A 54,191-nucleotide genomic window follows, 5' to 3' on the forward strand; every position below is an offset into this window, starting at 1 on the left:
TCGTGGTGTCCCGAACGGAGGCCTCGTCCGCCTCCCACATCCCCGTCCCCGAGGAACACCGCCATGTTCACCAGCCGACGCCCGGCAACGACACCAGCAGCCAGCCCTCCCGGCAAGGTCAGGAGAACCCTGCGCGTCGTTGTCGCTGTGCTCGCCTCCGCCGTCGCCTTCCTGACCGCCGCGATCATGCTGGGTGCCTACGCTCCGGCAATCCCCAAAGCCGGTGTGATCGGTCCGGTTCTCGGTGGCCAGTACCCCTTCCACATAGCCATACTCGCTCTGACCGGTGCCCTCTTGGGAGTCGCGGCCTGGCGCAGCGGGTCGGTGCGTGGGGGCCGTGTGCTCACCGCGGTCACCACGCTGTCCATGGTGGCCGCGTTGGCGATCGGCGGCATCCAGTTCCGTGCCGCGCAGCAGGCGGGCACGGAGGTGTCCGCCGGTGAGGTCTTCAGCCAGATCGCCTACCCCGATGCCACCCCTGATACGACTCAGGTGTACGCCACCCGCAACGGCCAGGCACTCAAAGCGGACCTGTACCTTCCCAAGCACAGGAACAGCAACGTGCCGGCCATCGTCCTCGCCCATGCCGGAGGCTTCCACACCTTCGACAAGAGCGACCTGCGCGGTACCGGACGCTGGCTGGCGGAACACGGTGTGGCCGCCATCGCTGTCGACTACAGCCTGGCCGCCCCCGGTCGGCCCACCTGGAACACCGCCCCGCAGGACCTGCTGTCCGCCCTGCGCTGGGTGCAGGACCACGCCGACGAGTACGGAATCGATACCTCCCGCATCTCCATGGGCGGCATGTCGGCCGGCGGCACCCTCGCCATGAACACCGCCTATCGTCTCCAGAACGGCACGATCCGCGCCGCTGAAGGTTCCACCCCCGCACCCCCGGCCTCCGTCGTCGGCTTCTATCCCGGCACAGATGTCAGTCAGATGTGGAAAGACGACGTTTCCGGCTCCCGCGAAGCCGCAGAACTCTTCACCGGCGGCACCCCCGCGCAATACCCCCAGCGCTACCGCGAGGTCTCACCGACCACCGAAATCCGAAAGGGACTGCAACGCACGCTGCTCGTCGTCGGCGACCGCGACCGCAGCGCCCGTCCCGAAACAATCAAGAGCTTCGCCGCATCCCTCCAGGCCGACGGGGTAGACACCACGTTCAAGGAACTGCCCTTCGCCGAGCATGCCTTCGACGACGCTTACGGCAGCCTCACCTCACAGACCAGCCGCCAAATCCTCCTCGGCTTCCTCACCAAGGGCACCTGACACGGCACCCCTTCAGGTCGGATGGGGTGCTCTCGTCGGTGGCCGGCCCGGCCACGACAGGCCGTACCGGGCTGCTGACTCGTAGGCTCGGACCAGTCCGTGGACGAGGGCTGCCAGGACGACCGTGTCCCCGTCTGCGTTGCTGTCGGCGACGCGGATCTCCAGCGTGGGCACGTGCTCGCTGGGGCGGCGTACCAGTACGACATCCGGTCGTCGAGGAGCGCCCGCGCCGGACGAGCCGGAGACGGTGTACTCGTAGCCGGGGACCGGTGCCGGGCCGGTCGGGGACCGCGTCACGGTGCAGCAGACCCAAGTCCTCGGGCAGGTACCAGACGTACGCCTGACCGGTGCACGGCACGGGGACATCGCTGCCCTGGCGTCCAGCGGCTGCTCAGCCGAATCGGTGCAGTTCATGGAAGAAGTCGTCGATGACGCGCAGTTGCCCGGTGCGGGTGACCTCGTCGTAGACGTGCTTGCCGATGGCGAGGTCGAGCACACCCAGGCCGAAGGGCGAGAACACCACCGGCCGGTCGTCTGCCAATGCCGCACGGCCGGCTGTGACGTCGTGCAGCGTGCCGGTCAGGAAGTCGCGGTGCCCGGTGAGCTGTTCGGCCAGGTGAGGTGAGGTGTCGGCTTTGAGGCAGTGCTCGATGTCGTCCACGATGTTGAACGAGGCGAGGAGGATCTCGGGTGCCAGGTCGCGCAGAGACACGTGCAGGACCAGGGGATTGTGGCCGAACCATGCCGGTTCGGTGATGTGCGGCCGGCTGGCGACGGTGGCGAAGACGACCAGGTCGCTCGAGCGGATCAGCTCCTCGGGGTTGTCGCGGACGGTGATTCGGGTGCTGGTGTGCGTGGCGCGCAGGTAGTGGTGAAAGCCGGCTGCGCTGTCGGCGCTGGTGTCGTGCACGCCGACCTCGTCGAAGGACCAGCCGGTCGCGGTGAGGAAGGTGTGGATGTAGCGCGCGATCAGGCCGGTTCCGAAGAATCCGATGCGGGTCGGGCGTGTCCCGCGGGCCCGGCTGAGGGTGTCGGCCGCCGATGTGGCCATCGCGGCCGTCCGCGTGGCGCTGATGATGGAGCTTTCCAGGCAGGCGAACGGGTAACCGGTGTCGTGGTCGTTGAGGATCAGCACCGCCGAGGCCCTGGGAATGCCGGCCCGCACGTTGTCGGGGAAGCTGGAGATCCACTTCAGGCCGTCCACCCGCGCCTGACCGCCGATCGATGCGGGCAACGCGATGATGCGGGCGGTCGGGCGGTCGGGGAAGCGCAGGAAGTACGACGGCGGGTTCACCGACTCTCCTGCGGCGTGAAGGCGGTAGGTCGCCTCGATGAGCTCCACGGTCTCGCGTTCCCTGCCGTGGAGGGTGCCCTGGACCTGGGCTCCGCCGATCACGGCGAACGGGGGCACGGTGGTCGGGCGTACGGCGGCCGGGGGCACGGTGGTCGGATCGGACATGGCGGACTCCGGGGCAGTGGATCGGGACGTGGTCACGGGGTGCTCCCTTCGGGGGCCGCGGCCGGCGGACAGGAGGTGCCGGGCTCCGGTCCGGCCATGGCGACGAGGACCTCGCGCGGCGGCTCGAACGGCTCTCTGCTGTGGGCGGTGCGGATGTTGTCGATGAGCATCAGGTCGCCGGATTGCCATGGCTCGCGGACGGTGTGCTCTGCGTACACGGCGTTGATCAGCTCGACGATGTCCTCGCCGATCGGGTCGCCATTGCCGAAGCGCGTGTTGAAGGGCAGGCCTTCGGGGCCGTACACGTCGATGAGGTATTCCCGTACCTCGGGTGCCAGGGTCCATTCGTTGAGGAACGCGATCTGGTTGAACCAGCAGCGCCGGCCGGTGGACGGATGGCGTACGACGGCGGGGCGGAGCTGGCGGGTGCGCAGGCCGCCGTCGTTCTGCCAGGCGTACTCGATGGCGTTGGCGCGGCAGTACTCCTCGACGACCGCAGGGTCGTCGGTGCCGAACGACTCGGCCCAGGTGGCGCCGATGTCATCGCCGTAGGTGCGGGTGAGCAGCCAGCCCTCCTGTTCGAAGCGTTCCACGAGTTCCGGTGGCAGCGCGTCGAGGACGGTGGCGGAGTCGGCGAGGGCGGTGGCACCGCCCGTGGCGGGCGCTGTCAGACAGGCCAGCAGCAGCAGGGCCGGAGGGTTGTGGGCGTAGCTGAGCTCGTGGTGCATGCACATGGGCTGGTTGGCCGGCCACGCCGCGGAGGAGTACACGCCGGGGGTGTAGGACCGGCGTGGAGCGAAGGCTTCCTTGTCGGTCATGAGGGTGGGGGCCAGCCGGCGGAAAACGGCGCCGGCCTGCCCGGTGTCGCCCAGGCCGAGCCCGCGGACGAGCAGTGCTCCGTGTTCGGTGACGAGCGCCCTCAAGGTACGGCTCTGTTCGGCCGCCCAAGCCGGCACGTCGGCCGGCTCGGGATCGGGGACGTGCAGTATCGGGGGTGTGCCGGGGTGGAACTCCACCTGGGGCACGGGCACGGGCACGGGCACGGGCACGGGCACGGGCGCGGAAGCGGGCGCGAGGCCGGGGCTGCTCGGGGCGGGGGTGGTGAACGACATGGTCTTCGTCCTTTCGGTGAGGGGAGGAGAAAGAGGCTGGCCGGTCATCGAAGGGAGGCCGGCCGTGAGGTGGGGAATCACGGGGACGGGTCGTCCAGGAGTCGGGCCAGATCGTGGAGAACGGGGTGGCGGGTGACGTCTGCCGGGGACACGGTGCGGTCCAGGGCGATGGCGAGTCTCACGGCCGACAGGGAGGTGCCGCCCAGGTCGAAGAAGTTGTCGCGCCGGTCGATCCCGTCCTGCGGAATGCTGAGCACGCTGGTCCACGCGGCCGCCAGCCGTCGTTCGGCGGGCGTACTGGGCGCCTGGATCTCGTCCTCGGCTGCGTGGAGCTGCGCGGCCAGGGCGGTCAGGGCTTTTCGGTCGATCTTGCTGTTGGGGGTCAGCGGGAGACCCTCCCGCCAGTGGACCGCCGAGGGGATCATGTAGCCGGGCAGTGACGCGCCCAGCCGGTCCAGCAGGATGCCGGCTTCGAGGGGGTGCGGGGCGGTGTAGAAGGCCACCAGGTGGGTGCTGTGGTCGGGCCGTTCGGCGACCACCACGGCGCTGTCGCGGACCCCGGGCACACGGAGCAGGGTGTTCTCGATCTCGCCGGTCTCGATACGGAACCCGCGGATCTTGACCTGGTTGTCGCGGCGGCCGAGGAATTCCAGTTTGCCGTCGGGCCGCCAGCGGCCGATGTCGGCGCTGCGGTACAGGCGCATGCCCTCACGGTGTGGATCGGCAAGGTAGGTCGGCCGGGTGCGCCCGGGGTCGTTGACGTAGCCGCGGCCGACGCACACGCCGGAGAAGGCGATCACTCCGGGTGCGCCGAGCGGCACCGGGTTGAGGTGCTCGTCGACGACATAGAGGTGGACGTTGTTCACGGGTCGGCCGAGTGGGACCCGGTCGGCTTCCGGTGCGCGGGCCATGACCTCGTGGTTGGTGTCGTCGCTGGTCTCGGTCAGCCCGTAGGCGTTGACGAGCTTGATGCGGGGCTGGACGGCGAACCAGCGCTGGGCGAGTTCCTTCTTCAGAGGCTCACCCGTGACCGACACGTAGCGCAGGTCCGGCAGCGTCCGGGGGTGCTGCTCGAGATGCGACACGACGACATCCAGGTAGGAGGGGACGACCTGCAGCACGCTGACCCGGCCGTGGGCAACGGTGTCGACGAACCGTGGGGCGTCGAGGATCGCTTCCTGCTCGATCAGCAGGGTCCGTCCGCCGACCAGCAGCGCGGCGAGCAGTTGCCACAGCGAGATGTCGAAGCACTGGGGCGCGGTCTGGGCGACCACCTGGCCTGCACCGATCCCGAGATCGTCGATCTTGGCGTAGAGGTGGTTGAGCATGCCTTCGTGTTCACACATGGCCCCCTTGGGCTCGCCCGTCGAGCCGGAGGTGAAGTAGATGTAGGCCAGCTGGTCGGGTGCGACGTCGATCCCGAGATCGGTCGCACAGAGCTCTTGGTCGTAGGCGGTGTCGACGAACAGCTTCTGGACTGCGGGCTGGGCGGCGAGGGCCGGCCCGAGGGCGGTGGCAGCGGTTGGCTGTGTCACCACGAGCCTGCATCCGGCACGGGCCAACATGGCCTTGATGCGTTCGGCGGGCAGGTACGGCTCGACGGGCAGGTAGGTGCCGCCGGCTTTGAACACGGCCAGGACCGCGGCCAGCCAATCCAGGTTCCTCTCCATTGCCACCGCCACGACCCCTTCACGCTGCAGTCCTCGGGCCCGCAGGGCGCGGGCCAGGCGGTTGGAGCGGGCGTTGAGCTCCTGGTAGGTCCACTTCCGGTTGCCGAGCTGGGCGGCGACGGCGTCCGGGTGCTGCCGTACGCGCTGCTCGAACAGCTCGTGCACCCGGTGCTCGGGCAGGGCTCGGCCCGGCCCGGCGAGCCCGTGAAGCTGGAACCGGAGCTCCTCGGCCGACAACAGGCTCTGACCTGTGTGATCGGCATCGGGGTCGGCAGCGATCAGGGCGAGTGCAGTGAGGTGGTACCCGGCGATCCGGGCGGCGCAGTCCGCGTCAAGGACGTCGGTGCGGTAGCGCAGCCGCAGTATCAGCCGGTCGTCGCCGTGGGATGCGAAGCCCACCCACAGGACCGGCTCCGCGGCCGGCTCGTCGTGGGCTGCGGGGAGGTCGGCGCTGATGCCGTGGGGATCGAGCACCGTCTCGAAGGGTGTTCCGGTCAGGCCGAGTTCACGCCGGAGACGGTCGAGGGGAAAGTCCCGGTGCGCCTGCAGGTGCGCGAGGGTGTCGCGGGTGCGGTAGAGCAGGCTCTTCCATGAGCCAGGACCGGCCGTCAGTCGGCAGGGGAGTGGCCGGCCGCCGACGGCGGCAGCGTAACCGGTGGTGACCTCTTGTTCGTCGCTCAGCGCAGCCAGCACCTTCGCGTGCGCGGCCAGCAGCACACAGTTCAGCGGTACCGCCAGGTCGTCTGCCAGTCGGCGCACTGCTGCGACCCGGCCGGATGGGACCGGCGCCTCGTACTCGGCCATGCCCGCGACCGGTACCCGCGTCCATCGGGGGAGGAGCGTGGCGCCGCCGCCGGCGGTCAGGACGCCGTGCCAGAACTCTCTGCCGGTGGTTGCCTTGAGTGACATGGGGGTCTCTCCTTTGCTGGTGCTGGTGCTGGTGCTGGTGCTGGTGCTGGTGCTGGTGCTGGTGCTGGTGCGGACGGGCGTCAGGCTTCGCCGAGCAGGCCAGGGTGGGTGGGCGCGGTGCCAGCCAGGTGTGCCGGCGGCGTCGCGGGCAGCGGGGTGCCGACGGGCATCTGCCGGGCCGGGTTTCCTCCCCATTGGGCCCTTCGCGGGACCTGCTCGCCCTTCATCAGGAAGGAATCGCAGGCGAGGCCGACACCGTCCTCCAGCACCACGCCGTAGTGGACGAACGCGCCCACTCCGAGGGTGCAGCCGTCACCGATCGTGGTGCGGTCGGACTTGAAGGCGCCGTCCTCCTGCGAGTGGCACTGGACCACTGTGCCTGCGTTCAGCGTGCAGTCGTCCCCGATGGTGACGAGGGTGCGCTCCGGGCAGAAGCAGCCGTCGTCGAACACCCGCTTGCCGATGCGCGCGCCCAGCAAGCGCCAGACGACGTTCTTGAACGGGGTTCCGTCAAACACCTGCACGTAGTCGAACGACGCCAGTTTCCAGAAGCGCTCGTGCCGCCAGAACGACGGCTCGTAGATCGAGCAGTACAGCGGTACCTGGGGCTTGAATCCCGTGGCTGCCCGTTCGATCAGCGCGAAGAAGGCAACACTGAACAGGAGTGCCAGCACACCGGCCAGAGTGATCGCCGCAGCGCCCAGCGCAGGGAAGAGGGATTTGGCGCCCAGGACGACGAGGGTCACGGCGAAGACGTGGATCCATCGCGCCATCAGGTACAGCCCCGCTGTGGCAGCGTTGTGCCGGTTCTTGGCGGCCAGGCGGCGGCGCAGCTCGCTGCCGCTCTCCAGGTCCCGGAACCGGGTGTCGCGCATCACCGTGCGCGGGATGGCGAACGGGGGCGAGCCCAGCAGACCCGTGTTCTCCCGGACTTCTCCGTCGACCGGGACCATCACCTTAGTCGCCAGCAGACAGTTGTCACCGGTCCTGGCCTGCGAGGGATAAGCGATGCGGTTGCCGAGGAAACTGTGGGCCCCGATCGCAACGCGGGACAGCCTGAAGGACGTGTTGGAGAATTCGGCATTGATGAGTGACAGGCCGTCAGCGACCATCGTCCCGCTGCCCACAGAGTTCAGGAACGGGCTGTCGTGCTTCACTTCGGTGCCGAAGTTCGAACCGGTCTGGGTGGCGCGGGACAAGTCGTAGCCGAGATGGCGCAGGTAGTGGACGATCGCGGAGCTGTCCCCGAACAGTGTCGTGAAGAACTTCCTGTTGGTCAGGAGTGCAATGGCCCTCTGCAGGCCGTAGTGGAGGCCGTAGAGCGGATAGACCGTGCCCGGCTTGAGCGCCAGATGGAGCAGGCGCGGAACCACGCCCTGGATGATCAGTCCGGCGAGAGCGGCGCCGAAGAACAGCACGAAGGACACGGCCAGGGCCTTCAGGTAGAACGTCTGGCTGGTGAACTCCGGTGCCCCGGACCCGGGCAGTGTGCTCAGCTGCGGCAGCTCGTTCAGCAGTACGGCGACACCGCCGGTGACCAGCGGCATGTGCACCAGCAGCAGGGCGAGCAGCTGACCGATGGTGTAGCGGACCTTCCTGGCCGTGGAGCATTCGACGGCCCCGACCGTACGGAAGTCCGTGCCGGTGGGTTCGGCCGGCGACCCGTGCCGGCGCTCACCCGCGGGGACGGACTGGCCGGCATGCAGGCTGGATGCGTGCCCGAGCTGGGACCGGTCGCCCATCGAGGTGTTGATGTCGAGGACGGTCTGTTCGCCGACTACCACGTCCTTGCCGAGGGTGACCGAGCCGGTCTGGAGCAGACCCGCGTGAGCCCGGTAGCAGGAGAAGTACACATCCTTGCGGATCACCGTACCGTCACCGACCGTGAGTAGATCGGCACAGGCGGGGACATGCGTGGAGAAGATCGCAACGTTGCGGCCGATACGTGCGCCCAGCGCCCTGAGGTACACCACGTACAGCGGCGACCCGGTGAACAGACGGGCAGGACTCATGCGGATCAGGGTCTTGACCAGCCACCAGCGCACGTAGCCCAGGCTCCAGACGGGGAACTCCCGGGGCGTGAAACGACCGATGAGGATCCACTTCGCCGCGATCGGCGCCAGGCACAGGCCGACGAGCATCATGCCGCCCGCCAGCACCGACCGCAGGTACACGTCGAGGACACCGGTGCCGGCGCCGACCCACTCGTAGCATCGGACCGTGGCCAGGGCGGCGACGTAGGAATAACCGAGGAACGCCAGGAACTGCAGCATGCCGCACAGCAGGTGCTGCCCTGCGCCCGCCCGCGCCGCCCTCCTGCCCTCCGGCGCGGACGCGGGCGTGCGCACGGGTGCCGACGCCGGGACGGCCGAACCGTCGGATGGCCGGACTGACTGCTGGCCGGACGGTTGGACGGGCATGGGCGCAGCCGCGGGCGCGGCGGCGGTGAGCGCGGAGACGAGGCCGTGGACCGTGGGGTACCGGTAGACATCCTTCATCGATACGGGCGGCAGGTCCGCCCGCTTCCTGATCCGGGCACAGAATCGCGCCATCACCATCGAATCAGCGCCCAGATCATCGAAGAAGTCACTGTCGCCCGACACATGCTCCACGCCCACGACACCGGCCAGAACCTCTGTCAGGAGCCGTGCGGTCTCGGCCTCAGTGCCGCGAGTTCTCATCGGGTCACCGGTCGACAAAAACATGTGTCATCCACCTCCAAATACGCGCATTCCGCTGTCCGGGATATCTTTCGGAATCGATTGTTGTGCGGGCATGCGGTTTCCGCCTCGAAATGCCTCAGACATTCAGGACGGATTCGTGATGCAGCCCCACCAGTAGATGCCGCCTGCGCATGCCCGTCACGACACTGAATTTCGTGGCTTGACGCTGCGCACCCGGAGCAGTAATGAGCGAAAGTTCCGGTCGTCGTCCAGCTGCCAGGAGGGCATCGTTCCCGCTCCGGCAGACGATTCGCGCACTTATCCGTGATCGTGGCCGACGTCAAGCCCCGACATCGAGTGGCATGACAGAGCCGCGTTCAGCCCGCGTACTGGAGGGACTGCAAGGACGTCACGCGAGGCGACGTCCTGTCCGAGTCGCTGTCGCACGGGAGACGACAGCAGACGCCTTGAGCACATACGAGGAGGTGGCCATGACGGTCATATCCACCCCCCAGGAGTTCAATCAGGACGACCTCTACGTCGACCTCAAGGAGATCACCGGGTGCCGGCTGTTCCTCAAATGCGAGGGATTCAATTTCGCCGGGTCCGTCAAACTCAAAGCCGCGAGTGCCATGGTCGAGGCTGCCGAACGTGACGGCCTGCTCAGCCCCGATTCCATCCTGGTCGAGTCCTCGTCCGGCAACCTCGGAGTGGCCCTGAGCGTGATCGCCGCCAGCAAGGGCTACCGGTTCGTGTGCGTGACCGACTCCCGCTGCAACCTGTCGACCCGGCTGCTCATGGAATCCCTCGGCGCCCAGATCCTTGTCGTCACCGAGCCCTCCTCCACCGGCGGTCTGCTCGGCGCCCGCATCGACCGCGTCCGGGAGCTGTGCGCCTCGGACAGCAGGTACATATGGCTCAACCAGTACACCAACCCCCACAACCCCCTCGCCCACTACCGCACCACCGCACCGGCCATCGCCCTCGCCTTTCCCGACCTCGATGTCCTCTTCGTCGGGGCGGGCACCACCGGGACCCTCATGGGGTGCGCCCGGTACTTCCGCACGTGGCACCGCCCGGTCCGCATCGTCGCGGTCGATGCCGACGGCTCCGCCACCTTCGGACACACCCCCGGGCGCCGTATGATCCCGGGCCTCGGCAGCGGAGTCCGTCCCCCGCTCCTCGACGCCTCGTACGTGGACGAGGTGGTACACGTCAGCGAAGCCGAGACCATTCGCACGTGCCACCGGATGGCCCGGCACGGTTTCGTCTTCGGCGGGTCCACCGGCACGGTCGTCAGCGGCGCCGCCCGATGGCTGGACCGGCAGGAACAGCAGGTGACCGCGGTCGCCATCGCCCCAGACCTTGGCGAGCGCTACCTCGAAACCGTCTACCAGACCAACTGGGTGCAGGACCTCTACGGCGAGGAGGCACTCGAACCCCAGACGGTCACCGCCACCAGCCCGCCCGTCTGATCCACGGGGCCCGGACCATCCCTCCGGCGACCGTCTCCTGCGGATGAAGAGCCCCTCCGACGTCCTCCGCCACCTCAAGAGCCGGCACCACCTCGATGTCCACGCCCACCGGTGCCGGCGCGAAAACGAGCAGGCACAGGCCGCCGCTGTGGGACAGCGAGAAGTGCACCGGGTTGTCGCGCACCACAGGACGCCCGTGCGGCTGCCCGCACAACGGACACGGCAGCCGCCTGAGCGGCACGTCCACCGGCGGAACACCCAGGTACGCGCTCAGCAGCAGGCGCAGCCCGACATGCCCGGCCAGATACGTGTCCCTGTCCCCGGCCACCCGGAAGGCCGCCGCACGCTCCTTCTCCGCCCCGTCCAGCACGCTGGTTCCCCCACCGTCCCAGGCAGCTGTTCCTACCTCCGTCTGTCAGCTCAACCGGCCCCCGCACTACATCTGCCGTCAGCCACAAAACATAGGAAAACGGCATAAGAGGATAAACGGGTATCACAGATGGAAAGGACTCTCACAGGATGACGTAGCCCAGGCGGCCGTCCTTGTTGGGGTAGCCCTCGCAGTTGGGGTTGGTGGTGTCGAGGTGGTGGCCGTTGCCCGGGTTGTAGCAGCGGTACAAGGGGACGGAGCCGCCGACCTGGGTGGTGTAGATGAAGCCGAGGCGGCCGTCCTTGTTGGGGTAGCCCTCGCAGTTGGGGTTGGTGGTGGTGAGGTGGTCGCCGTTGCCCGGGTTGTAGCAGCGGTAGAGAGCAACGGTGCCGGGGGCTTGTGGGGCGGGAATGTGCCCGAGGCGGCCGTCCTTGTTGGGGTAGCCCTCGCAGTTGGGGTTGGTGGTGGTGAGGTGGTCGCCGTTGCCCGGGTTGTAGCAGCGGTGGAGGGCGACGTGCGCTGTCGCGGTCCCGGTGACTGTGGCGGGGGCGGACAGGGCGCTGGTGTTCCTGCTGCCGTCGGTTGCAGTAATCCTGTAGGTGTAGGTGGATCCGGGTCTGACGTCGGTGTCGGTGAAGGTCAGCTGGGGGCGCTTCCAGTACATGGAGGAGCCGGTGACAGTGTGGATGGGAGTGCTGGAGCCGTTGCGGTAGACGCGATAGGTCAGCTTGCTGTCGTCGTGGTCGAAGCTGGACGTCCAGCGGACATCGACCTCACCCGGCCTGGTACTGGAGGCGCTGACCTCCTGCGGCACCGCCGGCGCGCCGGTGTCCGGGCCGCTGGCGAAACGGGTCAGGCCCTGCTGCGGCTGATCGGCGTAGGTGCTGGTCGAGGTGCCGGTCACCTTGGTGAACTCGCCGCCCACCCACATGTAGTCCGTGCCGTCCTTGGAGACGGTGGTCATGACGCGTGGTCCGACTCCCTTGCCGATACCGTTGTTGGTATCGGGGGTCCAGCCCAGCAGCGCCGGGGCGTTGACCGACTGGGCGAGTAGATGCTGGCGCGCCCCATTGGCCTGCTCGGGAAACCCGTCAATGCCGCTGCAGTCGTGTGCGTGCGATGCGGAGTAGACCACACCCTTGTAGACCTCGACCGCCTGGGTCGCACCCTTGCAGGGGTCCCGCCAGCGCTGACGGAAGTCGGAGAGGTTGATCGCGCTCCGGCCTTCGTCCTGGCTTCCGACGGCCTCGCTGGCGGTATAGAAACTGGTGGCGTCGGTGGTGATGTCCTTCACCACTGTGGAGGCGGCGAAGAAGCCCAGGGGATAGTTGTGGGTCAGGGTTCCGTTGTTGCTGTTGACGACGGCGAGGGCGTGGGAGTCGGCGCCGTTGAGTTTGAAGAAGTCGCCGCCGAGGAGGACGTTGTTTCCGTCCGGGGTCACCTCGACCGCCCTGCCTGTCGCGTCGGCGTTGGCCGTCCAGGGGTGCAGCGCGCCCGAGGTGGTGACGGAGGCGAAGTAGCGGCGGGCCTGGCCGGCGACGGAGGTGAAGTCGCCGCCGAGGTAGACCCTGTCGTTGGTGACGGCCAGCGCCCGTACAGTGGCGTTCACCTCAGGCCTGAAGCTGGACTTCGGACTGCAGGTGGCGATGTCGATGGCGGCCACATTGCTCATCTTGACGCCGTTGACTGCGCCGAAGTAGCCACCGGCGTACAGGGTTTTCTTGTCTTTCGAGACGGCCAGGGCGCGCACGGTGGCGGTACCCGCCCGGATCGTGAAGGAGAGGTTGCATGAAGTGGGATTACCCGTGGCGGCATCGAGCGCGATGAAGTTCACTGCCTCTCGCTCCGAGCCGGGAGTCCCGGCCGGTGGGCGGACCACCGAGAAGGTGCCGCCGGCGAAGACGACGCCGTTCGCCTGGGCCATGGCCCACACGATGCCGTTCGTCTGCCAGGTGGGCAGGCTGTCGGCAGTGAACCCCACAGGCGGTGTTACAGCGGATGCCTTCGGCATCCCTCCCACCCCTACTCCGATGCCGGCGCCGACGAGTGAAAATACGAGGGCTACGGTTAGTCCTTTGGATCTACGCATTAATCCTCCGGGAAAATTCGCCTGGTTGAGTGATTTTGAGTCTTTGGGGTGACCGGATGCACGCGCGCCGTGCAGACGCGTGAGGGGCTGGCTGGCTCGGCCCCGGGCTGCCAGCGCAGAGCCTTGATGGGGTCGACGGGGCACTGCGGTGGTTCGTGCCCAGTGCATGAGGCTGTGGCCTGGGGTGTCTGCTGGCCAGGAAGGGCTGCCACGAAGGCAGTGTGCGGGAGCCGGGCTGGTCGACGTCAGGGACGCAGGCGGCTCGTGCCTCCTGACAGCCAACCCCCATGCCGACGGCACGCTCCCGGCGACGGAGCAGACGAGAACCCTTCACGGGATCGCGTAGCCGAGCAGGGACTCCCTGGTGTAGGGGCCCTCGCAGTCGGCTCGAGCGGATACAAAGTGGTCGCCGCTGGTGGGAATGTAGCAGCGGTAGAGAGGGATTGACCCCGGTACCTGGCTCGTGTGGATGTGGCCGACGGGCCCCAGGGGGAACTGGCCCTCGCATCCGGGGTCCCGGGTCAGCATCGAGTGCTCGCCCACCTTGCATTCGTAGAGCATGACCGTACCGGGCTGCTCGTTGCGGAACAGATGCCAGTTCGCCTCGGTGGTGAACCCGGGCGGCAGCGCCCGGGACGAGGCGGCATGGCCCCGGTTGGGGTTGGAGCCCCGGCGCAGCACGGTGTACGGCAGGTGCTCGAACCCGCAGGAGAGCCGGGCCGGGGAGAGGTCGTTGCGGTTCGCCAGCGCCCAGGTCGCCCACGCGGGCTTGGCCGAGCCGTCCGCCCTGCGAAGACCGAGCTGGAGGCCGCCCTCATGCGGATTGTCCTGCATCCGGTGGTAGATGTAGCTTTCGATGCCCGGCGTGCCGAGCACGTTGTGGAGGCTCCAGCACACCATGCTCGCCTGATCCGCCTCATTGGACCGCTGACCGGAATTGATCCCGCTCTCGGTGAGCTGGACCGTCCAGGCATGGGGCCGGTCCGGGAACCGTTGCCGCAGCCAGCCCAGCAGGATGCCGAGGTTGCCGTAGGTGACCTTGGGGTAGTCGTCGGCGGAGAAGGCAGAGCCGGAGAGGTTGGGCGGGTAGGGGTGATAGGCGACCTGCCACCGGCGCGACCCCACCCGGGCGTTCAGCCCTTCGAGCACCGTCATGCCGGACAGCATCGCGTTGCGGTCGGCCGGGCGGTCGAACTCCCGGCCGAAGTGGTGGTCCAGCGAGGTCAGCACCTTGGCGGTCGGCTGCTCGACGGCGATGCGGTCGTAGGCGGCGTTGTAGTTGGCCGCGATCTGGTCGAGCCATGCGCTGGCGTCACACGGCACCCCTTGGCCGCAGCCGATGTCGAACCAGTCGTTGGTGTTGACCTCGTTGTTGACCACGAAGTCGGCGATCCGGCCGCGACCATGCTGCCCGTCGTAACGCTGGGCCAGCATGCCGGCGAAACGCCCGAAGTCGGCAGGATCGTTGGGGACGCAGAAGATCTCGAACCCCGGCGAGGCGGGTGAGCAGGGGCGCCCTTGGCGTGCCCATGCAGGGGTGCCGTAGACGATGGCGGTGACCACCAGCCCGCGATCGCTCCACTCCTTGACGGCCGAGTCCACCTCGGCCGGGACGGTGAAGCAGTGGCCGTCGTACTCCTGCTCGCTCGCGGCGCACGGAGCAGCCTTGACGCCCGGCTCCCACTGCGCCCAGAGCAGGTTCATCGACACACCACCGGCGTTGTTGCCGGAGATCTCGTCCTTGTTCGGCCAGAAGTCAGGCTGAATGCCCTTGATCCGGTAGTCGGAACGCGTCGGATAGGGCAGCGGCCCGGCAGCTGTGGTGACCGCCTCCTTCGAAGCAGAGCCGGTTGATTCCGCGACGGTCCCCTTTGCAACCGAACTGATCCCGGCGAAAGCAAGTGCCATGCAGCACAACGCCGCGAGCCCGGGCAGCAGGCGCCGCCGCTCGATCCCTCGGTGTCTCATCAGGTCCTTTCGTAACTCAACGGGTCCCGGGTGCAGTCCGGCCGTACAGCCGGGCCTTCTTCCCGCGCCCATGCGCATCCGACGGGGGAAGCCGTCAGGCTGCGCACGGGAGAGGCCCGACCTTGTGCGAGGGGCAGGTCAGCGGACGCCGGCAGCCCTCGACGGCGCGCGTACGCCACCGCACCGCCTGGCCACTGCCAGGGCCGCGGCCCGGTGACGGCTACCGGCTGCCAGGACGACTCGGCCGCCGGTCCCCGTCTCGGATGCCGGCCAACTGCCAGCCCTCGGCGCGGACGTTCTGCCCGGACGCTTCCCGTCGAGGCCGGGTTGCCCTGAGGCGCGAGCAGTTCGGCGGCCTGGCAGCCGTCGGAGACCATGCCTCGCGCCGTGTGGTCGGCGGGCTCGTCCACGATGGGCTCGGGTTCCGCATCGCGGGCTGGTGCGGCGGCCGACGTCAGCACCTCGGCGGCTCCGCCCCGTGCGGTCGTCCCCGCCTGGGCGTCGGCGCCGAGGCCGGAGTAGGCGAGACCCCCGATATCACGGCCTCCGATGCCCTGGCCGCTGTGAAGCGTATCAACCAGCGTGGCGTGCACCGGTGTTCATTTCCCCTCCGGCGGCAATCCGTCATGCGCACCTCAAATCCTTGGTCAGAGGAGTAGGTGCACGGAAGCCTGCCAGACAGGCCAGGTGGAGAATTCGGACAAACGGGAATGGGTCTCGATATGCCAGAGCGTTACCTTGACCGCCGATCTGATGACAGATCAACTTCCTTCATAGGATGCGCAGTTGGACACGCCGCAGGCAAAGGTCCAGGCCTTCCAGGTGGCGGCGTTATGGAATCGAAATAATCAACCAGGGATTGTTGACTGAAATTCAGTCGAGGATTCACTTAAATGCTACAGGTCGAATTCGTGCCGCTACGAACGGTCAGGATTCCTCCGCTCCGGCTGAGGATTACGTCTGGCCGGCCCGGTCATCGAGCCGTTGCTGCCGGAGCCGGCGGCGAAGCAGGTGGAGGGCCGCCCGCGGGTGCCAGACCGGCAGGCGTTGTGCGGGTTCCTGTTCGTTCTACACACCGGCATCCAGTGGGAGTGCCTGCCCCAGGAGCTGGGCTTCGGCTCCGGCATGACCTGCTGGCGTCGTCTGGCCGCCTGGAACGAGGCGGGCGTCCGGGACCAGCCGCACCTGGTGCTCCTGACGAAGCTGAAGGTCGCGAAGAAGCTGGACTGCTCGCGGGCGGTGATCGATCCCGTGTCAGGGCTGCCTGCAGGTAAGAAATGAACGCGGCGCCGCTGCCAGCCGGACCCGATCATGACCTTTCGAATGGGGTCTCGCCGTCCCCGACCATGACGCCCAGGCTTCACTCAGTGGCTGATGCTCAGCCGGCGCGCGCTCAGTCTGTGGCGATCTCCGCACGCGCAGCTGCAGTGTCCGTCGGTCGGGAGAACATCGGCCAGTGCCCGGTGCGGAGTTCGCGTAGTTCCCATTCCCGTCCGCACACTACGGCAAGGTAGGGATACCCGGCATCGATCAGTTCTCGGATCTGCTCCAGGGAGGTCGAGCAGGACAGTAGTGTCTTCGGCAGCTTGTCGCCGCCGTAGGTGAGGCTCAGTGAGCGTTTTCAGCGATGAGTCTCCAGGGTGAGGATGGCTCTGGCGATTGACGTGAGTCCGGTGGGGCTGCAGCGGGCTTTGCGGAGGATGCGCCAGGTCTTGATCCGGGCGATCGTTGTCTCGACGGGCCGGCGGAGTCGGGAGTGTGCCCGGTTGGCGGACCGCTGTTTGACGGTGAGGTCTTTGCCGGGCTTCCTCTGGTGGGGTGCGGCGGCGATGTCGCCCGCTCCCTGATAGGCCTTGTCGGCCCAGAGGGGGATTCATGGACACGGCCTGGCAGGGCAGGCGAGATCCATACGAGCGTGCCGTCGGGTCCGGTGATGACCTGCAGGTTCACCCCATGGCGGCGGTGCTTGCCCGAATGGTCGCCTCGGCTGTCGCCGACCCGGTCGCACTCGGCGAGGGTGCCGTCCGGCAGGACGTACCGGGCATCGGCCGACCGCAGTGCAGCGGTCGGGCCAGGGGCGAGGCGGGCCAGGTGCTGCACCGTCGCGTGTACGTGGGCATGTGCGGTGCTGACGCTGATGCCGAAGCCGGCCGCCACCTGCTGCAGGGTGTCGTTCTTCCGCAGGTACACCAACGCGACCAGAACCCGCTGCGAAGGCGGGAGCCTGCACCGCCGGTCACCCTCCTGGGTCCGTCGGTGGTATCGAACAGGGCGCTCAGATATGGGACCTGGACACCGTCGAGGATCCGCCCGTCCTGCTCACGGGCGGCAATGACGGCAGGCTGCGCGCAACCGTGCCGTAGGAGAGCCGCGATCGGACAGCCATTGGATATCGGCGTCGGATATCGGCTCAGGAGCCTGGCCGTGGCGGGGACGGAAAACGGCGACACCGTCGTGACCTGCGACGGTCAGGAGGACGTACGCCTCTGGGATCCTGCGTCCGGGCAGGAGCTCGCCCATATCGTCACCGACTGCGACTTCGACTGCGACTGGGTGTGGGATGTCGCGGTCACCCAGTTCGACGGGAGACCCTGGGTCATCAGCAGCGGCGGTTACCCCAACCAACTGTGGGACATCGCGTCCGGAGAGGAACGCAAAGGCCTCTTCGACGGCGATCGTTCCTATTTCAAGGCCGTCGCCGCAACCCGGATCCAGGGCCGGCCCGTCGCTGTCACCACAGCGCCCTGCGGGCAGGTGAAGGTGTGGGACCTCGGCGACAGCAGCCGCTCCTTCCGCCTGGACGGTCACCGCCTGGACGTCGCGTCCGTGGCCGTGGGCGAGTACCCGGAAGGCACCTTTGCCCTCACTGAAGCACTGAGTCCGAGGCAAGGCGAGCTCCGCCTGTGGAATCTGGACATGCGTCAGTGCGTCCTGCAGTTCCGGTACGACCACGAGTTCCCGGTCGCTGTCGCCCTCGGCCGGATCGGCCACCGGATCATCGCCTTCACCGGCGGGTCGGACGGCATGGTCCACATCCGTGACTGCACCTCGGACACACCGCTGGGTTCACTTCACCTGCCCGAGCCCGTCACCGCGCTGGCATGGGACGAGGACCGGCTGATCGTCTGCTTCGGCACCGGGGTGGCGGTGTTCGCACCCACCATGACCACGGGCTGACGCCCACGCCCCAACCCCCGTGGCCGACGCCTGTGAGCCCGACCAGAGCGCACCCGGTCACGGGTTCTCCTCCGCATCCGTCTCATAAGGCTTGGTCGGGTTCAGTCGCTCGTGTCGTTTCCGGATGATCGGCTATTCCGTTGAAGCCCGCGACCTGCGCTGTGTTACCGTCCCGGTGCCGGCCGCGGGACTTCGGTGCGACTTCCGGAACCTGCCTCTGAAGCAATGATTCGCAGTTCGTGCCCCTATTCCCCGGCCGGCCTCAGCAAGGGCAGCCACAAGTGAGCGGACACGGGCATGGAGTCGTTCGGGGATCTGATCGCGGCCGACGATGTGCTGTTGTTCGTCAACGCCGCGATCACCGCGACTGGCCAGCGCGAGTTCCACTCCGATGAGGGTGCCCAGCGACTCTCCCTCGACTTCCTGCACGCCTACATGCTGGGCAACTACCGCGACCTGTACGCGGGTGTGCTCGCGCTCGACATCAACGACTACAACGCCGCACTGATCATCCGACGCCTGCTGGAGACCGCCGCAGAGGCGACCGCGGACCAGCGCCGCAGCGAAGGCCGCCTGATCGCCGGACGACTGGCCCTGCTGCCACCGCAGCGCGTCTACGGGCTCTTCCGATCCCTGCGTCGCTCCGGGGTCAACAACCGCCGCACCCGTGCCCTCCTGCGGGACTGGCTGTCCGCCCGGCCTGATCTGGCTTTCGACGCCGTCAAGTATCGCAACGGACTCAAGCAGGCGCTGCGACACGCGCATCTGGCACCTGGCGACGCGGAGCTCGGCACGTTCCTGTTCGCGCCGATGAGCCGGGCCCACTACGACACGCCGATCCTGGAGACCTGGCGCCGCGCCCACTACGAGCAGGCCGCCGTCTACGAGCTCCCCTACACCGTCGCCGAGGGCTTCGCGGCCAAGCACGGCATCCCGCGCAGCGTCTTTCTGGAGCGTATCGCTCCGCGGCTGACCCGCTTGGAGACGCTGCGGCTCCAGCAGGCCGCGCAGGAACATGGCCCTGCGGCCATGGAGGCTGTCAGGACAGACCTGTCCCGGATGCCGCTCACCCGGCTCGCCGGATACGTACTCTCCCTTCCGGCTGCGGAGAGGGTCGCCCGCCGCGAGGAGCTGACCGGCGCGCTGCGGGCAGCCGCCGTGCGCATCGCGGGCGAGCACCGGGGGCGTTGGGGCCGGGTGACCGCCGTCCTGGATGACAGCTTCTCCTCCTACGGTTCCGGAGTGAAGCGACAGCGGCCGCTCGCCGTGGCCCTGGCCTGCCATTATCTTCTTGGAGCACTCGCCGACCGCTACACCGGTCTGTGGACCTCCGGCCGCAGCGACGCGATCCTGGCGCACCCCGTCGGTCCTACCCCGCTGGGCGAACGGATCCTCGACGGCCTGGGGACTGCCCCGGAACGATTGGTGATCGTCTCCGACGGCTGGGACAATGCCCCTCCAGGGCTGGCAGGCGAAGTGCTCCGTGTCTGGCGCACCCGACTCGACCCGGACCGCCGGACCAGCGTGGTCCACCTCAACCCGGTCTATGACGCCGCAGGCTTCGACGTCCGCCGGTTGTCGGCGAGTGTACCGACCGCGGGTATCCGCGATGCGGAAGACCTGCCCGCGCTCGTCGAGATTGCGCAATTTGCCGAGGGCCGGACCGGGCTGGCTGAACTGACAGCCTACCTGGACGCGCGCGGGGCCCAGCTCCCCGCGACACCCCAGCGGCGGTCGGAAAGGAGTCCACAATGATGTCGCACGGCCTGGCCTCGGTCCCGCCAGTGACGCGGCCCGGGCTGCTCGACGGGCTGAAGACACGCCCCGCTCAGGTGTGGGGCGCCGTACGGTTGGTGCCGCTGGTCCGAGCCGAGCCCGTTCAGGATCTGCGTCTGCATCCGCAGGTCTACGGCGGGCCGGGCGCGGTTGACCTGGCCGGGAGACAGAGTTACCTCTCTTACATCCCGCACGGCTTCGTCGCGGAGTGGACCACGGACGGCTCACCGGCCGCCGCTTACGGCACGCAGCTGACCAGCGGATATCCGGAGCAGCCGGTCGCGGCGCTGCGGCTGCAGTTCCATCGCCGGATGGCGCGGCGGGAGGCCAAGCACCGGCTGCGCTTCCTGCCGCTCCACCTCGCGCTGGAGGGCTATCTCGCGCTGCACTTCGGCGGGCCCGCCATCGCGTGGGAGGAGTGGTCGCGACAGGCTCTGCGTCAGGGGCTCTCCCCGCGCGTGGAGGCGGCCTACCTGGGGACGGACGTGCCGGGGCTGGCCGACGCGCTGCGCGTCTTTGAGATCCACCCCGGTCAGTGCGGCGTCCTGGTCTATCTCGCTGACGCGCTGGCCGCGGCCTTCGTCGTGCCGCACCCGGAGGACTACCGCACCCTGCACCCCACATTGGTGCAGGACCTCTACGGCGACCTGGTCTACCACTACGCGACCCTGATGCCGCCAGTGACGGGCTTCCGGGCCCGCATCGCTGACCACCGAGTCCGGTCGCTCGACGAACTCCGGGCAGCTGCAAGGCAGCAGACCGCGCAGTGGGCAGGCTTCCACGACACGGCCATGGCGGCCGGATTGCTGGAACAGGCCCATACATGGCAGCAAGTCCGGCGGATGGACCGCTTCACACTCGCCCGGTTCCTGCCGGCGTTCCGCCCCAGGCAGGACAACCACATCGGCGAAGCGATCACCGACGAACACGGTCGCACCGTCTACCTCAAGACATTCCGGCTCTCAGAAAACCAGGTCCGTCGCGGCCACCTGCTCAACCGCCTCGCCGCACACGACTGGCGTCTCGCCGACACTGCCACCGAACTCGGCATAGATGAGGCCCAGCTCGGCCTCCGACTGGAGTCGGCTGGCTTCGGCCACCTACTGCGACAGGACGTGCTGGACCGGTACCGCAGCCGGGCGCAAGCCGAAAACCGGTAACCTGACCAAGGGGGTTCCAACCGCCGTCGCCGTCTCAGGGCGCTGCTGTTCACCCCGGCCGGGCGGCGGCGTGCTGGTGCAGACCCGGCGTGGAGCGCTGGTCCAGGACCGTTTCCCCGACCTGGCGGCGGCCGCGGAGCAGCTGCCAGGCGGCCTGGTCCTGGACGGCGATCTGGTCGTGTGGGACACCGAGGCAGGCCGGTTGTCCTTCCAGACGCTGCAGCGTCGGGCCGCAGCCCCGCCGCGACGAACGAGCCATCTACGACCTCGTCACCCCAACCGCAATTGCAGTACTAGGTGCTGGGGTTGACAGGCCGCTTGTAATACCGCCATGGGAACCATCCCGCGCCTACCGGAATCCAGCCTTCCGACTGCATCCGCCGGTGTCGTGCGATGGAGGGGAGCGTGACCCGGCAGTGCTCCCAGGGGTGGCCGGATGCCTCCACCTCGTGGAAGAAGGGGCCGTAGCCGATCATGTGCCAGCCGTCGCGGCCGGCCTCCTCCAGTGCGGCCATCTCGTTGAACGCGGTCAAACCGCTGAGGGTGCGGCGCTTCGGGGTGTTCGGGCCCGGTGTGTGCGGTGTCGGCGGGCCCGAGTCTGCGGCCTTGGCCGCGAAACGTTGCTGGGCGGCCTGGCGGCTCACTCCCAGGACGCGGCCCACGGTGTCCCAGCTGTGGCCGGCGGCTCTGGCGCCCTGGACGGCCTCGCGCAGCAGCCGGCTCGCCTCCTCGGCGCCGACGCGGGAGGCGTCCAGCAGGCGCAGATACCCGTGGGGGTCGTGTTCGAGCGAGTCGGCCAGCCCTTCGGGGGCGTCGAGGACGGCTGCGGCGATCCCTTCCCGGATCCGCTCCGTCTCCGCCGGGCGGAGGAGTGGTTCGGTACTCATCGGCGCAGTCCGACAAGGGGTTCGAGGGCGTCGAGGACTGCCTCGTCGCGGCGCGCTTGCTCGGCGGAGTCGCGGGCCGTTCGGGCGGTCAGGCCGGCCGTGCAGGCGATGATTGCGAGGCTCGCTGCGATCAGTGCAATGGTGGCGAAGGTGCCGAGCTGGTCGCCGAATGTCACCGTCATCGCCGGCAGGCTCACGGCGAGCGGCAGCGCGGCGGTCATGGATGGGGTGGCTGGGAAGAGCTGCCGGTGACGGGCCTTTGAACGCAAGATCAACATGTGTCAAGGAAACCTTGACGCGGCCGACTTGTCAAGAATTCCTTGACGTCTGTCCTCGGCTGGTCGGCGGCAGAGGCGTGCACCAGTGTGCGAGGCGTTGGGTCGGGCCGGTGGGGGAGGAGCGTGGTGTTCGATCGGTTCGGGCCCGTGCCGTTCCGCGGGTGGTTGGTGTGTGGCTGCGGGGCCGGCGGCTTCCTCCCTGGGGCGCGGTGAGTTGACGCCCGTGGCGGGCCAGGACCTGGTCGTCGGCGATGCAGCCGTCCGGGCCGGGCGGCAAGCCGCGGCCGCGTCCGCCGTCACGCGCGCGGCCGGCCAAGGGTTCGGCGCCTTCTTCTCCCGGCGGGTGTCCCGCCGCCCACCGGCCGAGGCCGTGGCTCGGGCGCTCCCCGGGCAGCCTCCCGTGCTTGGCGACGTACCGGCCGGTGGATGCCTTCCAGCGCCTGCTTGATCCGCTGGCGGCGGGCGGACGAGCAGTCGATCAGCTCGGAGTCGACCCCCGCTGTCTCCGTCACCGGGCGCAGATCCGGCGTCATCCTCCCGCGGCGGTCGCCGGCCTCAGCGCCTCACACATCTCCGTGGTGGTGCACGTGAAGCGTGTCGGCCGCCACGGCGTGCCGGTACGGGCGGCGGGTGTCCGGCGCGCACCCGGCGCCGCCGTCCCGGTTGTCGAAGTGCCGGAGCGCCGCGACGACCAAAACCGGGGCCTTCACCCGTCTGCGGCCAGGGGGACCAGCGGGGCTCCGCGGTCTCAACCTCCTGATGTACGCCGTCGTCATCACCCCGCTCCCGCTCTTCCTCGAACCCGGCTACACCGCCACCCAGGCAGCCCGGCCCCTCGGACTCGGCGGCGCCGGACAGCCCCCAGCCGCCTCCTGTACGCACCCCTCGCCCGGCACACCGGCGTCATCACCCGCACCGGCACCCTCATCGGACTTCCCTGCGCGCTGTGGCCCGGCCCGGCCCGATTCCCCGGCCGGATGCGCGCCCAGCAGGGCGCGCATCCGGCCGGTGGCGGTGGAACGTCAGCCCCCGGCTGCCTCGGCATTTGCCTCGGCCGGAGCCTCGGCTGGAGCCTGCGGAAGTGCCGTCAGGCGGCTGACCGGTGATACCAGCAGCCCGAGGACGACGGCGGCCGAGGCGGTCGCCGCCACGACCAGCGCACCGTGCGCCCCGAGGCGGCCCGCCAGCAGGCCGGCCGCGAGTCCGCCGAGCGCCCCGCCGCCGAACAGCAGCGTCCGGAACGCCGCCGTCATACGGCCCATCATCGACTGGGGGGTCAGGATCTGGCGGAGGCTCACGATGATCACTCCCGCTACGCCCAGGCCCAGGTACGTCGTGAAGAAGGACAGTACGAACATCGCCAGCATGAGCGGCCTCGGCCCGCCCGCCAGCACGATGAGGGTCGGGCCGAGCAGCAGGGCCGACTGAGCGACCAGGTACACCCGGCCTGGCCGGAAGCGGGCGATGACCCGGCGGGAGACCAGCGAGCCGATCAGCCCGCCCACCGACGCCGTGGCGAGGACGGCGCCGAGGGTGGACGAGTCCAGGCGGAGGTCGTTCGTGCCGTAGAGCAGGAACATCGTCCACGTCGTGATCATGGAAAAGTTGCAGCAGAATCCGACGAGCGCGAGCCACCGCAGCACCCTGTTGCCCATGACCCATCCGAGCCCGTCCCGGAGTTCGCGCAGCAGATGCCGTTCGGCGGCCGGCTTCGGCTGCGGTTCGCGCGTACGGATCAGCAGCAGCGACAGGACGGAGGCGGCGTACGAGCAGGCGTCCACGACGAGTGCGACCGGTGCGGTGAGGGCGGAGACGAGGACACCGGCCAGGCCAGGCCCCGCCACGTCGGCGGCGGAGGAGCTGGTGCCCATCTTGGCGCTCGCCTCGACGTAGTGCTCGGGTGTGCGGACCACCGTCGGCACGTACGACATCCAGCTGACGTCGAACACCACCGACGCTACGCCCACGGCGCAGGCGATCACCAGCAGGATCGCCAGGTCGAGGATGTCCCCCCAGTACAGCAGCGGCACCGACCCGATCAGCCCCAGCCGGACGACGTTGGCGCCCAGCATCACCGGCCGGCGCCGCACCCGATCGGTCCAGACCCCGATCAGCAGGGCCAGCCCCAGATACGGGACGAGCTGGAGGAAGCGCAGCAGCCCGACCTGCTCGTCCGTGGCGCCGAAGGCGCTGATCGCGGTCAGCGGCAGGGCCAGGTTGGTGACCTGGGTGCCGAGCAGCGACACCGTCTCGCCGAACCAGAACTTCACGAAGTCGCCGTTGCGCCAGAGGCTCGCCCGTGGCCGGTCCCTCTCCGGCGGGGCCGGGTCGGCGGTCGCGGGCCCGGCAGTGGCCGGGTTTCCTGGGCTCACCGGGGGCCCCGCACCAGCTCGGCGACCGCCGCGACCACCGCGTCGACCTCGTCCTCGGTGTTGTAGTAGTGCGGCGACAGCCGCAGGCACCAGTCCACGTCCTTGTCCCCGAAGTCGAACTGCGCGAACTCCCGGAAGCTCAGCGCTGAGTTGATGCCGTGTGCGTCCATGGCCGCCTTGAAGGGCTGCGGCTGCCACCCCTCCACCGCGAAGGTGACCAGGGCGGCGGGCGCCGGACCCCCGTCCAGTGTCCGTACGCCCGCCAACTCGGCGAGCTGCCCGCGCAGCCGGGCGGCGAGCGCCGGGGTGCGCCGGGCGACCGCATCCATGCCGACCCGCAGGGCGTAGCGGACGGCGGCGGCGCAGCCGAGCACGGTGGCGTACGGGAACTCCCACTCCTCGAAGCGGGCGGCGGTGTCGACCGGGCGGTAGTCGCCGGGGGCGGTCCAGCGGGCGCCGTACATGTCGATGAAGAGCGGCTCGTACCCGGCGTCCAGCAGCCGGTCGGAGACGTACAGGAAGCCGGAGCCGCGCGGCCCGCGCAGGAACTTGCGACAGGTGGCGGTGAGCAGGTCGCAGCCGATCTCCTCGACGTCGATCGGGTACTGGCCGACGGACTGACAGGCGTCGACGAGGTAGAGCAGGTCGAGTTCGCGGCAGTGCCGGCCGATCTCGGCGACCGGCTGGACGAGGCCGGAGTTGGTCGGTATGTGCGTGGCGGCGACCAGGCGGGGACGGTGGGTGCGCATCAGGCGGGCCATCGCCTGCACGTCGACGCCGCTGCCGTCCGGGTGGTCGGGGGCGTGCACGATCCGTACACCGTGGCGCCGGTGCAGGGCGAGGAAGGCGATCTGGTTGGAGATGAAGTCGTTCCGTGTCGTCAGCACGACGTCGCCGGGCCGGAAGTCGATCGCCGAGAGCGCCTTGGTGTAGGCGTGGGTGGCGCTGCCGGCGAAGGCGATGTTCCGCGCGCGGGCGCCGACCAGTTCGCCGATCGCGGTGTGGAAGTCGGCGATCTCGGCTGCTCGGGCGGCGGAGGCCTCGTAGCCGCCGATCTCGGCCTCCAGGTGGAGGTGGTCGAGCATCGCCCGGAGTACCGGGCGGGCGACGAGCCCGCAGCCTGCGTTGTTGAAGTGGATCACCGATTCGCAGCCGGGGGTGTCGGCCCGCAGGGCGGCGAGGTCCAGGAGCGGTTCTGCCGCCGAGCTGAAAGCGCTATTCTGTATTCCCATGTCTGACAGTAGCAGTACTGAGATGCTGACGGCCATCCTGCGCGCCGAGATCACCGCCCTCGAACCGGGCGACCGGCTGCCCAGCAGCCGCGAACTGATCGCCCGTCACGGCGTCGGCCCGGTCACGGTCTCCCGCGCGATTGCCCTGCTCGCAGCCGAGGGCACGGTCGTCACGCGCCCCGGCAGCGGCACCTACGTCGCCGCCCGCCGCCGCACCGAGCAGGAGGAGGGCCAGGCGGACACCTCCTGGCAGACGGTGGCACTGGCCGGCCGCGCCTTCGACCCCGGCGGCACCGCAGACGCCCCCTCGGAGGAACAGCCGCCCGGCACGATCGCACTCTCCGGCGGCTACCTGCACGAGAGCCTCCAACCCGCCCGCGAACTCAGCGCCGCACTGGCCCGCGCCGCACGCCGCCCAGACGCCTGGCGCCGCGCACCCGTCGCCGGCCTCGCCCCACTGCGGGCCGTCTTCGCACAGCAGGCGGGTAGCGGCGTGAACCCCGAGGACGTCCTGGTCACCGGCGGCGGCCAAGGCGCCCTGTCGATGCTGTTCCGCGCACTGGCCGCCGCCGGCAGCCCGGTGCTGGTCGAGTCGCCCACGTACCCGGGCGCCCTCGCCGCCGCCCGGGCGGCCGGCCTGCGCCCCGTCGCCGTCCCGATGGACGGGGACGGGATCCGCCCGGACCTGCTGGCCGACGCCTTCGCCATGACCGGCGCCCGGCTGCTCTACTGCCAGCCGACCTTCCACAACCCGACCGGCACGGTGCTCGCCCCCGACCGACGCGGCCAGGTCGTGGACGTGGCCCGGGCCGCCGGGGCGTTCCTCATCGAGGACGACTTCGCCCGCCACCTCGGCCACGGCGGCAGCCCGGTGCCCCGCCCACTGGTCGCGGACGACCGGGACGGCACGGTCGTCCACCTGACCTCGCTGACCAAGCCGGCCTCACCCAGTTTCCGCATCGGCGCTGTTGTCGCCCGCGGCCCGGTGATGCAGCGGCTCCGCGGCATGCGGCGGGTGGACGACTTCTTCACCGCCCGCCCGCTCCAGGAAGCGGCCGTCGAACTGCTCTCCACCCCCGGCTGGGACCGCCACCTGCGCACCCTCGCCACCGCGCTCCGGGCCCGCGCCACCGCACTCGCCACCGCCCTGGACCGCGAACTGCCCGACTGGACCCTCACCCGGCACCCGCTCGGGGGCCTCCACCTGTGGCTCCGCCTGCCCGCCCACCTCACCGACACCGCCGTCGCCGACGCGGCCCGCCTGCGCGGCGTCTCCGTAGACGCGGGTCACCGCTACTTCCCCATGGACCCGCCTGCTTCCCACCTCCGCCTCGGCTTCGCCGCGGCCGCCGACCTCGCGGACCTGACCGAAGCCGCCCGCCGCCTGGCCGCGGCCTGAACGAGGGCGTGGACGAACTGCGCAGCCCGGCGGTCGGGGTGACCGCGGCGGCCGCCTTCGCGGCCGTGTACCAAGCCGGGCTCCATGGGCCACCACAGCCGACCATCGGGTCGGCCCTCATGGACCGCGTCGGCAGCAGCCCGAAGTCGACGAGCCGTCCGTCGACAGGATCGACGCCTCCGGACGGGGCACGGTCGGCAAGAGCGCATAGCTGTGCGCAGGTGAGTCCTGCCAGGGCACGGAAATCACGGTTCATGTGTGCCTGGTCGTAGTAGCCGGACGGAGTCGCCCGGTCAGCCGGCCACCGGCAGGCGTTGGACGGCGCGTTGACCGCCCGTTGGAACCGCAGGCCCCGACTGACGGATCGCAACGGCAGTCCGATCTGCTCGCGGGAAAGGCGTAGGCCCCGCTGACAACGGTTCAGGCGTAGCGGCTGAAAAGGGATGCGATGTATCCCTCCAGCCTTTGCGTCAGAAGACTGGCTGTCAGATCGACGCGGCCCAGTTCACGCCAGGGTACTGCGACCTTCTCCGCGTCCGGAGCGAAACCCAGCGCGTCCAGCAGCCGCCAGTAGAGATGGGCGGGCGCCATCGTCGGCAGAGGGCCTCCCGCAGCGACGTAGCGATCGGCGAAGCGCATCCCTGCGGGTATCCCGTACAGCAGTGCGAGGGCCGTCGAGCAGTGAGCCACGTCCAAGTCGGCCGGCCCCCAGGAGGTTTCCACCCAGTTGACAACACCACTGATCTGGAGATCATTTTCGGTTCCTGTGAACAGGACGTTGCCGGGATGGAAGTCCCGGTGCAGAAAGCAACCCTGATAAGCCGGGGGCTCCCGACAGATGGCGTCGACAGCCCGCTGCCAGGGCTCACCCTCATCGCCTAGGGCCTCTCCGTCGCGGTCGCCCTCGGCGCCGCCGAGCACGCCACGGCCGGCGGTTGGGACCTGGAAGTCGTCGACGTGCGCACACTCGTCCCGCTCGACGAACACACCCTGGAGGCAGCCATCCGCAGGACCGGGCGCGCCCTCGTCATCCATGAGGCAACCGCCTTCGGAGGCTACGGTGCCAGCTTCGCCGCTCGGCTCACCGAAACGTGCTTCTACCACCTCGAAGCACCGATCCGGCGCGTCACCGGCCTGGACGCCCCCTACCCAGCACCCCTGCTGGAGGAGCACTACCTTCCCGGCACCGACCGCGTCCTCGCCGCTGTCGGTGCCCTGATGGAGTACGCGTGAGGGCGGGCGCCAACTGGTCAGCGGTCCTTGACCGTGACGTCGAGCGCTTGTGCGAACGCGGGGGCGAGGTCCAGGAGCTGCGTACTGCTGATCGTGGCGCCCTTCAGCGCGTCGATCCCGTCTGCGATCCCCAGGGCCGCAGCACCGCGCAGGTCGACCTTCTTCAACTGCGCCTTGCCGAACCGCACCCCGTCCAGCGTCGAGCCGGGGAAGGACACGCCAGTCAGCGTCGCGCCCCTGAAGTCGACGTCCCGCAGCAGGCAGTCCACGAACGCCACGTCCTGCAGCGTGGTGATGCGCAGGTTCACCGAGTCGAACTTGCAGTTGAAGAAGGACACCCGGCGCAGCTCCGCGTTGAAGACCTCCACACCCGCCAGGGCACACGCGATGATCTCCGCGTCCAGCCAGCTCGACTCGGCCAGATCGGTGCCGACCCAGCGGACGGTGTGCATCCACACGTCGTTGAACCGGGCTCGCCGCATGCTGCCCCCGGTGAACGTCACCGAGGAGAACGCGGACTCGGTGAACCGGGCACTGCCGGCGTCGGCGTCCGCGAACGCGTTTCCGTCGGCGTGGACGGAGTCGTAGTCGCCCTCCCGCTCCAGCTCGCGGCGCAACGGCTCCAGGTAGCCGGCGTAGGGCAGGTCGGCGAGTTCGCAGGGCGTGGGCGTGGGCGCGGGCATGGCGGACCTCACAGGCCTCAAAGACGGCACGGGTACAAGGGACTCACGGCGCACGTAGCCGTGCGGGCCCAGCGGGGACCGCCTCCGGTTCGAAGGCGCGTCCGGAAGGAAACGCCCCCTGACTCTATCGGCGCACCCCACCCGTAGGAGAAGTCATGAGCCAACACGCCACCACCTCGATCCGCGCCCACGACCCGGCTCGGCGCGAGGCGACGACCGGCACATGGCAGCCCGTATCCGTGGACGTCGACGGCGACCCTGTAGCCGTGCTCGACTGGACCCGTGCCCATCTGCACACTGCGCGCGCCCTGCTCGCCGACTACGGCGCAATCAGGCTGCGCGGCATCGAGCTGGATAACCCCGACGGCGTTGGCAAGCGGCAGCAGTTCCAGGGCGGCACCGTCTACTGGCATCCGATCCGCTTGACGGTGTGCCGCTGCTTCCGCGGCGCGGTCAGATCGGCCGTGAGGATGCCGTCGATCACCGGCTTGTAGGGTCCAGCCGTGTCTCCCGCGGCTCCATCTTCTTCCGCGGTTCCGGCAGCGCCGAGATCAGGGCCTTCTGCACGGTCTCGTAGCCGACGCCGTACTTCCGCATGACCGCCCGCAGCGACATGCCGCTCTTGGCGTCACGACGGATCGCCGCGTACAGATCGACCTTGGACTTCGGCAGCACCCGGGCCCCCTCGTCGTGCAGAGCACAACCATGGTCCCGATGCAAGCACCGAGGTGTTCTCGAAACTCGGCGACATCACTCTCCCGTGGAACCGGGTGTCCTGCCCCTGAGCAACAGACGTTCCTGAAACTCGGCAACACAGCCACGGCGTCGGTGTCGTCGAACCAGTAGTCGCCGGCGGCGATGGAGCGGGAGGAGTGGGGTGGTGTGCGCGGGGAGGGTGACGGTGGCGGTGCGGGTGCCGTCGCCGCGAGGCGGGAGGGGAGTGGGCGGCGGGGTTCCAGTGGTTGAAGTCCTCGACGACGCTGACGGGCCCGACCGGGGTGTGCTCGGGCAGGACGAAGGCACCCGGTAGATGGCCGCACTGTCGGCCATCTGGCCGTCGGCGCACGGCGCAGTGACCGGCGGCCGGGACGTGAGTATCAGTACTCGGCATGGGCCCCGAAAGCTCCCGTGACCTCCTGTGACACCCGCACTGACACCGACCTTGCTGCGCTCGACGACTGGCTACAGGACCTCTCCGGAGCGTCGCGATCCCCAGGGTTCGCCACGCTGTGTCTGGTGGATCAACTACGGCCCGGCGGGGAGGCCGCCGAGAGGCCCGTACATGTACGGGGCATGCGCGTGTCAGCCGACCCGATGGCCGAGCAGCATCGTGGGGGTTCCTGCGGTGCGGGTGAGGAATACCGTGGCCGCGTTCGGTCCGTGGGGCGTGACGCTGTGGTGCAGTTCCTCCGGGTCGATGGCCGAGCCGTCCTGCTTTACGGTCAGCACGCTGCCTTCCCCCGCGCGCAGAACTGCCTTGAGCCTTTCGACGTCGAACGGCATGACGTCGGTGATCTCGTAGGCGGTGGCAAGCGGGGTGGGGTGGAGGTCTTCGGCGGTGATGGAGGAGGCGGTCTCGTCGATGAGGCCGCCGCATACCTCCTGCGCCACCGGAGTTTGGTGGCGGTCCACTCGGTGTCGTAGCGGTACAGGGCGTAGGTTCCGGGGAGAGTGCCAGGTGGAGGGGGTCCTGGTCGGCCTTGCTGCGGTTGGAGCGGGCGGTGACTGCGACGAGGGAGGAGTCGTCAGCAGGGTTCGCATGGGGGGCTTGCCGCCACTACCTGGATGATGTCCTGTCCGAACTGCGCCACAGCTTCGAGCTCAGCAGCCGTCGGTTTTGGAATCTTCAATTCCGGGGACGGTGTCCCAGTATCACCGCGATTGTCCTCGCGTCATGACGGCGCCTGACACGACAGCCGAGGGAGACCATGGGTTCGAAAGGCACACGTCGGACGGTCGCGTCGGCCGCTCTTGCCGGAGTGGCCGCCCTCGTCCTGGCGGCTCCGCCTCCGGTCGCCGCCGCGCACCGGACCGGGACCGCGCCGTCGTTCGGGACCGTGGCCGCGAGGCAGGAAGCCTCCCCGATGCCGCCTCCGCCCCGCCTGCCCCGCGACTTTCGCGGCAGGGGCAAGTGGATCGTCCGTGACCTGGATATCACGGTGCCGTTCACCTGGGAGGGGAGGGATGGCGACAGTCAGATGATCGCGGGGGGCCCGCAGTACCCGATTTGGTTCACCAACCTGATCTACCGCGACACGCTCTACACGCTGACGTACAAATGGCCTGGTCTGAACGAGCATCCCTGCTCACGCATCCCGGGCTTCGACCTGGAGGCGCTGAACCGGGGGTTCGAGAACGCCCGGTTCGTCGGCCGGGAGACCCTGCGGCGCACCCCGCTGCGGCACGTGAACCACTGGAGGGTGGGCGTGGTCCTCCCGAAGCTGCCTCCCGGGAACTACCCCCGTCTGCCGCTCGCGCTGGGCGACATCTACGTCGACGAGGACAACCGGGGCACCTTCTGGCAGGTGCTGCAGTTCGGTGTCCAGAACCTCTACGACCCCGAGCTGGACGAGTGGCTGGTCATGGACACCTTCGAGCACCGGCCCGGGACCGTGACGCTTCCCCGGCGGTGCGAGCCGCCCCAGTGAGCGTCGCCCCGGCTCAGGTGCTGTCGGCCTGAGCCGGGGCGTGAGGATCTCGCACGAACGCCGCAGTTCGGCGTTCTCCTTCCGTAGCGCGGCCGGCTCCTGCTTCTCCGCCGTGGTCAGCCGTTCATCGCGTTCACCGAGGTCGGTCTCGTCCTGGCGGATCCGGTTCCGCAAAGCTTCCGGGTGGACCCCGAGCTCTCGGGCCATTCGGCGGACCACCGGCTTCGGGTCAGTTCCGCGGTACATCTGGACCGCACGGCGACGCAACTCGGACGGGCACTTCATCGGTTCAGCCATCACAAAAGGCTCCCTTCTCACGGCCCATCAGGCCGTGAACGGCAACCTTCCGCATGTCGGGGGAACCTCAACGTGGCCGCAGGCGCTGGTGTGCGGGGTGGTAGGCCCATGCCTGGCTGGTGGTTCCGCGGGTGTGGTGGAGGGTGCACTTGGGGTAGGTGCGGGTGGGCCTATGGGCGGGTTCGGGGTGGTGCCAGCGGGCGGTGGGCCGGCCGGGTACCGGACTGCTCGTGCCGGGCCTTCTCGGGGCGAGGCGCAGGTGGGGGAGGCCGGCAGCCGTCCGTGAGTGCCCGCTCGATCTCCGGGGCCCCGCCGAGCGAGAGCCCGATTTCGCGGGTCGGTGCACTCTGCCGACTGTGCTGTATCTGACAGCAGTAGAGTTCCTCGACTCGGGCTGGGGTGAGGTCGTTGAGGTGCTCGTTGGACGGTTCGGCTTCTTGTGGTCGAGCCATGCGGGCGCTGGGTCACATGGCTCAGGCGGCGGCGGAACGCTTTAGAGGTCGTCTCATTTGGTGCTGGGCAGGCTTCTTGACACGAGTACGGCCAGCTGGTGCAACCGCTGGCAGTACTGGGCTGCTCCAGGGTCACTGACCTCAGGGATGACTCGGTCCAGGTCCTCGATGCAGCTCTGCAGGAGGATGCTGTTCTTCGAGTCGAGAGTGCCGCCGTTGTCGAGCCAACGAAGAACGCAGTCGGCGATGTCCAATTCGAGCAGCCACACGTGTGTACCCCCGAACGTCGCACGTCGGAGGCTGTCGGGGAAGGGCTCGTGGCGGTGTTCCTGCCAGAGATGATCTGCGGTCTGCACCTGCTCAGTCGATTCGCTCACTTGAGCTATTTTGCAGTAGCCGTTGAGCTGGTTTGGCGTTCATCTTCATGCGGCGGTATCAGATGAGGGCTGCAGCGATACCTGCAAACGCCAGGAAGTGTTCGGCCTTGCGTTCATAGCACCGGTGTAAGCGACGGCAGCCCGAGAGCCAGGACACCGTCCGCTCCACGACCCATCGGTGCCGACCGAGCCGGTTCGACGGCTCGATCCCCTTGCGGGTGATGCGATGACGGATCCCGCGTTTGCGCAGCCATTTCCGCAGGTGGCGTAGTCGTAGCCCTTGTCGCCTTGGAGTTGCCGGGTTGGCGGCGACGGGGTCCGCGGCGGGATCGGATGGGCGGTATGCCGCGGACGAGGGGCTCGAGGGCCTGGCCTGGCTGTCGTGCAGGTTCGCGCCCGAGATTCCCATGGAAAGGGGCAGACCGGTCCGCTCGGTGATCAAGTGGATCTTCGAGCCTTGCTTGCCCCTGTCGATAGGATTCGGACCTGTCGGGTCCCCTTTTTCAGGGCCCGCATGTTCACCGAGTCGATCGCACAGCGGGACCAGTCCAGCTCGCCACGCGCGCCGAGCTCGTCGAGGACCAGGCGGTGCAGCTTCGCCCACACCCGCGCCTTCGTCCACTCCGAGAAGCGCCGGTGGGCTGTCGCCCCCGACGGTCCGAACGAGGCCGCGGGCAGCTGCTGCCATGTACAGCCCGAGGTGGCAACGAACACGATCGCAGCCAGCACCTCGCGGTCGCCGTGCCGACGCCGGCCGCCGCCCTGCGGGCGCGACGGCGCCTCCGGGACCACCCGCTGGAACAGTACCCACAACTCATCCGGCACCAGCCGCTCAACAATCCCCACCACGACCAACAGCCTACCCAACCGGCCAAATGAGATGACTTCTTACCACCACGTGGGGTTACTCGTCTTGGGCTGGACGGAAACGTACGAAATCCACCTGATCCGCGTTGGTGGCGACCTCGACCCGCCAACGCCCGGCCCCGAGTTTGATGACACCCACCCCCTCATCCGCTCGAATCTGTTCTGGATCCGCGGCGCCGTCGAAGGCCGAATCGAACATGTACAGGCGGCCATCAGCCAGTGAGATGACGTCCACTCCGACAAAGCGCCAATCACGCGCGGGGACGTTCTCGGGATCCTCGTCGGCTTCGTCGAACGACGGGCGGACGAGGAATCCGCCCTCGCTGTCCGCTTCGAACCACGTGAGGCCCTCGCAGTCGAGGATCAGGGCGGGCTGCCCCTGCACATCGACCCATCCGAAGCCTCCGAGCGGCGTCACCTCGGAAACCGGCGGATCGCACGCCCGGTCGTAGTCGCATTCCGGGCCGCCCGCGGCGCCCCAAGTCCAGCCTTCTGGCACCTCAAGGCCAAAGGGAGGCAGCGTCCCCCGCCAGTGCTCAGCGGTTTCTGCCGGGACCACGATGATCGGTCCGCCGCCCGAAGCCGTCCAAGGCCGACCGTGTTCATCGATATTCGTTCCCAACGAGCACCCCCGGTGCGATCTCCGTGTTTCCGCATGTCCTCGCGCGGTGCCGGCAATGATTCCATGCGTGTAGTGCTCACGAGTGAGCCGGTATGGCCCGAGGTGGCCAGGCCGCCCGACCGGGTGTCCCAGCTCGTCGCCGGCGCAGATCGCCCGGCTGCGGCACGGCCGGGCCTGGGCACGTGTTGCACCCCTGCGTTGCAGCCACCTATCCACCCTCAGCTCTGGGACCGCGGCCCGCAGACCGGCGCGAAGTTACGAGCAGAAGAAAACGCTGCGGCGACTGCCTCCGTGGAAGCATGACTTCATGACGGAGGACGTCACTGCCCGGGCCCGGTAGCCGTGCAATCCGGGGGTTCGCTGCGGCTCGAATCCAATCAGATCCGATGGTGATCGCTGACAGGGTTTGACGACAGATTGGGTCCGATCCTCCGTACGGAAGGGGCCCTCGGTGGCGAACCTGGTCTACAAGCGGGTCTCGACCCGACCAGCAGTCGACCGCCCGGCAGAACCTCGTCCTGGCCGAGGCCGGCATCGAGGACCCGGTCGTCTTCGAGGAGGACCCCGGCACCTCCAGCCGCCTCCACCCCCTCCAGCGCCCGAAGTTCCGCGAACTGCTCACACGATGGTGCGTTCTCCGCGATGGACCTCACCGCCCGCCACCCCCGCACCGGCGAGCTACTGTCTACCGTGAAGTTCATGGTGCAGACCCTCGCCGCCGCCGGTGAACTCCACCGCGAACTCCAGCGCGAGCTGACCTACGACGGGCTGCGGGCCACCGAGGCGCAGGGCAGCAAGGGCGGCCGCCGCCCGGCCGTCCCGGCCGACAAGACCGACGCCGTGCGCACCGCATACCTGGAAGGCCGCTCCATCGCCGCCCTCGCGCGCGACCACGACGTCAGCCGCGGCGCCATCCGTACCGCCGCCGCCGACCTCCTGCTCGAGTCGAGCGGGCCGTGCTCGACCAAGACGTCACCGTGCGGCGCGGTCGGGGCTACACCCTGCGCGTCAGTGCCACCCCCGCGGTGCGCCGCCAGCTCCTCGATCGCTGCCAGCCTCTCGACGGCACCCCGGGCGCCCAGGCCATCCCAGCGCAGCGCAAGGCCCCCCGCGAGTACGAGAACCGCGTCTCCGCTCTCGTGGCTGACAACCTGCGCTGAGCGCAATCCTGGAGGTATGGCCCGCCGCCGGTGCTGCTTCCGCGGGCGGCGCCGTGCTCCTGAAGACCGCGACACGGCGGCGCCTGTACTGAGGTCCGGCCTGCCGGGCCCAGGCGTACAGGCACCGGCAGGCCACCGAGCGAATCGGAGCACTTGGCCGGTTGCTGCTGAAGGCTGTGGCCGACCGACAACCACCGTCTACTGCGGCGAGTGCTGTGCCGGTGTGCGGACGCATGACCTACGCGGCCGGGTCTCGCCGCCGGGACCATGACCACCGGGCCGTCGGCGGGACGCTTCCGCTGTGCCCGGACGCGTCCGGGCACGCCGAAGATGCTCCTGATTGCGACCCGCCGCCCCGGGACCAGCAGCGTCCGAAGCGCCGGGCAGCCGCAGCTCTTCTCCTCGGCCAGCCCCGTTGCCTGTCGAGAAGGGTGGGGAGCGGCGGGGAGGCTGTCCCGGCAAGGGGCCTTACTGGGCGCGGTGGGCTTTGTGCGGGGTCACCCGAAGCTGCGCATTCGCAGGGAGTCGGGTCCGGCCGGTTGACTGGCGGGCGCGTTCCAGCGGACCGTCGCACAGCGCCTGGAGGACGGGACGGGGCTCGCTGTCGGGGGTAATGGTGAGGTTGAGGTGGGCTCTTGGATGAGTGGGGGAGCCGTCGATCCGTGCCCGGGCTCGGTGGACGCCGGGTTGTTGCCGGGCGTCGGCGGCCAGTACCTCGCTGAGTGCCCCTTCGCGCAGTTCCACGCCGTGCAGGTCGGGCGGTCCCTCGACAGGTATGCGGCCTGGGTGAGTGCGGCGGAGTTGCGCCAGCAGCCACCACAGGGCGAGCAGGGCGATGATGGCCAGGGCGGCGATGACCGCGGGCCACCACCATCCTTCGTCCGTCCAGCGAGTGCGGTCGACGTCGTCGAGGAGGACGTGTCCGGGAGTGGTCAGGGGCCAGCCGTCGGGTGGCGTCAGGTGCCAGCGCCGGTACAGGTCGAAGCCGCCTGCCAGAGTCAGGATGCCTGTGCCGAGCAGGACCATGCCTGTCACGGCCAGCAGGACTCGGTTGATTGCGGATTTCATGGGAGCCGTTACCTGTCTCTCGCTCTCCGGTAGGCAAGACGAGTCACTTTCGGCGTGCGCGAACCCGTACGGCGAGCGAAGGCGGGTGGGCGAGCGTGAGCCGGTCGAGTTCTTCCCGCAGAGCGGCCAAGAGATCGGCTTTGACCGCGGCCGGGTCACGGAAACGCACGTCCGCACGCGCACCGACGCGATGCCGGCCCAACCGGATCCTGGCGCCGCTGACGCCAGGGACGTGCATGGCGGCGTCCCGCAGGAGGAGAATCGCTGCCTGGCGATCCAACACGGCACGCACATGTTCGTCGGGGGTTGTGAGGGGCAACTGGTGACGCAGACCCGGCGTGACCGCCAAGATGATCAGCCAGAGGCCGAGGATGGCGATGACGAAGGCGCCGATCCGTATCCAGAGATCATCCAGCGGGCGTGTCGCCAGTTCGTCGGCGAGGCGCGTCCGCCAGGCGGCGGCCGACTGGCCGGCGCGGACCCTGGCGATGTCGTACAGGAGGATCCCGGTCGAAGCCGCGATGACCAGGGCTGTCAGCGCAGCGGGGATCCGGCGTGCAGACCACGGGCGACGCGTGGCGTGCGAGCCGCCGGGGTTCGGGCGGGTTGGAAGATGCTTCGTCAGCTGCTGGTTCCGATTCATGCCGACTCTCCTTCCCGGTGGGACTGCCGTCGGGCTCACTGCACACGTCGGTGTTCCAGCCCGCTGGAGGGGACCAGATGCTCAATGGCGAGGGTGACCTCGGTGATGCGCATTCCGGTCAATTGGGCTACTCGCTTGCTGACGTAGTTCTGCACCTGATGGGAGGCAGTGGCGAGGTTTGTGGGGTAGGGCAGGTCCACAGTCAGTCCCAGCCGCGCCGTCCCGCTGCGGACTGTGGCCGAGGCGTGCGGAGCAGTCGGCTTCACGTGAGGCGGCGGGGTAGGGGCGTGCTCGGCAAGGGCCTCTTGTGCGGCACGGACGGCGATACGTGCCACCACCTTTTCGGGTATCACTGTGGCGCCGCGTTCGGCCGCAGGTATGACGGGTGGGGGCGGGGGTGCTGCTGCCGCGGCAAGTTGCGAGGTCACCGCCTCTCCCGGTGACCCGTGAAGTCGGACATCTTCAGGTCGCCCTGCAGCATGCGGCCGGCCGCCAGGCCCAGCAGGCCCATGACCGCCACGAGCAGGAACGCCCAGAAGCCGCCGAAGAATGCGGCGAAACCCAGGGCTATGCCGACAAGCAGCCCTGCGGTTGCTGCGCTCATCTCACTCACCTGTTTTCACGTCGTCGTTGCTCCTGGCGAGGCAGTGGGCTGCGGGGTTACTGCACGCGGCCCTCGCCGCCCTCGTCCTCCTCGTCGGGAAGGTGGACGTCGTCGACGGTGATGTTCACTTCGACGACCTCCAGTCCGGTCATGCGTTCCACGGCCGTGATGACGCTGGTTCGGACGTCGGCGGCGAGGTCCGTGATGGCAACGCCGTACTCGACGACCACGTCGAGATCGATGGCCGCTTGCCGTTCGCCCACCTCGACCTTCACGCCTCGTGTCACGCTGGGACGGCCGCCGGGGACCTTGTCCGTTACCGCCCCGAGCGTGCGGGCCATGCCGGAGCCGAGGCTGTGGATGCCCGGAACCTCGCGGGTGGCCATCCCTGCGATCTTCTCGACCACGCTGTCGGAAATGGTGGTCCGACCTCGTGTCTCGGGGGCCACCCCGGCGCCGGTCCGTCCCTCAGCGCGCGAGTCCGCCCGTGTGCGGCTCTTGGAGGTTTCCCCCTCGGCGGGGTAGATGGTGTCCGACATGGAGACCTCCCAGGGGTGCTTGTCCTGGGCGCCGGTGTGGTGCCCAAAGCTTTAGACACACCCACGGGGCATTCGTCACCCGGCTCGCGACATACCATCGAAGAGTGCGTACGCAGCCGCGACGAACGACCGGCTTCGGCAGAAAGGCGAGCGGCGGAATGCGCAACCGGACCAGACCTCCGCCCCCGCCCGGCGCAGACCTCCTCCAGCGGGACCAGCAGCCGCGTGCCTACGCCGAAACCAGCAGCGATACGCCCAGTGACCTGGATGACACCGTGCTGGCTGTGCGGGCTTCGGAAGGGGATGAAGATGCTTTTGCCGTTCTGGTCCGCCGACACAGCAGTCGCCTGCTCGCCCTCGCCCAGCATCTGCTCGGGAACCGAGCAGATGCCGAGGATGCCGTTCAGGACGCCTTCCTCAGCGCCTGGCGGCGGCTCCCGGAATTCCGCCACGGCGCCTCATTCAGCACCTGGATGTACCGCATCGTCGCGAACCGCTGCCTCAACACCCTGCGCCGCCGACCCCGCCCGCTGCCCTTGGACAGCGTCCCCGAACCCGCTGCCGCGGATGCGGAGAGCTCACCGCCCCGAGTGGCTGAGTCGGATGCTGTAACAGCCGCCCTGGCGCGAGCGCTTTTGGAACTGCGGCCTGAGCTGCGCGTGTGCTGGGTCCTGCGGGAGCTGCACGGCCTGCACTACAACGAGATCGCACACGTGGTAGGCAGCAGCGAACAAACGGTGCGCGGCAGACTTTTTCGGGCACGGCGGGCTCTGATGGAGGCGATGCGACCATGGTGCTAGACAACCCGCACCCCTCCGGCGATGGTCCTGAGACCGTGGGTGGCACGAAGGCCCAATCACTCCCGCACTCCGACGCCGAGGTACTTGCCGGCGCGGAGCTGCTGCCTTGCGGACGCCCCCTCGGCCGAGCCTGGGAACAGGCCCGCGACCCGGTCGGCGCGGCAGACCCGCATACCGCCCACTGCCCCTACTGCCGTGAAGCTGTTGAGGGGCTGGTGGCCTTGGACCGGGCTACCCGTGCTCTGCGCGCCGAGGAACAGCCCGACAGCCACAGTCTCGTCAGCCGAGTCATCAACGCGGTCCGGGCCGAGGTACGGCTCGGCGCGATGCTGCTGCTGGATGATGCCGGTCACGACCTGCGCATCGCCGAGAGCGCGGCGGCGAAAGTGCTGCGCCAGGCCGCCGACAGCGTCCCCGGCATCCGCGCTGCTAGCTGCCGTCTGACTCCCGCCGATGAGAGCCGTTCCCATGTGGTGGCTCTCACGATCGCAGCGACGCTCGACCAGCCGTTGCCGGAGCGGGCCGAGGAAGTACGCCAGGCCGTCCTCCGCGCAGCTGACCACATGCTCGGTCTCGCCGTCACCGCCGTCGACGTCGAGATCAACGCCGCGCTGGAGCTGGCCCAGGTGCCCGGTAGCCAGCGGTCCGAGGAGAGCGAACGATGAGCGCAGCCCACCGCCAGGACATCCGTCGGGCCGCAGCCCGGGCAGCCCTCGGCGTTCCTGGTGTAGCCGCACTCCAGCCGGCGCTCGCCGACCGGCTGGCTCACGCAGCCTCCCGTGTGAAGCAGACCTTGACAGTCGAGGTGACGACCTCGCAGCCCGAGGCAGTCGGCATCCGTTGCGACCACACGCCGGAAGGCGGCTGGCACGTGGAAGTCCGTTGCATCCTGCACGCCGACCGCCGCGTAGTCGACGTCGCGCGGCAGGTACGCGACGACGTGCGGACCGCAGTCATCGCCTGTCTCGATGCAAATACCGCGAGGCGGCCCGTGGAGGTCCTGGTGACGGTCGCCCGCACCGTGTGACCTCTCCGGTCACCCGGTGCCGGAGCTCTCAGCTACAGCCACTCCCGCGCAGCGGGGGAACCTCACTCCACGATCGTGATCGGAAGCGCCCCGGTGTTCGGGGTGAAGGGCGCCGTGTCCGATGTGTTGCCCGCTGTCTGCTTCCAGACGCGAACGTACGCGGCCTTCCCCGCCCAGATTCCCAGGTCTGCGGTGTCGGCACTGTAGCCCTCCCAGGTCTTACCCCGGTCCTCGCCGTGGGGTGGCCAGGTTTCCGGCTTGGTCTCCCACACGGTGATGTTGGTGACCCAGCGCAGAATTTGGTGGAACGGGTTGTCGAGGTCAGCCGGCTCACTCGGGGCGCGTAGGGAGCCCAGTCTGAAAAGGCCCAGGTTGGCGAGTGAGTATGCCACTGCCGCCGCGCCCTCGTCCCCGTTGTCGGGCGGCACCGTGACAGCGGGCCCCTCGTAGTACGTCGCACCGTACAGCGTGGCTTTGGGCATCGGGTCGGCATGCTCTGCCATGACTCCCTCCTGTACTGTCCGGCCGCCCGTGCACACTTCGACCGCCGCCGCGGGGAGCAGGCACCCCCAGCGGCGGACCCGCGTGGATCACGCGGTCTTCCCGTGCCCTTTGCGGAGCCTGCTCCTCAGAGCGGATGCATTCGCGCCTTAGTGCAAAGAATGCGCGGGACGCCTCGATTCAGGGCGTGAAACTGTCCTTTCCCTTTTCCTTGACCTGCCGGGCCTTGCCGCGGGCCTCCAGCGCTGCACCCTTGGCCTCAGTTGTCCTGTTGCCCAGAGCGTGCGCCGCTATCCTCACGGTCTTCCCGGCAACCTGTTCGGCCTTGGCCTTGATCTTCTCGCTGGCACTCATGTCCATCCCTTCTCCACACAGGCCTCTACCCGGGAAACGGAGAAACGAACGGGCCGGCACATACGTGCTCCTCAGCATGGGGGCGGCGGGAAGCAGGGGGCCGGGGTTGAGGTCTTCGATGCCCGGCTCACGTTCAGACAGATGCTTGCAGTGTCCATCGTCTTGGAGCGGGCAGGAGATATTCGTGAAGCTCACTTCGAGGCGGCACGGACACAAGGGGAGCAGGCGTCGGGCGCTCGCTCGCTACGGGCCTGGGGCTGTCACCTGCCGGATCTGCAAGCGACTGACAGCGTGGGGTTTGCGACTGATGGCATGGGGCGTGCGACGGGCGGTTCGGCGTGTGCTGCGTGCCGTCCTTCCCGGCATTTTGGCCTGGGAAGTGCGGGACGCGGCATAGTGCTGGTGCGACCACCGAACGCGATGACTCAGGCGGCACGACTTCGACGAACTGCTCGCCGCTCATGCCGGCGCCGCCGGAGCTCGCCCGCGGACCCGGGTGAAGGTGGCAGCCCCGCTGACCGACCGGACGGGACATGTCACCGGGGTGGCTGCTTCTCGCGGGCCGGACCAGCAACCGGTTCGCTACCGGGCGCCGCTGATCGTCGCTGCCGACGGTGCCTCCGCGCGGATCGCGGTGGCCTTGGGACTCAAACGCGATGCGGGCCGCCCGGTCGCGGCGGCGGCGCCGCCTTTACCGCAGCGAGGCCCGCATCCACGACCCCCAAAAAGATTTGCCGTCGCAATCGTTTGGAATGCGGCCCCAGGGACATACGTGTGATTGGCTGGGGTACGAGCTGCCCTCCGGCGGGCCGTATGCACGGCCCGCCGGAGTAATCTTCCATGATGGGCAAGGAGACCCCGGCTGCGAAGGGCGGCGCTCTGGAAGCCCGGGGCAAGGCCCGGCAGGTCAAGGACAGGGCAAGGACGCCTTCGGTTGACCTGAGCCGCATAACACCGGCTTTACATGACGAGGCAAGAAGGCACCATGGGCATAATTGCTTGGCTCCTTATCGGGCTGCTCGCGGGCATCATCGCCAAAATGCTGATGCCCGGAAAGGATCCGGGCGGCATCATCATCACCATGCTCATCGGCATCGCGGGCGCACTGCTCGGCGGATGGCTCGGCAAGGTGATCTTCGGCGTCGAATCCGTCGACGGCTTCTTTGAGCTCTCTACATGGATCGCCGCCATCGTGGGTTCCCTCGTCCTCCTCGCCGCCTTCCGCCTATTCAGGCGCGCAACGCGGTGACCGGGGCCAACTATAAGAAACGGCTTCGCATCCTGTGCGGGCGAGGCCGTTTCGCCTGTCTTCGCGCCTGTCTCGTGCCCTGCGCGGGGAGAGCCTCCCTTCCTTACCGGTTCCGTCGGCAGTGGCGCAGGAGGAAATAGACGAGGAGGGCTGCGCCCACGGAAAGCAGTGGAGTCCACTTGGACCGTGCCCTGCGGGCAGCCTGAGCAGCCCGTTCCCGGACGGCCTCGGGGGTCTTGTCCGCTGCGAGGTGTCTGGCCTGCACTGCCGTGTTGTGGACGTGCGCAGCCGTCTGGCTTGCAGTGTGCAGGAGTGGCTCGGGTGTCTTGTTCTTGGCCAGCTGAGTCGCCTGGCCTGCCTTCTCGCGGACCTGGGCCGTTGTCTGTTTGGCCCTGGCAATGGCGTGTTCCTTGAGTTCCTTGATCTCGGCAGTCTTCTCTTTGGCCTTGGCCTCGCCGTGGGGGTGCTCCACTTCCTGCGGCTCTTCCGGAGTGGATGGGGTCTCGTTGCCGTCGCCTTGACTGGTCATCGGTGTGCCTTTCTCTTTTGACGTACCTCGGACACGCCGCCGACCGGGCGGCGAGCGAGATTTGAAGAGGCCCCGTTGTGATGATTACGCGGTGACCGGCTGGATGCTCGGCGCCGAGCTGGTGCTGTCCGCCAGTCGGACGCAGGCCGGTCCACCATGCCGGCGGGCAGCGCAGCGCAGCTCAGGGCGGAAGGAGAGGGCCCAGTGGGCCGAGGTCGAGGTTGAGGTCCTCCAGGGCGTATCCGTGCTCGGCGCACAGGTCGGTCATGCGGTCGTGGAGGGCCAGGAGCGTGGCTCCGAGTTCTTCTTCCTGCTCGTCGGTGAGGTCGCCTGCGTCGACGCGGCGCAGGGCCTGACGTTCGATGAGCTGGCGCAGGAGCTCGACGAGGGTGAGGACGAGCTTGAGGAGGTCTTCGCCGACGGTGTCGGGATCGGTGTGGATCCGGCGGGCCGGGGGCCGCGGTTCGCCGGGGGCGGCGGGGGGCGCTTGAAGGAGTCGGAAGGCATTGGCCATGGTGTCGCTGATGGCGTTGAGGTCCGGAGGCTGCGGTTGTGCAGGGAGGGCGGCGTTCATGGCTGCTCGCCGCCGCGGGTGGAGGTGCTGCTGCCGGGGGTGGTGACGGAGGTGATGAGGGCGCGGAGGGAAATGCGTACGAGGTCGATGTCTGCGATGGACAAGACGATGTCGCCGGTGATGACGACGCCACCGGCCAGGAGTCGGTCGAGGAGGTCCACGAGGGCGACCTGTCGGCCCGGCAGGGGTTCGTCTCGTCCGGTGAGAGTCATGTTCGTGCGCCAGGGATGTGGTCCGCCGTCGTACTGGGCTCGGCGGGCTGGGGTGGCGGCATGGCGAAGGAGTAGGGCGCCCAGGGGCCGGTCACTTCGATGTGGATGCCTGGCAGGTTCTCGCCTGAGTGCTGGATGGCGGTGCGGAAGGCATCGGCTTGGTCGTCGCGGACGAGGTAGGCGTCGTTGAGGACGTTTTCGCCGGTCTCGCTGCGGGTCAGGGGTCCCGTTTGTGTGGGGTGCCGTACGACGTGGGTGGCGTGCTGGGCTGCTGTGGCCGCGATTCGTTCGGCTGCTTCCGTGGCTTGCCGGTAATGGTCCTCGTGGGCGTGGTGCTGGGCCTTGCGGGCTCGGAGGTATGCCTTGCCGGGGCTGGCCGGCGCCGGCGCGGCGGGTGCGGTGTCAGGGGCTGGGGGACTGTCCGGGCGGATGTACACCTTGACGCCGTACTCGGCATGGCCGGTGAGGGCGGACAGTCTGCCGGCGAAGTCGTGCTGTTGGTCGCGCAGGGCTGCCAGTGCCCGGTCGGTGTCCTGGTAGAGGGTGGCCATCCGCAAGGGCAGGACGGTGGTGTGGTCCGCGAGGGCCTGGATGACGTGGTGGTGGGCCCTGGCCGTGCTCTCCAGCCAGGCGAGGTCTTCGAAGTGTGTTTTGAGCGCTTCCTCGCGCCACTCGGTGTCCGGGACCTGGCTGGTGACGAATACGGGGCGCTGAGTGTCGAGACCCTTGGCGGAGGGCGCCAGCAGGGCGACCGGGGCATCGGCGACACCGTGGAGGCCGGCCACGACCCCGCCGAGCTCCGGGGTAGGTGCGGCTACGGCGTAGACGTAGGTGAGGGTCGGCTCCGGGATCATGGGGCGGGCCTCTTCCTCGGGGTGGCGCGGGGCCGACGTTCCTCTTCCCGTGCCAGGTCCTGGTCGGCGACTTCGGATGGAAATGCATCCAGGCGATCGCGACGCAGTGCCTCCAGCTCGGCGCGCAGGCGGCGGTTCTCTTCCGCGAGCGGGTGCCCGCTGTGACGGGAGGAGAGCGCAGGGTCGTACTCCCACCAGTCGATGCCCATCTCCTTGGCCTTGTCCACCGAGGCGATGAGTATCCGCAGTTTGATGGTCAGCAACTCGATGTCGAGAAGGTTGATGCGGATGTCGCCGGCGATGACGATGCCCTTGTCCAGGACACGCTCAAGGATGTCGGCCAGGCTGGCCGAGGAAGTCGGCGGATAGGACATCGGCGTCGCCCGGGACGGCAGAGGGCCCAGCCGGTTGGCAAGTGGGTCAGTCACGGTCCCCGACCTCCCTGGTCACTGCAGGCCCTGCCGGTATTGCATGATCTCGTCGAGGCGGTCGAGGAGTACGTCCTCGGTGCGGTCGAAGGTGGCTTGATCGATCTCGCCGCGCTGAAGCCGGCCTTCGAGGTCGGCCAGTGCGGCCCAGACGGGGGCGGGGTCGTAGTACTCCTCGTTGGCCTTGTCCACGACCCGCTGCGCTACCCACACCACGGCCCGCACGGGCGCCAGTGGCGCAGTCACCAGGCTGGTCAGCAGCCCCATGGCTCCTCCTGACGTTTCCCGGGCCGGGCCGCCGGCTGTCGGCGGGCCCGAGCACTACACAAAGCTGTAGGGGGGCAGCGGCCCCGTGAAGCGGAAGTCGATGCCGTCGACCTGCCGGGCGAGGCTGGCCTCGGCCCCGAGGAAGGTGTCCTTCTGGTCGTCGGGGATCAGAAGGGAGAGGTTGAGGATGTCGCCGTTGGCCGGAGCCCGGACGCTGTGGTCGCGGGCGAAGGGGATGAGGGCTTGCACCAGACCGGCGGCCAGTACCTCCTGTCTCTCCCGTACCTCGGCGGCGACCAGTTCCCCGAGCTGCAGGGGCAGCCGGGGGTCGGGGTCGCCGGCTCGGATCTGGTCGTTGAGCTGCCGCGCCGGGGGAGAGTCGCTGAGGATCTCTCGCAGGAGCGCCTCTTCGTCCTGAGACGCCCTGATGTGGTACTCGGCGCAGCCTTGGAGCCTCTCCAGAGCGTCCCGGTAGGCGTCCGCCCGCTGCTGGAGGGCCTCGGTGACCGCCAGGTCGTCGGGTGCGATGTATCCGAACTGCAAGGGGAGGATCGTTCCGTCGTCCATAAGGCGCTCTTGGACCCCCTGGTGCGCTTCCAGGTCCCGGCGTTTGGGCCGGATCTCCTCGTCGATGTCGCTGACGACTGCGCGCAGCGGTCCGGCGGTGATGGTGCGAAGCGGCGCGGGGTTTGTTCCGACGCCGGTCAGCCCGTCCAGACGGCAGGGGTGGGTGGCAGCGGTGATCGAGTACACGTAGAGAGCCATCGCTCACTGCCTCTCGTGCCGTACGGGGCGGCGGGCGGGCCGGCGACGACGAGGGGTTTCTTCCTCTACAGCTTCTTCCTCCGGCTCTTCTTCCTGGTCGGACCCGCCGGTCAGGGACTGGGTCACGGCCTCCACGGCCCCGCTGAGTGCGCCCTTGCTCTTGCCGCGGGCCCCGCTCTCGACCGCGTTGCCGACGACGTCGGTCAGCTGCGCTGGGGCTTTGCGGCCGGCTTCCAGGTCGAGCCGGTTGCATGCTTCGGCGAAGCGCAGGTAGGTGTCGACGCTGGCCACCACGATACGGGCGTCGATCTTTAGCAGTTCGATCCCGACCAGGGAGACGCGGACGAACACGTCGATGACGAGACCGCGGTCAAGGATCAGTTCCAGGACGTCGTAGAGGCTGCTCGTGTCTCTGCCTGCGCTTCTGCTGAGGCTGCTTCCGCCTTGCGGCACCACAGTCATGGCCGCTTCCCTTCAGGGTGGCCGACCCGTCAGGCCGGCCGGTCGATCATGCCCCGGCTGTACCGCCGGGTCCGCTCGTAGGAGATCAACTCGCCTTCCTCGTCCATCGTGACCTTGTAGCTGGCAAGGATGCTGGTGGTGTCGGGGATGCGTTCGAGCTCCAGCACCTCGACATGGGCCTCCCAGCCGTCCTCGGTGGGCCGGAGGGACGACACCGACTCGGGAGGGCGTCCCAGCAGCTGTGAGAGCTGTTCGGCCGCCAAGCGCATGGCCGCGGCCGCGCCGGTGACGCCACGGCGCGCGGGCGCCTTGCGAGCCGGAGCCTTGCGGCCGGACCTGCTGGCCTGTGCTTCCGGGTCGCCGCCGTCGTCCGGGGAACGCCGACGGCGTGCCGGCTCTGCTGCGGCCATCGGCCACTCCCCTCGGGCCACTCCCCCCGCACACCGCCCGTAGGCCTGCCCGCTCATGCTGGGAGCAAACAGCATTGATCCCAAAAACCTAGATTTTCATCGCATACGAGGCATATCTGGCGCCAGGGAGAGCAGCCGCCTCTATGACCGTGCGAGCTGTGTGCCCCGCCGCCCAAGCAGGCGTCCGCGGCGGCACTTGGGCCTGCAAAGGCGGTGACGGCCCGCACCAACCTGGTGAAAGGGAAATCGCTCATGGACGACACGACCAAGATCGCCTTGGCGGCCGCCATCGTCGGAGGCTACGTACTGGGACGGGCGAAAAAGGGGCGCCTGGCCTTCACGCTGGCGTCATACGCCGTCGGCCGCCGCCTCGGCATCGACCCGCGAGAGCTCGCCATGCAAGGCGTGAAGAAGCTCGGCGAGATGCCGCAGGTCGCCGAGCTCAGCGAGCAGATCCGGGGTGAGGCCCTGGACGCCGGCCGAAAGGCAATAGCGGCGACCGCGAACCGCGGGCTGTCCCAGCTCGCCGACTCGCTCCACGACCGCACCCTTGCCCTCACCCGTGGCCATGACGAGGCCGCCGAGGAGGAGTACGACGAGGCAGAAGAGGGCTACGAAGAGGAAGAAGAGCCCTACGAAGAGGCCGAGGAGGAGGAAGAGCAGGAGCCGGAGGAGGAAGAGGCGGAAGAAGAAGAGGAGCCCGAGGAAGAAGAGGAGCCCGAGGAGGAAGAGCAGGCACCGCCGGCTCGCCGTCGGCCCGCCCGCCGCGCCTCCACCGCCCGCCCGACCAAGAGGGCACCGCGCAGCGCACCGGCACGCAAGGCACCCGCCAAGAAGGCCCCGGCCAAGAAGGCCGCTCCCGCGAAGAAGGCCGCTCCCGCCAGGAAGGCCGCCCCGGCGAAGAAAGCCCCCCCTGCGAAGAAGGCCTCGACCGAGGCCGCTGCGAAGCGGAGCCCGGCCAAGAAGGCAGCTGGCGGTAAGAAGGCAAAGGCGGCTCCCTCCTCCACGACCCGCCGGGCCCCGGCCAAGAAGGCAGCAGCCAAGCCGACCGCGAAGAAGACCGCAGCGAAGAAGAGCGCAGCGGCCCGGCCGGCGTCCAAGAGCACCGGAAAGAAGACCGCAGCGACAAGGAAGACGGCCAGTCGCAAGCCGACCGGGCGGAGGTGAACCATGGCCACCACACAGCGTGGCGCCAGGAGCGCCCAGTCCGGTCTTGACAAACTGCTGGACGAAGTCGCCGCCTATCTCTCCGTCCAGGCCGAACAACTGGCGGACAAGGCCGTGGACAAAGTCGGCGACCTCACCGACAGCCTCTACGACGTCGCGGAGAACGGCGGCGATCTGGCCGGCATCGGAGGCCGGCTCCTGCAGGGCGACTCCCCCGTCAAAGCCGTTCTCGGACAGGCACTCGGCGGCCTCAAGGACAAAGTCAGTGACGCGGGTGCCGGCCTGCTCGGCGGCAAGGGCAAGGGCCGCAAAGGCGGCGCCAAAGCCATCAACATTATCGAGTCGCTCGACGTTGGAGTACCGCTGCGCACTGCCTACGACCACTGGACCCAGTACGAGAACTTCAGCAGCTTCGCCAAGGGGGTACGCAGCGTCTCCCAGAGTGATGACACGACCACCGACTGGAAGGTCAAGGTCGGCCCCTCCACCCGCAGCTGGAAAGCCACCATCGAAGAACAGATCCCCGACGAGAGGATCATCTGGACGTCCGAGGGGCCCAAGGGAACCACACGCGGCTGCGTGAGCTTCCACGAACTCGCTCCCTCGCTGACCCGGATCCTCCTGGTCGTGGAGTACTACCCCACCGGGCTGTTCGAGAAGACCGGAAACCTGTGGCGGGCACAAGGCCGACGCATGCGCCTGGATCTGAAGAACTTCGACCGCTACGTCAGCCTCTCCAGCGAAGAGCCCGACGGCTGGCGCGGGGAGATCCAGGACGGCGAAGTCGTCCTCACCCACGAAGAAGCTCTTGAGGAGGAAGAGGCCGCAGCCGAAGAACCGGCCGAGGAAGAAGACACCGAAGAGGAAGAGGAACAGGAGGAGGACTACCCCGAAGACGAGGAAGAGGAACAGGAGGAGGGCTACCCCGAAGACGAGGAAGAGACCCCCGAGGACGAGGAGGAGGAATACGAGCAGGTCGAGGGCGAATACGAAGACGAGGACGAAGACGAGGACGAAGAGCCACGGCGCCGAGGACGTCGGCGCTGAGGCTCACGGGATCGTCCCCGTCAGTGTGGCTGTGCTCCCTGTGGTTTTGCACGGCCACACTGCCCTGTCCACGCGACGCTCCGAGGACGCCCGAGGCAGCGGCTGTCACACAGTGAAGCCGGCGGCAATGCCGCCGGCCTCATCTGTTTTCGGCGCGGTCAGTGCTTGAGGGTGTCCTTCGCCTTCTGAGCCGTCTGCTTGGCATCTCCTGCTACCTGCTCGGCGCGGCCCTTCGCCTCCAAGGTCTCGTTGCCGACCGCCTTGCCGGTGACCTCCTTGGTCTTTCCCTTGACGTTCTTGCCGATGTTCTTGGCCTTCTTCCCTGCAGCCATCCCAGCCACCTCCAGAACAACGCGCTAACCACCTCAATAGTGACATGTAGCCCGATATCGAGACGAAAGCTGCCAGCGGCCAGGGCCCTGGCGGCCCGGCGAGGTCATGGATGGTGATCCCCGCCTCCGCCGCGACCAACAGCACGTCCGTCATCGACGCCGCCCTGTCGACGAACTCTCCGTCGACCTCGACGATGCGGAACGGCGGGTTGCCCGGTTGAACGCCCAGGACGGTGATACGCGCCGGGGAGATGTGGGGTGCCGAGCCTTCGGTCATGCTCGGACGGTTCCACGCCGTGACGGATGAGGGGCGCGGCGACACGGTGCGGGCACCGATCGGCAGCGGTCCGAGAGCTGGACTGGGCAGGTGCGCTGCGGTGCGCAATCGCTGCTCCAGCTCCCTCCTCGCCTTCTGTTGGTCGACGCCGCCGCTAAGACGCTCAGCCCAGGCCGTGCCGCGCTGTGGAACGGACTCGCAGTGCTGTTGTTCACCGTCCTGCTGCCCGACCGGGTCACCGCCGGCCAAGGCTGGATCGCCACGCGCGGACTGCTCCGCGGGAGGCTGTCGCGAACCGACTGCCTGGTCCACGTGCGCTGGCCGAGCGGGGGCGCCGGGCGGCTGGTGCTCCAGGACGGTACGGCGCAGCGCTCTGGCACCCGACTGTACCTACACCTCACGCAGCCGTATCAGCTCAATTCGGAGGGCCTGCCCCTCATCACCTCGCCGCCACGACGTTGATCTCCAGCAGAGTCTCCGGCAACACCGCAGTCAATGACGGGGGCGGCATCTACAACGAGACAGTGGCCACAGCACGGCTCGTCTTCAGTACGGTCACCAAGAATCAGCCCAACAACTGCTGCGCTGGTCAGTACGTCCTTGGTCCGAGCACAGATTCAGCCGAAGGCCGTGCCCACGTCCGGCAAATCCCCAACCGGGCGATCAAGTACGGGATCCAGTTCGAAGCCGGGGCACGCCGTAGCGCGTTTCAGAGGTGGATCGGGAAGGACGCCTGGAAGGCGAGCCGGTGGCCCGCATCGGTCCCGATCCGGGTCAGCAGGTCGTCGAGGGCCAGGTACTCCTCCCAGTGCTCCCGCCCGCAGGCCTCGGCCAGGCGCGCGACGAGCCGGTCCTCCAGGTCAGGCACGCGTTTGTCCTTCCACACCTTGTCGGCCGTGCTGACCAGTAGGTCCTCCACCGTCACGGCGGGATCCGCCCATCTTGCGTGTCCGCCGGCGAACCGGGCCAGGGCCGGCGGGAAGCCGTGGGCGAGGAGCAGGACACGGCCGGCCTCCTCGTGCGCGGAGCCCGGGCCGGACAGCTCCTCGGGGTGCAGGACCTTGCCGATGTCGTGAGTTGCCGCACCGAAGAGGACCGCGTCACCGTCCACGGGCAGGTCTGGGCAGCGGTTGCATACCCAGTGGACGAGTTCGGCTGCCACGTCGTGGACGGCGCGCAGGTGGGCCGCGAGCCGCGGCGGGGCGGCCAGGGATCGCAGAAGTTCTGCCACCGCAGGCGGCAGCGGCCGGAGTGTCGGCTCGGCCTTCATGTCGAGGGCGCGGGAGAGGTAGTTCGTGTGGGCCGAGTTCATCCGGTGACGGTACGTCGGCCTGGTCGTGGTGTCATGCGCCGCGGGAGGAGGTGCCAGCAGGACCGCTGGACCAAGCGCCGGCCGGGGGTGGCCTGAGCGCCGCTATCACTGCCGCTCTGTGCGGCACCAGGCCGGAGTGTATGCCGGTCCGGGGCTCTGCCGAGGTGGGGACTCGGCCCGGACAAGCTCTCCCGCGACAGCGTGTGCCTGTCCTGAATCGGTCTGACCGCGGCGCGGCAGGACATGGCGGGAGGTCAAGCCGGGCGGCATGTGCAGGCAATGGCGCCCGAGCCATGCCTGCCGGTCAGACCGCGTCCTTTTCCGTACGGGTGGAGATTCGCCCGGCTGCTTCGAGCCGGGTCAGTCGCTTGTGTTCCCGGGCTGCCCAGCGTCGGACCCGGTTGGGCTCCAGTGGGGTGCCGTGCCCGACGTGGAGTCTGGTGGGGTTCAGGGCAAGCATCTTCTGCAGACTGGCCAGGTTGTGCAGCGGGTCGTCGTGGAAGGGAGGGTTGGCCGGTCTGCCCGGGATGAGTCCCATGAAAGAGTTGGCGACCAGGTCGCCTGCGACGAGGTCTCCTTGGTCGGTAAGGACGGAGATCGATCCGGCAGTGTGTCCGGGGGTGGGCATGATGCGCGCGGCGATCCCGAAGTCCTCCAGGTCCGTTTCACCCCGCACGAGTACGTCGGGTTCGAGCGGTTCGACCTGGATGTGCAGGTTCCTGTTCCTGGCCATGAGGCGGCCCATCGGACCGGTGGGCAGATAAGGTTCGCGGACCCGGCCGCTTCGGTAAGGCCCGAGGTCGGCGATGTGCCCCGCCACCGGTGCTCCGGTCAGGCGGTGCAGTTCGGCGGCGGAACCGAAGTGGTCAATGTGGCCGTGGGTGATGACGATCAGCGACACATCGGTGGGGTCCACACCGTGTGCGGCGACCTGATCGTAGATCCTTCTGCCGCTGCCGGGTGTACCCGCGTCGACGATGACGGGCCGGCGGCCCAGCAGCAGGTATGCGTTGATGCTGTGCCGACCCATGACCGGGATCGGGACGACCTTGGTTCGGGACACTGTTTTCTCCCTGGTTGCGTCGTGTAACGCCGCTCGTGCGGGCAATGACCGTCTTCCGCCGGGCGGCGGTCCGCGGGACGGTCGGGGGATGGGGATGCTTTGGGGTCAGCGGAAGCGTCGCCGGTATTCGGCGGGGGTGGTGCCCAGGCGGCGCCGGAAGGAACGGTGCAAGCTCTCCACGGAGCCGAGGCCGCTGATGGCGGCGATCTCCGGCAGGCCGCGGTCGCTGTCCTGGAGCAAGCGGCGGGCGGCCTCCAGCCGGACGGACTCGACGTAGGCGGCCGGGGTGGTGCTGGTGCGCCGGCGAAACAGCCGGGAGAAGTGGCGCACGCTCAGGTGCAGCCGTGCAGCCAGGGCTTCGGCGGACAGATCCTCGGCGAGGTGCTCGCCGATCCACACACGCAGGTCGTCGATCCGGTCGCCGGGGGCAGTCGGCACCGCGAGTGGAACACTGAACTGGCTCTGGCCTCCAGCGCGTTTGACATACATGACCATCATCCGGGCAGTGGCCAGGGCAAGTTCGGGTCCCCGGTCCTCGGCGACCATCGCCAGCGCCATGTCCATCCCCGAGGTGATACCGGCGCAAGTCCACAGACGGCCGGCGCGGATGAAGATCGGGTCGGGATCGACGGTGACACGCGGGTGGTCGGCAGCCAGCCGCGCGGCCGTCAGCCAGTGGGTCGTGACGGAAAGGCCGTCCAGCAGGCCCGCCGCGGCCAGAAGGTGTGCGCCCGCGCAGATAGAGCCCATACGGTGGGTCCCGGGGGCCGCTTCACGCAGCCAGTCGATGATCCCGCTGTCGAGAACCGGCTCCACCCCGTGGTCGTCCACATGGACTGCACCCGACACGAGCAGGGTGTCCACGTTGCCGTTCACCTCGTCCAGCGTCAGGTCGGCCATCAGATGGACGCCGCTGGAGGTGGCCACCGGTCCACCGTCGGCTGTCGCGATCCGGACGGTGTAGCCGGATCGGCCGTTGCCGGCGACTCGCGTGGCGACCGAGAAGACCTCGGCCGGACCCGTGACGTCGAGCAGTTCGACACCCGGAAAGGCAGCGATGACGACCCTGTGTGGTTGGAGCATGCGTCGATCATTTCGCCTCACCACGGCGGCCGCAATGACCACGTTCTGTCAGATCCGGACATGGGCAGACAGCAAGGTTCCCGGGCCGGGTCATCGAGTAGCGACCTCATGAGCGCCATCAACCTCTCCGGCAGCGGCTCCTGGCCGCCACCCGGCTCTTGCCGATGCCGCTACGGCGGCCATGGTCCCGCTGATGGCCGCGACCCTGTTCACCGTCGTCGCCTCCCAGGTCCCCAAGGCGGCAACCTCGGCGACGTCGCGGCGGTCGTGCCCGTCTACACCCCGTTCCTGCTCGTGATGCCCTTCGCCGGGCTTGCCGTCGCCCGCTTCTTTCGCCTCGACGCCCCCGACAGCCGGGCGATCGTCTTCACCGGGGCCACCCGCAACTCCCTGGTGGTCCTCCCGCTCGCCCCCGCCCTGCCGGAGTACCTGGCGGCGGCCGCCGTGGTCGTGGTCACCCAGACCCTGGTCGAGGTCGTAGGGATGCTCGTCTACGTCCGAGCGGTCCCTCGCCCCGTACCGATCCGTCAATAGGCCGCGCCATCCCGGCGGGACGCCGTCAGGCCCCGCACCTGGGTGGCGTCGCTCCTCTGCCTGCGGTTGCCGAGTGGTGAGCAAGGCGGGACGGCCGACGGAGGGGGAGTCCGTCTCCCTGCCGCTCAGGCTCCTCGACCGGTCCTGGCTCGATGAGTTCGCTACCTGGGGGCACTGGGGCGGCCCGCTCACGCAGGGGCGTTGTGGAGCGTCGCCTGCCCTGCCACCGCCAGGCCGGTGCGGCTGCCGGGGTCCAGGGGTGCCGTCCCGGGGACGCGGACGTCCACCGGGTCGGCCATGCCGTCGACGGTGACCGTGACCATGGCGTCGTGCCCGTAGAACCGCACCTCGCGCACCGTGCCCAGGGCCTGCGCCGACGCGGTGTCGGTCAGCCGGAGCTGCTCCGGTCGCAGGAGCACCAGCCCCTCGCGCAGCCCGCTCGGCGCGTTCGCCAGCGGTACCCGGCCGAGCGGCGTGTCCGCC

At 68.8% G+C, this 54,191-nt stretch carries 56 protein-coding genes and 8 pseudogenes (1 of these 64 only partly in view); 20 read left to right on the forward strand and 44 right to left on the reverse strand.

Annotated features, from left to right (window positions below):
• The first annotated feature begins 63 nt into the window (after positions 1-63).
• Entirely contained in the window at positions 64-1,272 is a 1,209-nt protein-coding gene (locus AC068A_RS07195; RefSeq protein WP_478581899.1) for an alpha/beta hydrolase, read from the forward strand.
• A gap of 12 nt (positions 1,273-1,284) precedes the next feature.
• Here the strand turns inward: AC068A_RS07195 and AC068A_RS07200 are convergent, their stop codons facing one another.
• The 5 genes from AC068A_RS07200 to AC068A_RS07220 form a co-directional block, all read right to left on the reverse strand.
• A complete protein-coding gene (locus AC068A_RS07200; protein ID WP_478581901.1) occupies positions 1,285-1,569 on the reverse strand; it encodes a glutamate-cysteine ligase family protein in 285 nt (94 codons plus the stop codon).
• A 94-nt stretch (positions 1,570-1,663) separates the two neighbouring features.
• Entirely contained in the window at positions 1,664-2,731 is a 1,068-nt protein-coding gene (sbnB, locus tag AC068A_RS07205) for a 2,3-diaminopropionate biosynthesis protein SbnB (protein WP_478582127.1), read from the reverse strand.
• A gap of 32 nt (positions 2,732-2,763) precedes the next feature.
• Positions 2,764-3,843 (reverse strand): TauD/TfdA family dioxygenase, encoded by a 1,080-nt coding sequence (locus AC068A_RS07210; RefSeq protein WP_478581903.1) that lies wholly within the window; start codon positions 3,841-3,843, stop codon positions 2,764-2,766.
• A gap of 77 nt (positions 3,844-3,920) precedes the next feature.
• Complete coding sequence (locus AC068A_RS07215) at positions 3,921-6,422, reverse strand: non-ribosomal peptide synthetase (RefSeq protein ID WP_478581906.1); 2,502 nt, start codon at positions 6,420-6,422, stop codon at positions 3,921-3,923.
• Positions 6,423-6,502: 80 nt separating this feature from the next.
• Entirely contained in the window at positions 6,503-9,103 is a 2,601-nt protein-coding gene (locus AC068A_RS07220; protein ID WP_478581909.1) for a Pls/PosA family non-ribosomal peptide synthetase, read from the reverse strand.
• 473 nt (positions 9,104-9,576) lie between these two features.
• Here AC068A_RS07220 and sbnA point away from each other — a divergent pair, with 473 nt between their 5' ends.
• On the forward strand, positions 9,577-10,560 hold the full coding sequence (sbnA, locus tag AC068A_RS07225; protein WP_478581911.1) for a 2,3-diaminopropionate biosynthesis protein SbnA: 984 nt from the start codon (positions 9,577-9,579) through the stop codon (positions 10,558-10,560).
• Here the strand turns inward: sbnA and AC068A_RS07230 are convergent.
• From AC068A_RS07230 to AC068A_RS07240, 3 genes are all read right to left on the reverse strand, one after another.
• The gene (locus AC068A_RS07230) at positions 10,535-10,930 is read right to left on the reverse strand and encodes a 4'-phosphopantetheinyl transferase family protein (protein ID WP_478581913.1); all 396 of its coding nucleotides are present in this window, start codon (positions 10,928-10,930) and stop codon (positions 10,535-10,537) included. The genes sbnA and AC068A_RS07230 overlap by 26 nt on opposite strands.
• A gap of 142 nt (positions 10,931-11,072) precedes the next feature.
• Positions 11,073-12,911 (reverse strand): fibronectin type III domain-containing protein, encoded by a 1,839-nt coding sequence (locus tag AC068A_RS07235; RefSeq protein ID WP_478581916.1) that lies wholly within the window; start codon positions 12,909-12,911, stop codon positions 11,073-11,075.
• Between the two features lie 438 nt (positions 12,912-13,349).
• Positions 13,350-14,987: a DUF5722 domain-containing protein gene (locus tag AC068A_RS07240; protein WP_478581918.1), complete on the reverse strand. Its 1,638-nt coding sequence runs from the start codon at positions 14,985-14,987 to the stop codon at positions 13,350-13,352.
• Positions 14,988-15,947: 960 nt separating this feature from the next.
• On the opposite strand from AC068A_RS07240, the pseudogene AC068A_RS07245 reads away from it, so the two are divergent.
• Positions 15,948-16,235, forward strand: a pseudogene (locus AC068A_RS07245) (transposase); the annotation flags it as partial.
• 373 nt (positions 16,236-16,608) lie between these two features.
• Here AC068A_RS07245 and AC068A_RS07250 read toward each other — a convergent pair.
• Positions 16,609-17,237: pseudogene (locus AC068A_RS07250) on the reverse strand (transposase); the annotation flags it as partial.
• Positions 17,238-17,411: 174 nt separating this feature from the next.
• On the opposite strand from AC068A_RS07250, the gene AC068A_RS07255 reads away from it, so the two are divergent.
• From AC068A_RS07255 to AC068A_RS07265, 3 genes are all read left to right on the forward strand, one after another.
• A complete protein-coding gene (locus tag AC068A_RS07255; protein WP_478581921.1) occupies positions 17,412-18,164 on the forward strand; it encodes a WD40 repeat domain-containing protein in 753 nt (250 codons plus the stop codon).
• 297 nt (positions 18,165-18,461) lie between these two features.
• Positions 18,462-19,919 carry a hypothetical protein gene (locus AC068A_RS07260; protein WP_478581923.1) on the forward strand — a complete coding sequence of 486 codons (1,458 nt, stop codon included), beginning with the start codon at positions 18,462-18,464 and terminating at the stop codon, positions 19,917-19,919.
• Positions 19,916-21,100, forward strand: a complete 1,185-nt coding sequence (locus AC068A_RS07265; RefSeq protein ID WP_478581926.1) for an ARPP-2 domain-containing protein — start codon at positions 19,916-19,918, stop codon at positions 21,098-21,100. Before AC068A_RS07260 ends, AC068A_RS07265 begins: the two co-directional genes overlap by 4 nt.
• A gap of 49 nt (positions 21,101-21,149) precedes the next feature.
• Here the strand turns inward: AC068A_RS07265 and AC068A_RS07270 are convergent, their stop codons facing one another.
• From AC068A_RS07270 to AC068A_RS07290, 5 genes are all read right to left on the reverse strand, one after another.
• Positions 21,150-21,359 (reverse strand): hypothetical protein, encoded by a 210-nt coding sequence (locus AC068A_RS07270; protein ID WP_478581929.1) that lies wholly within the window; start codon positions 21,357-21,359, stop codon positions 21,150-21,152.
• A gap of 34 nt (positions 21,360-21,393) precedes the next feature.
• A complete protein-coding gene (locus AC068A_RS07275; RefSeq protein WP_478581932.1) occupies positions 21,394-21,987 on the reverse strand; it encodes a hypothetical protein in 594 nt (197 codons plus the stop codon).
• Positions 21,984-22,208, reverse strand: a complete 225-nt coding sequence (locus AC068A_RS07280) for a hypothetical protein (protein ID WP_478581933.1) — start codon at positions 22,206-22,208, stop codon at positions 21,984-21,986. Before AC068A_RS07280 ends, AC068A_RS07275 begins: the two co-directional genes overlap by 4 nt.
• Before the next feature lie 1,079 nt (positions 22,209-23,287).
• A complete protein-coding gene (locus AC068A_RS07285) occupies positions 23,288-24,637 on the reverse strand; it encodes an MFS transporter (protein ID WP_478581936.1) in 1,350 nt (449 codons plus the stop codon).
• The gene (locus tag AC068A_RS07290) at positions 24,634-25,869 is read right to left on the reverse strand and encodes an aminotransferase class V-fold PLP-dependent enzyme (RefSeq protein ID WP_478581938.1); all 1,236 of its coding nucleotides are present in this window, start codon (positions 25,867-25,869) and stop codon (positions 24,634-24,636) included. The genes AC068A_RS07285 and AC068A_RS07290 overlap by 4 nt, the downstream gene beginning before the upstream one ends.
• Here AC068A_RS07290 and AC068A_RS07295 point away from each other — a divergent pair.
• A complete protein-coding gene (locus AC068A_RS07295) occupies positions 25,868-27,268 on the forward strand; it encodes an aminotransferase-like domain-containing protein (RefSeq protein ID WP_478581941.1) in 1,401 nt (466 codons plus the stop codon). The two genes, AC068A_RS07290 and AC068A_RS07295, sit on opposite strands and share 2 nt — an antisense overlap.
• Before the next feature lie 420 nt (positions 27,269-27,688).
• Here the strand turns inward: AC068A_RS07295 and AC068A_RS07300 are convergent.
• Positions 27,689-28,135 (reverse strand): annotated as a pseudogene (locus AC068A_RS07300) (phosphotransferase family protein); the annotation flags it as partial.
• Positions 28,136-28,150: 15 nt separating this feature from the next.
• Between AC068A_RS07300 and AC068A_RS07305 the strand changes: the two are divergent.
• A pseudogene (locus AC068A_RS07305) lies at positions 28,151-28,501 on the forward strand (transketolase C-terminal domain-containing protein); the annotation flags it as partial.
• Between the two features lie 17 nt (positions 28,502-28,518).
• Here the strand turns inward: AC068A_RS07305 and AC068A_RS07310 are convergent.
• Entirely contained in the window at positions 28,519-29,184 is a 666-nt protein-coding gene (locus AC068A_RS07310) for a pentapeptide repeat-containing protein (protein ID WP_478581944.1), read from the reverse strand.
• A 155-nt stretch (positions 29,185-29,339) separates the two neighbouring features.
• Between AC068A_RS07310 and AC068A_RS07315 the strand changes: the two genes are divergently transcribed.
• The gene (locus AC068A_RS07315; RefSeq protein WP_478581946.1) at positions 29,340-29,678 is read left to right on the forward strand and encodes a hypothetical protein; all 339 of its coding nucleotides are present in this window, start codon (positions 29,340-29,342) and stop codon (positions 29,676-29,678) included.
• Here AC068A_RS07315 and AC068A_RS07320 read toward each other — a convergent pair.
• Positions 29,665-29,859, reverse strand: a complete 195-nt coding sequence (locus AC068A_RS07320; RefSeq protein WP_478581948.1) for a hypothetical protein — start codon at positions 29,857-29,859, stop codon at positions 29,665-29,667. The genes AC068A_RS07315 and AC068A_RS07320 overlap by 14 nt on opposite strands.
• A 627-nt stretch (positions 29,860-30,486) precedes the next feature.
• Positions 30,487-30,795 (reverse strand): THUMP-like domain-containing protein, encoded by a 309-nt coding sequence (locus tag AC068A_RS07325; protein WP_478581951.1) that lies wholly within the window; start codon positions 30,793-30,795, stop codon positions 30,487-30,489.
• A 587-nt stretch (positions 30,796-31,382) separates the two neighbouring features.
• On the opposite strand from AC068A_RS07325, the gene AC068A_RS07330 reads away from it, so the two are divergent.
• Positions 31,383-31,832: a hypothetical protein gene (locus AC068A_RS07330; RefSeq protein WP_478582156.1), complete on the forward strand. Its 450-nt coding sequence runs from the start codon at positions 31,383-31,385 to the stop codon at positions 31,830-31,832.
• 81 nt (positions 31,833-31,913) lie between these two features.
• Here AC068A_RS07330 and AC068A_RS07335 read toward each other — a convergent pair.
• From AC068A_RS07335 to AC068A_RS07350, 4 genes and pseudogenes are all read right to left on the reverse strand, one after another.
• Positions 31,914-32,129 (reverse strand): annotated as a pseudogene (locus tag AC068A_RS07335) (transposase); the annotation flags it as partial.
• Positions 32,130-32,634: 505 nt separating this feature from the next.
• Entirely contained in the window at positions 32,635-32,958 is a 324-nt protein-coding gene (locus AC068A_RS07340; RefSeq protein ID WP_478581954.1) for a hypothetical protein, read from the reverse strand.
• A 58-nt stretch (positions 32,959-33,016) separates the two neighbouring features.
• Positions 33,017-33,813, reverse strand: a pseudogene (locus AC068A_RS07345) (IS5 family transposase).
• Positions 33,814-33,862: 49 nt separating this feature from the next.
• Positions 33,863-34,447, reverse strand: a complete 585-nt coding sequence (locus tag AC068A_RS07350; protein WP_478581956.1) for a hypothetical protein — start codon at positions 34,445-34,447, stop codon at positions 33,863-33,865.
• Positions 34,448-35,403: 956 nt separating this feature from the next.
• On the opposite strand from AC068A_RS07350, the gene AC068A_RS07355 reads away from it, so the two are divergent.
• Positions 35,404-35,607, forward strand: a complete 204-nt coding sequence (locus tag AC068A_RS07355) for a hypothetical protein (RefSeq protein WP_478581959.1) — start codon at positions 35,404-35,406, stop codon at positions 35,605-35,607.
• A 468-nt stretch (positions 35,608-36,075) separates the two neighbouring features.
• Here the strand turns inward: AC068A_RS07355 and AC068A_RS07360 are convergent, their stop codons facing one another.
• The 5 genes from AC068A_RS07360 to AC068A_RS07380 all read right to left on the reverse strand — a co-directional run bounded on the left by AC068A_RS07360 (position 36,076) and on the right by AC068A_RS07380 (position 38,461).
• Positions 36,076-36,675, reverse strand: coding sequence for an alkaline shock response membrane anchor protein AmaP (locus AC068A_RS07360; RefSeq protein WP_478581962.1), 600 nt, complete (start codon positions 36,673-36,675; stop codon positions 36,076-36,078).
• Positions 36,676-36,718: 43 nt separating this feature from the next.
• Complete coding sequence (locus AC068A_RS07365) at positions 36,719-37,318, reverse strand: DUF6286 domain-containing protein (RefSeq protein ID WP_478581965.1); 600 nt, start codon at positions 37,316-37,318, stop codon at positions 36,719-36,721.
• A 35-nt stretch (positions 37,319-37,353) separates the two neighbouring features.
• A complete protein-coding gene (locus AC068A_RS07370; RefSeq protein WP_478581967.1) occupies positions 37,354-37,518 on the reverse strand; it encodes a hypothetical protein in 165 nt (54 codons plus the stop codon).
• 224 nt (positions 37,519-37,742) lie between these two features.
• Positions 37,743-37,922: a hypothetical protein gene (locus AC068A_RS07375; RefSeq protein ID WP_478581970.1), complete on the reverse strand. Its 180-nt coding sequence runs from the start codon at positions 37,920-37,922 to the stop codon at positions 37,743-37,745.
• 56 nt (positions 37,923-37,978) lie between these two features.
• Positions 37,979-38,461, reverse strand: a complete 483-nt coding sequence (locus AC068A_RS07380) for an Asp23/Gls24 family envelope stress response protein (RefSeq protein ID WP_478581972.1) — start codon at positions 38,459-38,461, stop codon at positions 37,979-37,981.
• Positions 38,462-38,724: 263 nt separating this feature from the next.
• Here AC068A_RS07380 and AC068A_RS07385 point away from each other — a divergent pair, with 263 nt between their 5' ends.
• The 3 genes from AC068A_RS07385 to AC068A_RS07395 are packed head-to-tail and all read left to right on the forward strand — an operon-like array spanning position 38,725 to position 40,288.
• Positions 38,725-39,261, forward strand: coding sequence for an RNA polymerase sigma factor (locus AC068A_RS07385; RefSeq protein WP_478582129.1), 537 nt, complete (start codon positions 38,725-38,727; stop codon positions 39,259-39,261).
• Positions 39,252-39,926: an Asp23/Gls24 family envelope stress response protein gene (locus AC068A_RS07390; RefSeq protein ID WP_478581975.1), complete on the forward strand. Its 675-nt coding sequence runs from the start codon at positions 39,252-39,254 to the stop codon at positions 39,924-39,926. The genes AC068A_RS07385 and AC068A_RS07390 overlap by 10 nt, the downstream gene beginning before the upstream one ends.
• Positions 39,923-40,288, forward strand: coding sequence for an Asp23/Gls24 family envelope stress response protein (locus tag AC068A_RS07395; protein WP_478581977.1), 366 nt, complete (start codon positions 39,923-39,925; stop codon positions 40,286-40,288). The genes AC068A_RS07390 and AC068A_RS07395 overlap by 4 nt, the downstream gene beginning before the upstream one ends.
• 62 nt (positions 40,289-40,350) lie before the next feature.
• Here the strand turns inward: AC068A_RS07395 and AC068A_RS07400 are convergent, their stop codons facing one another.
• A complete protein-coding gene (locus AC068A_RS07400) occupies positions 40,351-40,791 on the reverse strand; it encodes a hypothetical protein (protein WP_478581980.1) in 441 nt (146 codons plus the stop codon).
• A 178-nt stretch (positions 40,792-40,969) separates the two neighbouring features.
• Entirely contained in the window at positions 40,970-41,143 is a 174-nt protein-coding gene (locus AC068A_RS07405) for a hypothetical protein (RefSeq protein WP_478581982.1), read from the reverse strand.
• Positions 41,144-41,591: 448 nt separating this feature from the next.
• Here AC068A_RS07405 and AC068A_RS07410 point away from each other — a divergent pair, with 448 nt between their 5' ends.
• Positions 41,592-41,921, forward strand: coding sequence for a hypothetical protein (locus tag AC068A_RS07410; RefSeq protein ID WP_478582132.1), 330 nt, complete (start codon positions 41,592-41,594; stop codon positions 41,919-41,921).
• A gap of 207 nt (positions 41,922-42,128) precedes the next feature.
• Positions 42,129-42,392 carry a GlsB/YeaQ/YmgE family stress response membrane protein gene (locus AC068A_RS07415; RefSeq protein WP_478581985.1) on the forward strand — a complete coding sequence of 88 codons (264 nt, stop codon included), beginning with the start codon at positions 42,129-42,131 and terminating at the stop codon, positions 42,390-42,392.
• A gap of 103 nt (positions 42,393-42,495) precedes the next feature.
• Here AC068A_RS07415 and AC068A_RS07420 read toward each other — a convergent pair whose 3' ends face one another.
• The 9 genes from AC068A_RS07420 to AC068A_RS07460 all read right to left on the reverse strand — a co-directional run bounded on the left by AC068A_RS07420 (position 42,496) and on the right by AC068A_RS07460 (position 46,893).
• A complete protein-coding gene (locus tag AC068A_RS07420; RefSeq protein ID WP_478581987.1) occupies positions 42,496-42,921 on the reverse strand; it encodes a hypothetical protein in 426 nt (141 codons plus the stop codon).
• 181 nt (positions 42,922-43,102) lie between these two features.
• Positions 43,103-43,495, reverse strand: coding sequence for a gas vesicle protein K (locus AC068A_RS07425; protein WP_478581990.1), 393 nt, complete (start codon positions 43,493-43,495; stop codon positions 43,103-43,105).
• Positions 43,492-43,707, reverse strand: coding sequence for a gas vesicle protein (locus AC068A_RS07430; RefSeq protein WP_478581992.1), 216 nt, complete (start codon positions 43,705-43,707; stop codon positions 43,492-43,494). Before AC068A_RS07430 ends, AC068A_RS07425 begins: the two co-directional genes overlap by 4 nt.
• Positions 43,704-44,561: a GvpL/GvpF family gas vesicle protein gene (locus AC068A_RS07435; protein WP_478581994.1), complete on the reverse strand. Its 858-nt coding sequence runs from the start codon at positions 44,559-44,561 to the stop codon at positions 43,704-43,706. The genes AC068A_RS07430 and AC068A_RS07435 overlap by 4 nt, the downstream gene beginning before the upstream one ends.
• The gene (locus AC068A_RS07440) at positions 44,558-44,989 is read right to left on the reverse strand and encodes a gas vesicle protein (protein WP_478581997.1); all 432 of its coding nucleotides are present in this window, start codon (positions 44,987-44,989) and stop codon (positions 44,558-44,560) included. The genes AC068A_RS07435 and AC068A_RS07440 overlap by 4 nt, the downstream gene beginning before the upstream one ends.
• 18 nt (positions 44,990-45,007) lie before the next feature.
• The gene (locus tag AC068A_RS07445; RefSeq protein WP_478582000.1) at positions 45,008-45,256 is read right to left on the reverse strand and encodes a gas vesicle protein GvpG; all 249 of its coding nucleotides are present in this window, start codon (positions 45,254-45,256) and stop codon (positions 45,008-45,010) included.
• A gap of 54 nt (positions 45,257-45,310) precedes the next feature.
• Positions 45,311-46,021: a GvpL/GvpF family gas vesicle protein gene (locus tag AC068A_RS07450; RefSeq protein ID WP_478582003.1), complete on the reverse strand. Its 711-nt coding sequence runs from the start codon at positions 46,019-46,021 to the stop codon at positions 45,311-45,313.
• A 3-nt stretch (positions 46,022-46,024) separates the two neighbouring features.
• The gene (locus tag AC068A_RS07455) at positions 46,025-46,483 is read right to left on the reverse strand and encodes a gas vesicle structural protein GvpA (protein ID WP_478582006.1); all 459 of its coding nucleotides are present in this window, start codon (positions 46,481-46,483) and stop codon (positions 46,025-46,027) included.
• A 29-nt stretch (positions 46,484-46,512) separates the two neighbouring features.
• Positions 46,513-46,893, reverse strand: coding sequence for a gas vesicle protein GvpO (locus AC068A_RS07460; protein ID WP_478582009.1), 381 nt, complete (start codon positions 46,891-46,893; stop codon positions 46,513-46,515).
• Between the two features lie 252 nt (positions 46,894-47,145).
• Here AC068A_RS07460 and AC068A_RS07465 point away from each other — a divergent pair, with 252 nt between their 5' ends.
• Together AC068A_RS07465 and AC068A_RS07470 are read left to right on the forward strand one after the other, a co-directional pair.
• The gene (locus AC068A_RS07465; protein WP_478582012.1) at positions 47,146-48,060 is read left to right on the forward strand and encodes a histone protein; all 915 of its coding nucleotides are present in this window, start codon (positions 47,146-47,148) and stop codon (positions 48,058-48,060) included.
• Between the two features lie 3 nt (positions 48,061-48,063).
• Entirely contained in the window at positions 48,064-49,107 is a 1,044-nt protein-coding gene (locus tag AC068A_RS07470; RefSeq protein WP_478582014.1) for an SRPBCC family protein, read from the forward strand.
• A 158-nt stretch (positions 49,108-49,265) separates the two neighbouring features.
• On the opposite strand, the gene AC068A_RS07475 is transcribed toward AC068A_RS07470, so the two are convergent.
• Both AC068A_RS07475 and AC068A_RS07480 read right to left on the reverse strand, forming a co-directional pair.
• Complete coding sequence (locus AC068A_RS07475; RefSeq protein ID WP_478582017.1) at positions 49,266-49,439, reverse strand: CsbD family protein; 174 nt, start codon at positions 49,437-49,439, stop codon at positions 49,266-49,268.
• Between the two features lie 91 nt (positions 49,440-49,530).
• Positions 49,531-49,716 (reverse strand): annotated as a pseudogene (locus tag AC068A_RS07480) (hypothetical protein); the annotation flags it as partial.
• Between the two features lie 201 nt (positions 49,717-49,917).
• Between AC068A_RS07480 and AC068A_RS07485 the strand changes: the two are divergent.
• Positions 49,918-50,178, forward strand: a complete 261-nt coding sequence (locus tag AC068A_RS07485; protein WP_478582020.1) for a hypothetical protein — start codon at positions 49,918-49,920, stop codon at positions 50,176-50,178.
• Positions 50,179-50,425: 247 nt separating this feature from the next.
• Here the strand turns inward: AC068A_RS07485 and AC068A_RS07490 are convergent, their stop codons facing one another.
• The 3 genes from AC068A_RS07490 to AC068A_RS07500 form a co-directional block, all read right to left on the reverse strand.
• Complete coding sequence (locus AC068A_RS07490) at positions 50,426-51,028, reverse strand: HD domain-containing protein (protein ID WP_478582022.1); 603 nt, start codon at positions 51,026-51,028, stop codon at positions 50,426-50,428.
• 304 nt (positions 51,029-51,332) lie between these two features.
• Positions 51,333-52,091 carry an MBL fold metallo-hydrolase gene (locus AC068A_RS07495; protein WP_478582025.1) on the reverse strand — a complete coding sequence of 253 codons (759 nt, stop codon included), beginning with the start codon at positions 52,089-52,091 and terminating at the stop codon, positions 51,333-51,335.
• 105 nt (positions 52,092-52,196) lie between these two features.
• On the reverse strand, positions 52,197-53,174 hold the full coding sequence (locus tag AC068A_RS07500) for a GlxA family transcriptional regulator (RefSeq protein ID WP_478582135.1): 978 nt from the start codon (positions 53,172-53,174) through the stop codon (positions 52,197-52,199).
• Positions 53,175-53,331: 157 nt separating this feature from the next.
• On the opposite strand from AC068A_RS07500, the pseudogene AC068A_RS07505 reads away from it, so the two are divergent.
• A pseudogene (locus AC068A_RS07505) lies at positions 53,332-53,708 on the forward strand (hypothetical protein); the annotation flags it as partial.
• Positions 53,709-53,896: 188 nt separating this feature from the next.
• Here AC068A_RS07505 and AC068A_RS07510 read toward each other — a convergent pair.
• Positions 53,897-54,191, reverse strand: the 3' portion of a protein-coding gene (locus tag AC068A_RS07510; protein WP_478582027.1) for an ABC transporter ATP-binding protein. The gene runs 755 nt beyond the window's last position; only the last 295 of its 1,050 coding nucleotides appear in the window; its start codon lies off the right edge, out of view; it ends in the stop codon at positions 53,897-53,899.

The sequence above is a fragment of the Streptomyces sp. NPDC043854 genome (assembly GCF_056436005.1).

What these genes read in the sequence shown, in the direction of transcription:
- AC068A_RS07195 (WP_478581899.1), top strand. Translation starts at nt 64, where the DNA reads ATGTTCACCAGCCGACGCCCGGCAACGACACCAGCAGCCAGCCCTCCC.
- sbnB (WP_478582127.1), bottom strand. Translation starts at nt 2,731, where the DNA reads ATGTCCGATCCGACCACCGTGCCCCCGGCCGCCGTACGCCCGACCACC.
- AC068A_RS07210 (WP_478581903.1), bottom strand. Translation starts at nt 3,843, where the DNA reads ATGTCGTTCACCACCCCCGCCCCGAGCAGCCCCGGCCTCGCGCCCGCT.
- AC068A_RS07215 (WP_478581906.1), bottom strand. Translation starts at nt 6,422, where the DNA reads ATGTCACTCAAGGCAACCACCGGCAGAGAGTTCTGGCACGGCGTCCTG.
- AC068A_RS07220 (WP_478581909.1), bottom strand. Translation starts at nt 9,103, where the DNA reads ATGAGAACTCGCGGCACTGAGGCCGAGACCGCACGGCTCCTGACAGAG.
- sbnA (WP_478581911.1), top strand. Translation starts at nt 9,577, where the DNA reads ATGACGGTCATATCCACCCCCCAGGAGTTCAATCAGGACGACCTCTAC.
- AC068A_RS07240 (WP_478581918.1), bottom strand. Translation starts at nt 14,987, where the DNA reads ATGAGACACCGAGGGATCGAGCGGCGGCGCCTGCTGCCCGGGCTCGCG.
- AC068A_RS07260 (WP_478581923.1), top strand. Translation starts at nt 18,462, where the DNA reads ATGGAGTCGTTCGGGGATCTGATCGCGGCCGACGATGTGCTGTTGTTC.
- AC068A_RS07265 (WP_478581926.1), top strand. Translation starts at nt 19,916, where the DNA reads ATGATGTCGCACGGCCTGGCCTCGGTCCCGCCAGTGACGCGGCCCGGG.
- AC068A_RS07270 (WP_478581929.1), bottom strand. Translation starts at nt 21,359, where the DNA reads ATGGCTCGTTCGTCGCGGCGGGGCTGCGGCCCGACGCTGCAGCGTCTG.
- AC068A_RS07275 (WP_478581932.1), bottom strand. Translation starts at nt 21,987, where the DNA reads ATGAGTACCGAACCACTCCTCCGCCCGGCGGAGACGGAGCGGATCCGG.
- AC068A_RS07280 (WP_478581933.1), bottom strand. Translation starts at nt 22,208, where the DNA reads ATGACCGCCGCGCTGCCGCTCGCCGTGAGCCTGCCGGCGATGACGGTG.
- AC068A_RS07295 (WP_478581941.1), top strand. Translation starts at nt 25,868, where the DNA reads ATGTCTGACAGTAGCAGTACTGAGATGCTGACGGCCATCCTGCGCGCC.
- AC068A_RS07290 (WP_478581938.1), bottom strand. Translation starts at nt 25,869, where the DNA reads ATGGGAATACAGAATAGCGCTTTCAGCTCGGCGGCAGAACCGCTCCTG.
- AC068A_RS07310 (WP_478581944.1), bottom strand. Translation starts at nt 29,184, where the DNA reads ATGCCCGCGCCCACGCCCACGCCCTGCGAACTCGCCGACCTGCCCTAC.
- AC068A_RS07315 (WP_478581946.1), top strand. Translation starts at nt 29,340, where the DNA reads ATGAGCCAACACGCCACCACCTCGATCCGCGCCCACGACCCGGCTCGG.
- AC068A_RS07330 (WP_478582156.1), top strand. Translation starts at nt 31,383, where the DNA reads ATGATCGCGGGGGGCCCGCAGTACCCGATTTGGTTCACCAACCTGATC.
- AC068A_RS07360 (WP_478581962.1), bottom strand. Translation starts at nt 36,675, where the DNA reads ATGAAATCCGCAATCAACCGAGTCCTGCTGGCCGTGACAGGCATGGTC.
- AC068A_RS07365 (WP_478581965.1), bottom strand. Translation starts at nt 37,318, where the DNA reads ATGAATCGGAACCAGCAGCTGACGAAGCATCTTCCAACCCGCCCGAAC.
- AC068A_RS07375 (WP_478581970.1), bottom strand. Translation starts at nt 37,922, where the DNA reads ATGAGCGCAGCAACCGCAGGGCTGCTTGTCGGCATAGCCCTGGGTTTC.
- AC068A_RS07380 (WP_478581972.1), bottom strand. Translation starts at nt 38,461, where the DNA reads ATGTCGGACACCATCTACCCCGCCGAGGGGGAAACCTCCAAGAGCCGC.
- AC068A_RS07390 (WP_478581975.1), top strand. Translation starts at nt 39,252, where the DNA reads ATGGTGCTAGACAACCCGCACCCCTCCGGCGATGGTCCTGAGACCGTG.
- AC068A_RS07395 (WP_478581977.1), top strand. Translation starts at nt 39,923, where the DNA reads ATGAGCGCAGCCCACCGCCAGGACATCCGTCGGGCCGCAGCCCGGGCA.
- AC068A_RS07400 (WP_478581980.1), bottom strand. Translation starts at nt 40,791, where the DNA reads ATGGCAGAGCATGCCGACCCGATGCCCAAAGCCACGCTGTACGGTGCG.
- AC068A_RS07405 (WP_478581982.1), bottom strand. Translation starts at nt 41,143, where the DNA reads ATGAGTGCCAGCGAGAAGATCAAGGCCAAGGCCGAACAGGTTGCCGGG.
- AC068A_RS07415 (WP_478581985.1), top strand. Translation starts at nt 42,129, where the DNA reads ATGGGCATAATTGCTTGGCTCCTTATCGGGCTGCTCGCGGGCATCATC.
- AC068A_RS07420 (WP_478581987.1), bottom strand. Translation starts at nt 42,921, where the DNA reads ATGACCAGTCAAGGCGACGGCAACGAGACCCCATCCACTCCGGAAGAG.
- AC068A_RS07425 (WP_478581990.1), bottom strand. Translation starts at nt 43,495, where the DNA reads ATGAACGCCGCCCTCCCTGCACAACCGCAGCCTCCGGACCTCAACGCC.
- AC068A_RS07430 (WP_478581992.1), bottom strand. Translation starts at nt 43,707, where the DNA reads ATGACTCTCACCGGACGAGACGAACCCCTGCCGGGCCGACAGGTCGCC.
- AC068A_RS07435 (WP_478581994.1), bottom strand. Translation starts at nt 44,561, where the DNA reads ATGATCCCGGAGCCGACCCTCACCTACGTCTACGCCGTAGCCGCACCT.
- AC068A_RS07445 (WP_478582000.1), bottom strand. Translation starts at nt 45,256, where the DNA reads ATGGGGCTGCTGACCAGCCTGGTGACTGCGCCACTGGCGCCCGTGCGG.
- AC068A_RS07450 (WP_478582003.1), bottom strand. Translation starts at nt 46,021, where the DNA reads ATGGCTCTCTACGTGTACTCGATCACCGCTGCCACCCACCCCTGCCGT.
- AC068A_RS07455 (WP_478582006.1), bottom strand. Translation starts at nt 46,483, where the DNA reads ATGACTGTGGTGCCGCAAGGCGGAAGCAGCCTCAGCAGAAGCGCAGGC.
- AC068A_RS07460 (WP_478582009.1), bottom strand. Translation starts at nt 46,893, where the DNA reads ATGGCCGCAGCAGAGCCGGCACGCCGTCGGCGTTCCCCGGACGACGGC.
- AC068A_RS07465 (WP_478582012.1), top strand. Translation starts at nt 47,146, where the DNA reads ATGGACGACACGACCAAGATCGCCTTGGCGGCCGCCATCGTCGGAGGC.
- AC068A_RS07470 (WP_478582014.1), top strand. Translation starts at nt 48,064, where the DNA reads ATGGCCACCACACAGCGTGGCGCCAGGAGCGCCCAGTCCGGTCTTGAC.
- AC068A_RS07475 (WP_478582017.1), bottom strand. Translation starts at nt 49,439, where the DNA reads ATGGCTGCAGGGAAGAAGGCCAAGAACATCGGCAAGAACGTCAAGGGA.
- AC068A_RS07490 (WP_478582022.1), bottom strand. Translation starts at nt 51,028, where the DNA reads ATGAACTCGGCCCACACGAACTACCTCTCCCGCGCCCTCGACATGAAG.
- AC068A_RS07500 (WP_478582135.1), bottom strand. Translation starts at nt 53,174, where the DNA reads ATGCTCCAACCACACAGGGTCGTCATCGCTGCCTTTCCGGGTGTCGAA.